The organism is Streptomyces sp. NPDC046308, assembly GCF_055588065.1.
Window position 1 is genome coordinate 115,344 of record NZ_JBVJFB010000009.1, and the last position, 55,042, is coordinate 170,385.

At 70.5% G+C, this 55,042-nt stretch carries 57 protein-coding genes and 3 pseudogenes (1 of these 60 running past the window's edge); 40 read left to right on the forward strand and 20 right to left on the reverse strand.

Translation table 11 applies throughout. From position 1 onward, the window contains the following. Positions 1 to 823: 823 nt before the first annotated feature. Entirely contained in the window at positions 824 to 1,273 is a 450-nt protein-coding gene (locus ACZ6JT_RS30280) for an SRPBCC family protein (protein ID WP_469214611.1), read from the reverse strand. Positions 1,274 to 1,706: 433 nt separating this feature from the next. Beyond that, complete coding sequence (locus ACZ6JT_RS30285) at positions 1,707 to 2,159, reverse strand: hypothetical protein (RefSeq protein WP_469214613.1); 453 nt, start codon at positions 2,157 to 2,159, stop codon at positions 1,707 to 1,709. 130 nt (positions 2,160 to 2,289) lie between these two features. Between ACZ6JT_RS30285 and ACZ6JT_RS30290 the strand changes: the two genes are divergently transcribed. Beyond that, on the forward strand, positions 2,290 to 2,709 hold the full coding sequence (locus tag ACZ6JT_RS30290; protein ID WP_469214615.1) for a DUF4259 domain-containing protein: 420 nt from the start codon (positions 2,290 to 2,292) through the stop codon (positions 2,707 to 2,709). Between the two features lie 458 nt (positions 2,710 to 3,167). Here ACZ6JT_RS30290 and ACZ6JT_RS30295 read toward each other — a convergent pair whose 3' ends face one another. From ACZ6JT_RS30295 to ACZ6JT_RS30305, 3 genes are all read right to left on the reverse strand, one after another. Continuing rightward, a complete protein-coding gene (locus ACZ6JT_RS30295) occupies positions 3,168 to 3,335 on the reverse strand; it encodes a hypothetical protein (protein ID WP_469214617.1) in 168 nt (55 codons plus the stop codon). A 66-nt stretch (positions 3,336 to 3,401) separates the two neighbouring features. Continuing rightward, positions 3,402 to 5,366, reverse strand: a complete 1,965-nt coding sequence (locus ACZ6JT_RS30300) for an APC family permease (RefSeq protein ID WP_469214619.1) — start codon at positions 5,364 to 5,366, stop codon at positions 3,402 to 3,404. 429 nt (positions 5,367 to 5,795) lie between these two features. Then, positions 5,796 to 7,214, reverse strand: a complete 1,419-nt coding sequence (locus ACZ6JT_RS30305) for a pre-peptidase C-terminal domain-containing protein (RefSeq protein ID WP_469214621.1) — start codon at positions 7,212 to 7,214, stop codon at positions 5,796 to 5,798. A 367-nt stretch (positions 7,215 to 7,581) separates the two neighbouring features. Between ACZ6JT_RS30305 and ACZ6JT_RS30310 the strand changes: the two genes are divergently transcribed. The 6 genes from ACZ6JT_RS30310 to ACZ6JT_RS30335 all read left to right on the forward strand — a co-directional run bounded on the left by ACZ6JT_RS30310 (position 7,582) and on the right by ACZ6JT_RS30335 (position 13,921). Beyond that, the gene (locus ACZ6JT_RS30310) at positions 7,582 to 8,535 is read left to right on the forward strand and encodes an ABC transporter substrate-binding protein (protein ID WP_469214623.1); all 954 of its coding nucleotides are present in this window, start codon (positions 7,582 to 7,584) and stop codon (positions 8,533 to 8,535) included. 2 nt (positions 8,536 to 8,537) lie between these two features. Continuing rightward, the gene (locus ACZ6JT_RS30315; protein ID WP_469214625.1) at positions 8,538 to 9,500 is read left to right on the forward strand and encodes an amino acid ABC transporter permease; all 963 of its coding nucleotides are present in this window, start codon (positions 8,538 to 8,540) and stop codon (positions 9,498 to 9,500) included. Positions 9,501 to 9,526: 26 nt separating this feature from the next. Next, positions 9,527 to 10,279, forward strand: a complete 753-nt coding sequence (locus ACZ6JT_RS30320; RefSeq protein WP_469215007.1) for an amino acid ABC transporter ATP-binding protein — start codon at positions 9,527 to 9,529, stop codon at positions 10,277 to 10,279. Beyond that, entirely contained in the window at positions 10,276 to 11,502 is a 1,227-nt protein-coding gene (locus tag ACZ6JT_RS30325; RefSeq protein ID WP_469214627.1) for a M20 family metallopeptidase, read from the forward strand. Before ACZ6JT_RS30320 ends, ACZ6JT_RS30325 begins: the two co-directional genes overlap by 4 nt. Positions 11,503 to 11,554: 52 nt before the next feature. Beyond that, positions 11,555 to 12,889 (forward strand): cyanophycinase, encoded by a 1,335-nt coding sequence (locus tag ACZ6JT_RS30330; RefSeq protein ID WP_469214629.1) that lies wholly within the window; start codon positions 11,555 to 11,557, stop codon positions 12,887 to 12,889. Between the two features lie 90 nt (positions 12,890 to 12,979). Continuing rightward, positions 12,980 to 13,921 carry a MurR/RpiR family transcriptional regulator gene (locus ACZ6JT_RS30335; protein WP_469214631.1) on the forward strand — a complete coding sequence of 314 codons (942 nt, stop codon included), beginning with the start codon at positions 12,980 to 12,982 and terminating at the stop codon, positions 13,919 to 13,921. 215 nt (positions 13,922 to 14,136) lie between these two features. Here ACZ6JT_RS30335 and ACZ6JT_RS30340 read toward each other — a convergent pair whose 3' ends face one another. After that, on the reverse strand, positions 14,137 to 14,790 hold the full coding sequence (locus ACZ6JT_RS30340; RefSeq protein ID WP_469214633.1) for a fasciclin domain-containing protein: 654 nt from the start codon (positions 14,788 to 14,790) through the stop codon (positions 14,137 to 14,139). A gap of 86 nt (positions 14,791 to 14,876) precedes the next feature. Further along, on the reverse strand, positions 14,877 to 16,469 hold the full coding sequence (locus tag ACZ6JT_RS30345; protein ID WP_469214635.1) for a molybdopterin-dependent oxidoreductase: 1,593 nt from the start codon (positions 16,467 to 16,469) through the stop codon (positions 14,877 to 14,879). Positions 16,470 to 16,897: 428 nt separating this feature from the next. Here ACZ6JT_RS30345 and sigK point away from each other — a divergent pair. The 8 genes and pseudogenes from sigK to ACZ6JT_RS30385 all read left to right on the forward strand — a co-directional run bounded on the left by sigK (position 16,898) and on the right by ACZ6JT_RS30385 (position 24,667). Next, positions 16,898 to 17,508 (forward strand): annotated as a pseudogene (sigK, locus tag ACZ6JT_RS30350) (ECF RNA polymerase sigma factor SigK). Beyond that, the gene (locus ACZ6JT_RS30355) at positions 17,505 to 18,257 is read left to right on the forward strand and encodes an anti-sigma factor (protein WP_469214637.1); all 753 of its coding nucleotides are present in this window, start codon (positions 17,505 to 17,507) and stop codon (positions 18,255 to 18,257) included. Before sigK ends, ACZ6JT_RS30355 begins: the two are co-directional and overlap by 4 nt. Positions 18,258 to 18,423: 166 nt before the next feature. Beyond that, entirely contained in the window at positions 18,424 to 19,683 is a 1,260-nt protein-coding gene (locus ACZ6JT_RS30360) for an NAD(P)/FAD-dependent oxidoreductase (RefSeq protein ID WP_469214639.1), read from the forward strand. Positions 19,684 to 19,769: 86 nt separating this feature from the next. Then, the gene (locus ACZ6JT_RS30365) at positions 19,770 to 20,474 is read left to right on the forward strand and encodes a DUF1365 domain-containing protein (RefSeq protein ID WP_469215009.1); all 705 of its coding nucleotides are present in this window, start codon (positions 19,770 to 19,772) and stop codon (positions 20,472 to 20,474) included. A gap of 56 nt (positions 20,475 to 20,530) precedes the next feature. Continuing rightward, entirely contained in the window at positions 20,531 to 21,811 is a 1,281-nt protein-coding gene (locus ACZ6JT_RS30370; protein ID WP_469215011.1) for a class I SAM-dependent methyltransferase, read from the forward strand. Then, positions 21,808 to 23,094 carry a class I SAM-dependent methyltransferase gene (locus tag ACZ6JT_RS30375; protein WP_469214641.1) on the forward strand — a complete coding sequence of 429 codons (1,287 nt, stop codon included), beginning with the start codon at positions 21,808 to 21,810 and terminating at the stop codon, positions 23,092 to 23,094. The genes ACZ6JT_RS30370 and ACZ6JT_RS30375 overlap by 4 nt, the downstream gene beginning before the upstream one ends. After that, positions 23,091 to 23,921 (forward strand): DUF1295 domain-containing protein, encoded by an 831-nt coding sequence (locus ACZ6JT_RS30380; RefSeq protein WP_469214643.1) that lies wholly within the window; start codon positions 23,091 to 23,093, stop codon positions 23,919 to 23,921. Before ACZ6JT_RS30375 ends, ACZ6JT_RS30380 begins: the two co-directional genes overlap by 4 nt. Further along, a complete protein-coding gene (locus ACZ6JT_RS30385; RefSeq protein ID WP_469214645.1) occupies positions 23,918 to 24,667 on the forward strand; it encodes an alpha/beta fold hydrolase in 750 nt (249 codons plus the stop codon). The genes ACZ6JT_RS30380 and ACZ6JT_RS30385 overlap by 4 nt, the downstream gene beginning before the upstream one ends. A 75-nt stretch (positions 24,668 to 24,742) precedes the next feature. On the opposite strand, the gene ACZ6JT_RS30390 is transcribed toward ACZ6JT_RS30385, so the two are convergent. After that, entirely contained in the window at positions 24,743 to 25,942 is a 1,200-nt protein-coding gene (locus ACZ6JT_RS30390; RefSeq protein WP_469214646.1) for an FAD-dependent monooxygenase, read from the reverse strand. A gap of 98 nt (positions 25,943 to 26,040) precedes the next feature. Between ACZ6JT_RS30390 and ACZ6JT_RS30395 the strand changes: the two genes are divergently transcribed. The 12 genes from ACZ6JT_RS30395 (at position 26,041) to ACZ6JT_RS30450 (ending at position 33,333) form a co-directional block, all read left to right on the forward strand. Then, positions 26,041 to 26,757, forward strand: a complete 717-nt coding sequence (locus ACZ6JT_RS30395; RefSeq protein ID WP_469214648.1) for a TetR/AcrR family transcriptional regulator — start codon at positions 26,041 to 26,043, stop codon at positions 26,755 to 26,757. A 388-nt stretch (positions 26,758 to 27,145) separates the two neighbouring features. Continuing rightward, positions 27,146 to 27,442 (forward strand): gas vesicle protein GvpO, encoded by a 297-nt coding sequence (locus tag ACZ6JT_RS30400; protein ID WP_469214650.1) that lies wholly within the window; start codon positions 27,146 to 27,148, stop codon positions 27,440 to 27,442. 81 nt (positions 27,443 to 27,523) lie between these two features. Then, positions 27,524 to 27,961, forward strand: a complete 438-nt coding sequence (locus ACZ6JT_RS30405; RefSeq protein WP_054220558.1) for a gas vesicle structural protein GvpA — start codon at positions 27,524 to 27,526, stop codon at positions 27,959 to 27,961. Positions 27,962 to 27,964: 3 nt separating this feature from the next. Further along, positions 27,965 to 28,678, forward strand: a complete 714-nt coding sequence (locus tag ACZ6JT_RS30410) for a GvpL/GvpF family gas vesicle protein (RefSeq protein WP_469214653.1) — start codon at positions 27,965 to 27,967, stop codon at positions 28,676 to 28,678. Between the two features lie 53 nt (positions 28,679 to 28,731). Further along, positions 28,732 to 28,989: a gas vesicle protein GvpG gene (locus ACZ6JT_RS30415; protein ID WP_469214655.1), complete on the forward strand. Its 258-nt coding sequence runs from the start codon at positions 28,732 to 28,734 to the stop codon at positions 28,987 to 28,989. A 40-nt stretch (positions 28,990 to 29,029) separates the two neighbouring features. Then, positions 29,030 to 29,644 (forward strand): hypothetical protein, encoded by a 615-nt coding sequence (locus ACZ6JT_RS30420; RefSeq protein WP_469214657.1) that lies wholly within the window; start codon positions 29,030 to 29,032, stop codon positions 29,642 to 29,644. Further along, positions 29,637 to 30,815, forward strand: coding sequence for an SRPBCC family protein (locus tag ACZ6JT_RS30425; protein ID WP_469214659.1), 1,179 nt, complete (start codon positions 29,637 to 29,639; stop codon positions 30,813 to 30,815). The genes ACZ6JT_RS30420 and ACZ6JT_RS30425 overlap by 8 nt, the downstream gene beginning before the upstream one ends. 88 nt (positions 30,816 to 30,903) lie before the next feature. Then, the gene (locus ACZ6JT_RS30430) at positions 30,904 to 31,287 is read left to right on the forward strand and encodes a gas vesicle protein (protein ID WP_469214662.1); all 384 of its coding nucleotides are present in this window, start codon (positions 30,904 to 30,906) and stop codon (positions 31,285 to 31,287) included. Further along, on the forward strand, positions 31,284 to 32,228 hold the full coding sequence (locus tag ACZ6JT_RS30435; RefSeq protein WP_469214666.1) for a GvpL/GvpF family gas vesicle protein: 945 nt from the start codon (positions 31,284 to 31,286) through the stop codon (positions 32,226 to 32,228). The genes ACZ6JT_RS30430 and ACZ6JT_RS30435 overlap by 4 nt, the downstream gene beginning before the upstream one ends. Beyond that, on the forward strand, positions 32,225 to 32,497 hold the full coding sequence (locus ACZ6JT_RS30440) for a gas vesicle protein (protein WP_469214668.1): 273 nt from the start codon (positions 32,225 to 32,227) through the stop codon (positions 32,495 to 32,497). Before ACZ6JT_RS30435 ends, ACZ6JT_RS30440 begins: the two co-directional genes overlap by 4 nt. Next, positions 32,494 to 32,826 (forward strand): gas vesicle protein K, encoded by a 333-nt coding sequence (locus ACZ6JT_RS30445; RefSeq protein ID WP_469214670.1) that lies wholly within the window; start codon positions 32,494 to 32,496, stop codon positions 32,824 to 32,826. Before ACZ6JT_RS30440 ends, ACZ6JT_RS30445 begins: the two co-directional genes overlap by 4 nt. A gap of 72 nt (positions 32,827 to 32,898) precedes the next feature. Next, entirely contained in the window at positions 32,899 to 33,333 is a 435-nt protein-coding gene (locus ACZ6JT_RS30450; protein WP_469214671.1) for a hypothetical protein, read from the forward strand. Between the two features lie 131 nt (positions 33,334 to 33,464). On the opposite strand, the gene ACZ6JT_RS30455 is transcribed toward ACZ6JT_RS30450, so the two are convergent. Then, entirely contained in the window at positions 33,465 to 33,815 is a 351-nt protein-coding gene (locus ACZ6JT_RS30455) for a PRC-barrel domain containing protein (RefSeq protein ID WP_469214672.1), read from the reverse strand. A gap of 179 nt (positions 33,816 to 33,994) precedes the next feature. Then, a complete protein-coding gene (locus tag ACZ6JT_RS30460) occupies positions 33,995 to 34,996 on the reverse strand; it encodes a PHP domain-containing protein (protein WP_469214673.1) in 1,002 nt (333 codons plus the stop codon). A gap of 465 nt (positions 34,997 to 35,461) precedes the next feature. On the opposite strand from ACZ6JT_RS30460, the gene ACZ6JT_RS30465 reads away from it, so the two are divergent. From ACZ6JT_RS30465 to ACZ6JT_RS30475, 3 genes are all read left to right on the forward strand, one after another. Further along, positions 35,462 to 35,875 carry a CBS domain-containing protein gene (locus ACZ6JT_RS30465; RefSeq protein WP_469214674.1) on the forward strand — a complete coding sequence of 138 codons (414 nt, stop codon included), beginning with the start codon at positions 35,462 to 35,464 and terminating at the stop codon, positions 35,873 to 35,875. A 50-nt stretch (positions 35,876 to 35,925) separates the two neighbouring features. After that, positions 35,926 to 36,135 carry a hypothetical protein gene (locus tag ACZ6JT_RS30470; RefSeq protein WP_469214675.1) on the forward strand — a complete coding sequence of 70 codons (210 nt, stop codon included), beginning with the start codon at positions 35,926 to 35,928 and terminating at the stop codon, positions 36,133 to 36,135. 391 nt (positions 36,136 to 36,526) lie between these two features. Next, a complete protein-coding gene (locus ACZ6JT_RS30475) occupies positions 36,527 to 36,991 on the forward strand; it encodes a DUF6098 family protein (protein ID WP_469214676.1) in 465 nt (154 codons plus the stop codon). Positions 36,992 to 37,210: 219 nt separating this feature from the next. Here the strand turns inward: ACZ6JT_RS30475 and ACZ6JT_RS30480 are convergent, their stop codons facing one another. Both ACZ6JT_RS30480 and ACZ6JT_RS30485 read right to left on the reverse strand, forming a co-directional pair. Continuing rightward, a complete protein-coding gene (locus tag ACZ6JT_RS30480) occupies positions 37,211 to 37,552 on the reverse strand; it encodes a DUF5713 family protein (RefSeq protein ID WP_469214677.1) in 342 nt (113 codons plus the stop codon). 9 nt (positions 37,553 to 37,561) lie between these two features. Further along, positions 37,562 to 38,254 carry an HAD family hydrolase gene (locus tag ACZ6JT_RS30485; RefSeq protein WP_469214678.1) on the reverse strand — a complete coding sequence of 231 codons (693 nt, stop codon included), beginning with the start codon at positions 38,252 to 38,254 and terminating at the stop codon, positions 37,562 to 37,564. Positions 38,255 to 38,601: 347 nt separating this feature from the next. On the opposite strand from ACZ6JT_RS30485, the gene ACZ6JT_RS30490 reads away from it, so the two are divergent. The 7 genes from ACZ6JT_RS30490 (at position 38,602) to ACZ6JT_RS30520 (ending at position 45,113) form a co-directional block, all read left to right on the forward strand. Then, positions 38,602 to 39,288, forward strand: coding sequence for a hypothetical protein (locus tag ACZ6JT_RS30490; protein WP_469214679.1), 687 nt, complete (start codon positions 38,602 to 38,604; stop codon positions 39,286 to 39,288). Position 39,289: 1 nt separating this feature from the next. Further along, entirely contained in the window at positions 39,290 to 39,745 is a 456-nt protein-coding gene (locus ACZ6JT_RS30495; protein ID WP_469214680.1) for a phage holin family protein, read from the forward strand. Beyond that, positions 39,721 to 40,398 carry a DUF3618 domain-containing protein gene (locus ACZ6JT_RS30500; protein WP_469214682.1) on the forward strand — a complete coding sequence of 226 codons (678 nt, stop codon included), beginning with the start codon at positions 39,721 to 39,723 and terminating at the stop codon, positions 40,396 to 40,398. Before ACZ6JT_RS30495 ends, ACZ6JT_RS30500 begins: the two co-directional genes overlap by 25 nt. Positions 40,399 to 40,915: 517 nt before the next feature. Then, the gene (gene ctaD, locus ACZ6JT_RS30505) at positions 40,916 to 42,655 is read left to right on the forward strand and encodes an aa3-type cytochrome oxidase subunit I (RefSeq protein WP_469214684.1); all 1,740 of its coding nucleotides are present in this window, start codon (positions 40,916 to 40,918) and stop codon (positions 42,653 to 42,655) included. A gap of 9 nt (positions 42,656 to 42,664) precedes the next feature. Further along, positions 42,665 to 43,003, forward strand: a complete 339-nt coding sequence (locus tag ACZ6JT_RS30510) for a hypothetical protein (protein WP_469214685.1) — start codon at positions 42,665 to 42,667, stop codon at positions 43,001 to 43,003. Between the two features lie 246 nt (positions 43,004 to 43,249). Then, positions 43,250 to 44,446, forward strand: a complete 1,197-nt coding sequence (locus tag ACZ6JT_RS30515) for a hypothetical protein (protein WP_469214687.1) — start codon at positions 43,250 to 43,252, stop codon at positions 44,444 to 44,446. Positions 44,447 to 44,507: 61 nt separating this feature from the next. Continuing rightward, positions 44,508 to 45,113 (forward strand): hemerythrin domain-containing protein, encoded by a 606-nt coding sequence (locus tag ACZ6JT_RS30520; RefSeq protein ID WP_469214689.1) that lies wholly within the window; start codon positions 44,508 to 44,510, stop codon positions 45,111 to 45,113. 213 nt (positions 45,114 to 45,326) lie between these two features. Here the strand turns inward: ACZ6JT_RS30520 and ACZ6JT_RS30525 are convergent, their stop codons facing one another. From ACZ6JT_RS30525 to ACZ6JT_RS30535, 3 genes and pseudogenes are all read right to left on the reverse strand, one after another. Beyond that, the gene (locus tag ACZ6JT_RS30525) at positions 45,327 to 46,301 is read right to left on the reverse strand and encodes a cytochrome c oxidase assembly protein (protein WP_469214691.1); all 975 of its coding nucleotides are present in this window, start codon (positions 46,299 to 46,301) and stop codon (positions 45,327 to 45,329) included. Beyond that, the gene (locus ACZ6JT_RS30530; RefSeq protein WP_469214692.1) at positions 46,298 to 46,873 is read right to left on the reverse strand and encodes a DUF2243 domain-containing protein; all 576 of its coding nucleotides are present in this window, start codon (positions 46,871 to 46,873) and stop codon (positions 46,298 to 46,300) included. Before ACZ6JT_RS30530 ends, ACZ6JT_RS30525 begins: the two co-directional genes overlap by 4 nt. A gap of 157 nt (positions 46,874 to 47,030) precedes the next feature. Further along, a pseudogene (locus ACZ6JT_RS30535) lies at positions 47,031 to 47,588 on the reverse strand (SDR family NAD(P)-dependent oxidoreductase); the annotation flags it as partial. Positions 47,589 to 47,741: 153 nt separating this feature from the next. On the opposite strand from ACZ6JT_RS30535, the gene ACZ6JT_RS30540 reads away from it, so the two are divergent. Beyond that, entirely contained in the window at positions 47,742 to 48,215 is a 474-nt protein-coding gene (locus ACZ6JT_RS30540) for a DUF1360 domain-containing protein (protein WP_469214693.1), read from the forward strand. Between the two features lie 238 nt (positions 48,216 to 48,453). On the opposite strand, the pseudogene ACZ6JT_RS30545 reads toward ACZ6JT_RS30540, so the two are convergent. The 4 genes and pseudogenes from ACZ6JT_RS30545 to ACZ6JT_RS30560 form a co-directional block, all read right to left on the reverse strand. Beyond that, a pseudogene (locus ACZ6JT_RS30545) lies at positions 48,454 to 49,110 on the reverse strand (asparagine synthase-related protein); the annotation flags it as partial. 220 nt (positions 49,111 to 49,330) lie between these two features. Then, positions 49,331 to 49,771 carry an SPW repeat domain-containing protein gene (locus tag ACZ6JT_RS30550; RefSeq protein ID WP_469214695.1) on the reverse strand — a complete coding sequence of 147 codons (441 nt, stop codon included), beginning with the start codon at positions 49,769 to 49,771 and terminating at the stop codon, positions 49,331 to 49,333. 712 nt (positions 49,772 to 50,483) lie between these two features. After that, positions 50,484 to 50,804, reverse strand: a complete 321-nt coding sequence (locus ACZ6JT_RS30555; protein ID WP_469214696.1) for a hypothetical protein — start codon at positions 50,802 to 50,804, stop codon at positions 50,484 to 50,486. A 750-nt stretch (positions 50,805 to 51,554) separates the two neighbouring features. Continuing rightward, positions 51,555 to 51,743, reverse strand: coding sequence for a DUF4236 domain-containing protein (locus ACZ6JT_RS30560; RefSeq protein ID WP_388829120.1), 189 nt, complete (start codon positions 51,741 to 51,743; stop codon positions 51,555 to 51,557). A 673-nt stretch (positions 51,744 to 52,416) separates the two neighbouring features. Between ACZ6JT_RS30560 and ACZ6JT_RS30565 the strand changes: the two genes are divergently transcribed. Next, positions 52,417 to 52,575: a hypothetical protein gene (locus ACZ6JT_RS30565; RefSeq protein WP_469214697.1), complete on the forward strand. Its 159-nt coding sequence runs from the start codon at positions 52,417 to 52,419 to the stop codon at positions 52,573 to 52,575. Between the two features lie 144 nt (positions 52,576 to 52,719). Here the strand turns inward: ACZ6JT_RS30565 and ACZ6JT_RS30570 are convergent, their stop codons facing one another. Continuing rightward, positions 52,720 to 53,145: a subtilase-type protease inhibitor gene (locus ACZ6JT_RS30570; RefSeq protein WP_469214698.1), complete on the reverse strand. Its 426-nt coding sequence runs from the start codon at positions 53,143 to 53,145 to the stop codon at positions 52,720 to 52,722. A 1,215-nt stretch (positions 53,146 to 54,360) separates the two neighbouring features. Between ACZ6JT_RS30570 and ACZ6JT_RS30575 the strand changes: the two genes are divergently transcribed. Beyond that, a protein-coding gene (locus ACZ6JT_RS30575) for an SGNH/GDSL hydrolase family protein (protein ID WP_469214700.1) crosses the window boundary here: on the forward strand, positions 54,361 to 55,042 show its 5' portion. It continues 122 nt past the right edge of the window; only the first 682 of its 804 coding nucleotides appear in the window; its start codon is at positions 54,361 to 54,363; the stop codon falls past the right edge of the window.

The window sequence follows — 55,042 nt, forward strand, 5'->3', positions numbered from 1 at the left end:
GGTCTCGACAGGGCGGTGGCGGCGGTCTGATTGCGCCGCCGGTTACGTACGACAGGCTGCCAGCGGGAGCGGACCGAGGCGTCGATGCGGTCGTTGATGGGATTCGGCGGGTCTTCTGCTCGCCCGTGCGCTAGCGCTCCGCCGAGCGCCGACTCACGCCCGGCTCCTGCGCGATGGCTTTGGTCGCCTTCAGCTTGCCCGTCAGGAAGTTGATGCGGCCCTTCAGCGTAGAGAGGGATGGGCCGCTCCGGACGGGTCTCCTGGCTGCCCTCGGGCAGGGTGGGGTCGGGCCGAATGTCCCGGCGGGCCCGGCGATGGGTGTCCGGGCAGGGACCCATCGCCGGGAGAGCGCCACACGAGGTGCGGGGCAGGCGACAGGTGCGGCAGACGGGTAGCGCCGCGTCGCGACGGCGGTCACGAACAGGGTTGTTCGATGTTGACGAGGCGCCGCCCCTCGGCCCGGGGGACCGAGGGCGGGCGCTCTTGGAGCAGTTGGGCTGCACCCGGAAGGCGGGGATGGCGGGATCGGCGGGTGAAGGATCCCTTTGGATGCGACCCGGCCCTCCCGGCCTCTTCCGGGACAGCGGACCGTGCGGCGGCGCGCCGCGCTGTTGTTTCTCGCGCCGTCGACGCAAGAGATCTGGCGTTCCTGCTGGACATGCTTGGCCTGCGGCCCGGCACCGGCCCCCGAGCGATCACGCCCACCGGGGTGGAGGGCTGACCCCCTCGGTGATGCCCGGGGGCCCGGCGCCCGGGCACGTTTCCCCAGCTCGGCCGGGAGAGCCGGCAGAGCGGGCGCGGGCCCCAGTGCCCAGAGCGCGCGTCAGACTTCGCCGCGCCAGGATCCCGTCTCGCTGCCGCGGTCCTCGATGTACTGCTTGAACCGCTTCAGGTCGCCGGTGATCTGCCGCTTGACGAAGCCGAGCTTGTCGCCGACGTTCTCCGCGAAGCCGTCCGGGTCGTAGTCGAGCTGCAGCATCACCTTGGTCTTGTTGTCGCCGAGGTGATGGAAGGTGACGACGCCAGCCTGCTTCACGTCGCCGCCCAGGGTGGTCCAGGCGACGCGTTCGTCGGGAATCTGCTCGGTGATCTCCGCCTCGAACTCCTTGGTCACCCCGCCGACCTTCGTCACCCAGTGCGTCATGGTGTCGGTGCGCTGATCGATGCGCTCCACACCCTCCATGAAGTGCGGGAACGACTCGAACTGCGTCCACTGGTTGTATGCGGTGCGTACGGGGACATCGACCTCGACGGACTCTTCGACCTGCGACATCAGAGCGACCTTTCCTGTTCTCGGGCCGGGCGGTTGACCCGGCCGTACGCGGGGAGCCCTTCCCCTGGACACGCTCCTGCCCGCGCTGAGCCCCTTCATCACCCCCGAACAGGCGCACTAATTCTCGAATCCGCCTAGCCCCCTGTTCTGACGAGAGCGCAGACCTCACGTGAAGTCGCGTGGATGCGCGTACACCGGCGGCTACGCACGCCGGCGTTTGCCGGTGACGGGCTGGGGACCCGCCCGCCGGCGGGCCAGGCGGGATGCAGAGCGGAAGTCGGGAGCAAACAGCGCAGCCATCGGGGGTAGCGGCCCGATCCTGGGAAGGGGAACCCATGCGCCGCATCACGCCACCTGCACCGGCAGGACACAATGGGCCCGATCGCACCGACCCGGTCAAGAGGACCCGCCGACGTCCCTGGGGGAGGGGCGGTCAGAAGCTCCAGCTGTAGAGGCCGCCACCCGTATTCACCGCAGACGCTGCGAGGCGGGCAACGCCTTGCAGGACTGCCAGCAGGTCATCGTCGGTCATCTCGTCTCCGTCCTCGGATCGGAGGCGCGTGGTCCAGCGGCCTGCAAGCTCTTCCAGCTCGGCGGAGCTCGCGTTGGCCAGCGCCCGGGTCAAACGCTGCGGCAGAGCGAACACCTCAACGCCGTCGTTCAACGGGGCAGTGACCCACTCCGGCCACGCCCATCCAAGGTGCCGCTCGACAGGTAGGGCCTCGGCCGAAGGCTCCTGGAAGTACGTGTCCCATTCGGCGATGGCACTATCCGGCTCAATGAAACGGCAGGTCACTGACTCAAAGGCCTCACCAGGTCCCCGCAGGCGCGTCGCAGCAGCTGTCTCGTCGTCGGCGGCGAGGAAGAACACTATGTCGTGGGCCATCTGAGCATGATGGCCGGGTGGCATCTGTCTCGACCAGTCACATGCGACTGAAGCCCCGCTCTGGACTGCGCGGCTTCTGTCAGTGGCCTCTGTCAGGATGCCCCGGTCAACATCGTGATCAGGAGAGAGCATGGGCACTTGGGACGTCGGCCCTTTCGACAACGACACCGCAGCGGACTTTGGCGGTGACCTTGATGAGGCAGCTGCAGGCGAACGTGAGGGCATCGTCCGTAGTGCTCTCACACGTGTGATCGACACCGCGGCTTACCTCGAAGCACCCGAATCCGAGGTAGCCGTCGCCGCGGCCGCGCTCGTCGCGGCGCAGTGCCCCGGGGGCGAGCCGGCCGATCCAATCTACGGGCCTGAGGAGTCCCTGCCGGATCTCACTGGCCTGCGCGATCTCGCCCTTCAGGCCCTCGACCGCATCATGACCGAACCGTCCGAACTGATGGATCTATGGGCCGAGTCGGATGGCGAACCCTGGCGTGCGAACATCCGCCGCCTGCGGAACGTGCTCCTGCCACGGCCATCGGAGAACAGCTCAGCCTGATCTGACCCACCCCGACGCGCACCCGTCCTACCCGGAAGGTCACTACGAGCGCAGCGTACGACGGCCGACGCCCTCGGCAGCGGGTCCTCCCGCGCGCCGCCCGCCTGCGGGAGCTGCGGGAATGCGGCGTCGAGGGCGTCAGGGGTCCGGCATGCCTCCGCTGCGGACGGATCCGCCGGTTGTGCGGCCTGGTGCCCGGCGGCCGGGTGGGCCGCGGCTCTGAGGAAGTCCTCGCAGCCCACGCCAACTCCTGCTAGTACTCCGCTGGTCGGTGCTGCCCCGTGCCCGCACCCGCGCCGCCCGACGAGGTCCAGGAGGACTACGTCGGGTGTGCATGCGGCCGCTCCGAGTTCCAACGTGCCGGTGTCCGTGCCGGCTTCGTGGGCCTGGAACTTGCGGGCGTGGAGAACCCGCTTCAGGGGTCGGGTGCGGGGCCGTGGGGCCGTGGGGTCAGTTGCCTACGGTCGGTAGATCAGCTCCGTCACGAACGCCACGATCATGGTCCACACGCCGATGCCGAGCAGCCACCACCACTCGGTGGCTGCGCCCGCCACGATCATGGCGATCGCGCCCAGTGTGAGGATGGTGATCCTGAGCCGCATTCGGCGGTCCGGCGTGGGGGCCATGGTCTGGCATGCCTTTCGGTCTCCGGCCTCGGTACTTTCGCGAGTGGCGGCGTACGGCTGGGGTCGTCAGCCTCCGACGTGGATGCCGGGGCGGCGCGCGGGGTCGGGTTCGTGGCTGCGGATGATCTCGCGGGTGACCGGGGCGGTGTCGCCGCGTCCGAGGAGGAAGTAGCGGACCATGTGTACGAGCGGGCTGCCCTCCGCCCAGGCGAAGTGGCAGTGCGGCTGCACTCCGGTGGCATCTCGCAGGGCCAGCAGGATGGCGGCGATGGCGTTCGGTGCGGCCGGGGCGGCCGCGCGCAGGATCCGGTAGCCGCCTACCTCGGCCCCGTGGACGGTGAGGGTCTCGCTGAAGTCGGAGGGGTCGACCACGTCGATCTCGAGGAAGATGACGTCGGCGCGGCCGGGGACGGGGTTGACCCCGCGCTGTTCGCGTTCCTTGTCGCGGTACTCGGCGACGTCGCCGGCCTGCCGGCGGTTGGCGATGAGGTTGATCGCGTTGTCGTGGGCGAGGGTGTCGTCGATGAACCGGCGGGCGTCGGCGTCGAAGACGATGCGGTCGGCGCGCAGCTCGGTGGTGCGGGAGACGCGGGAGATCAGCGAGACGACGATGATGCCGGCGATGAAGAACGCGGAGATGACGATGCCGTCGGGCTTGTCGATGATGTTGGCGATCAGGGCGTAGAGCAGGACGGCGGTGAGCAGGGCGAAGCCGACGGTCGCGGCCCGGCGCCGCCGGCGCGCGACGGAGACGGTGACGGCGAAGGCGCCGGAGACCATCATGGCGAGGATGCCGGTGGCGTACGCGCCGGCCTGCTCGTCGACGTCGGCGTCGAAGGCGATCGTGATGAGGATGCACAGGAGCGTGTAGACGATCACGACCGGCCGGACGGCGCGTCCCCACTCGGGCGCCATGCCGTAGTCCGGCAGGTAGCGCGGGACGATGTTGACCAGTCCCGCCATGGCGGAGGCTCCGGCGAACCACAGGATCAGGATGGTGCTGATGTCGTAGACCGTGCCGAACGCCTCGCCGACCTGCTCGTGGGCCAGCCACGCCAGGGCACGGCCGTTCGCGGCGCCCCCTGGTTCGAACAGTTCGTGGGGGATGAGGAGGGTGGTGACGAAACTCGCGGCCAGCAGGTAGACGCTCATGATGAGCGCGGCGGTGGTCAGCAGCCTGCGGGTGTTGCGGATCCGCGAGCGCAGTCGCTGTTCGGCGTCGGCGCCTTCGGCGGCGACGAGCGGCATCATGCTCACGCCGGTCTCGAAGCCCGACAGACCGAGCACCAGCAGCGGGAAGGCGAGCAGCGCCGGGCCCATGAGGTCACCGAAGCCGCCTCCGCCCGACGCGAGGGCGTCGGTCCACGCGGACCAGGCCCCGGGGGTGGTGAACACGTGGACCAGCCCGACGCCGATGACGACCGCGTTCAGTGCGAGGAAGACCGCGACCAGGGGGATGGCCACGCTGACCGCCTCGCTGAACCCCAGCAGGAACACCCCGCCGAGCACGAGCAGCAGCACCACCGTCAGGGCGACCTCGTGGCCGTGCAGGGCCGCGGGGAAGAAGGGGTTCTCCACGACGTGCACGGACGCGTCCGCGGTGGACAGCGTGATGGTGATGATCCACGAGGTGGCCACGAAGCCGAGCAGGACCAGGACGAACAGCTTGCCCCACCAGAACGGCAGCAGGTCCTCCAGCATCGCCACCGACCCGGCGCCGTGCGGGCTCTCCTTCGCCACCCGCCGGTACATCGGCAGCATGCCCAGCAGCGTCAACGCCACGATCAGCAGCGTCGCCAGCGGTGAGACCGCCCCTGCGGCGAGCGCGGCGATCGCGGGTACGTAGGCCAGGCTGGAGAAGTAGTCGACACCGGTCAGGCACATCACCTTCCACCACGGGTGCGGCTTGGCATGCCCCTCGTCGGCCGCCGGTCCCACCGGCTGCACCTGGTGCCGCAGCATCCACCGCCCCAGCCCGCCCGACGGCTGGGGCCGAAGGGCTGGGCTCTCCACCACCTCGGGCATACCCATGCGATCCGCGTCCCTCATATCCCCCATCAACCCTTTCCGGTCACTCACATCACGTCACCGGCCACCAGCGCGGAGGCCTCACGGCGATCATCGAGTATGGGCCCGCCGCCGACGCGGCCCCGCACCGGACGGACCAGTGCCCTCACCCGCCCTGCCCTTGTGCCCAGCGGACCATCCACCATCCCGACCGCCCGCCCCGGCCTGAACAAGCCGCGTCGTCAGGGGGAAAAGCCCCGCTCAGCGCGATGCCGTGACCCCCGTGCTGTGCCCGCCCGGAGGCGACCACAGGCCCTCGTGCGGCGTCCTGCGTCGCGAAATCCATACGAATCCCTAACGCCGCTCGAGGGCGCGCAGAAGCGCCGGGCGGCGGGCCGCGCGGCCGGTGGCCGGTGGCCGGAGGCGCTGGTTCGGTGGCGGCGCAGCGGGGTCTCAGCCGGAGGTGAGCGTGCAGGTGTAGGGCGCCGAGCCCGACCCGCGATATGCCTCGAGCTCCACGTAGTAGGTGCCGGAACCGGCGGCTGTCCTGGTGAAGGAGAGGGACTCCGCGATGCCGGCGCCGTTGTTCACGGACCGTTCCAGGGTGCTGCCGGCGGAGTCGAGGAGGTAGAGGTCGGCGTCGTAGGCGGCGGGCACCTGGCACTGCACGCCGAGGCGCTGCCCCGAGGCGAGTGCGACGCGGAAGTAGTCGCGGTCGGTGGTCGTCTGCATGCTGCCGCCGAGGGAGAGGACGGAGGAAAGGCCGCCGGCGTCGTCGGCGTCGGCCCGGGTGTCGTTCGGCTCGGACTCCTGGAGCGCGGAGCCGCTGCAGGAGGTCTGGGGGGTGCCGCTGTAGGGGGCTGCGTCGATGACTCCAGCAGTGACGCCGCGCAGGTAGTAGCCGCAGGTGGGCCGGTTTCGGAAGTCGTAGGTCTGGCCGGGGCCCAGGCGCCAGATCTTGTAGCCGGAGAAGGTCAGGGGCTTGCCGGAGACGGCCTTCTCCGGCTGGTGGTCGCCGAGGACCACGTACGCCTCCTTGCCGTAGAGGGTGGCCAGGCCGTTCCTGTCGAGGTACAGCGAGCTGCCCTCCTCCACGCCGACGCCCCAGGCCTTGCCGCCGGAGGTCCGGCCGTCCTTGATCGCGCGGGCCACGAAGGCCATGGTGCGGCCCATTCGGTCGCGGGTGGTGAAGTGCGAGTCGTTGATCACGTCCGCGTAGTCGGGCCACCCGAACATGCCGGTGGTGAAGGTGATGTAACCGTCGTAGGGGTTCGCCAGTGCCTCGGCGCTGGTGACGCTGCCCTTGCACGCGTCGTACACCACGGGGCTGTTGATGTGGTGCCCCGCGCTGCCGCCGCCCGAGCCGCCGCCCTTGGCGACGACGGACTCCACCGAGGCCTCCAGCGCGGTGCCCTTCCAGGCGGCGTAGCGGCACTGGTCCCCGCCCGCGAAGTACACGAACTCCGCGTTGCGGATGTCGGTGTTGACCTGGCTGTCGTTGCCGTCGGAGGCGGTAGTGAGGGTCCAGCTGGTACAGGAGTTGACGCCCGGCAGCGCCATGACCGCGTCGCACTCGGGGGTGGGGCTGCCCGAGGCGGGGGCGGAGCCGGCCAGCACCACGACGTCCAGGCTGCCGGTGCCGCCGCGGATGGCGTCGACGGCTGCGGACATCGAGCCGGGGACGATCTTGCCGTCGCCGTTCATGGTGAAGGCGGGGCCCTGCCAGGAGGCGCGGCCGGCATCGGAGGAACTGCCCAGGCGGATACGGGAGGCCGCCGCCTGGGCGTTCCCGGTGGAGACGAGCGCGCCGGACAGCGTGAGCAGTGCGACGGCGGCCGAGGTCAGCGCGGCGCGGCGGGAACGTGAGCCCATGGATGCTCCGAGGGGTGGGGGAGGGGATCCGCCCGGGCGCACGGCATGGCGATGCCGTGCACGCAGTGCGGTGGACACCGCGGCGAGCGCCAGGGCGGGCTTGGTGGTAGCGGAACTTACAAGTCGGTGCGGAATCGCGATAGATGTACGGCGGAATCTCGTCCGCCGACGCGCCGGACGGCGCTCCTGACGGGCCAGAGAGCAGGTGTGGCGGCCCGCCCGCAGAGCTTTCGGCCCGTTACGCGAATGTAACGGGCGATACATCTAGCTAATCGAAACGCGGTTCTGTAACTTCCGGGGTGCAGTCGACTGGCGAACCGAACACCGAACGCCCCCCTACGGCCCCACACGAGAGGCCCATCCATCCATGTACTCCCTTGTGTCCCGCAACCTGCTCACGGCGGCCGCGGCCGCCGCCGCGCTCGCCACCCTCACCTCCTGCTCCGGCTCCGGCCCCGATTCCGCAGGCGCCGCCTCTGCCGAGCAGACCACCGTCGCCGGGGTGACGATCTCCCGGGACAAGGCGCTGTACGACGCGCTGCCCGAGGCGGTCCGGAAGTCCGGCACCGTACGGGTGGCCACCGATGTGCCGTACGCGCCGTTCGAGATGTTCGTCGCGGAGGGCAAGCCGGAACTGACCGGGCTCGACTACGACCTGGGCCAGGCGCTGGGCGCGAAGCTCGGCGTGAAGTTCGCCTTCACCCCGCAGAAGTTCGACGGGATCGTGCCCGCCATTCAGGCCGGGAAGTTCGACGCGGCGATGTCCGCCATGACCGACAACAAGGAGCGCCGGCAGGTCGTCGACTTCGTCGACTACTCCGTCTCGGGCTCGGGGATCATGGTCGCCAAGGGCAACCCGGAGAAGATAGCCACCCTGGACGATCTGTGCGGGAAGAAGGCCGCCGTCCAGGCCGCCACCAACCAGCTCGACCTCCTCAAGGAACACCAGGCCGCCTGCAAGGCAGCCGGCCGGGCCGAGATCGACATCCAGACCTTCCCCAAGGACTCCGACGCGCAGCTCGCCCTTCGCTCCGGCAAGGCCGTCGCCCAGGTGCAGACGAAGCCGGCGGCGGGCTGGACCGCCAAGACCGCCGACGGCGGCACCACCTTCGAGGTCGTGGACGACCCCCAGGCCGCGGGCGGCTACGGCGCCTCACCGAACGGCATCGCGGTGTCCAAGAAGCTCCCGCAGCTCAGCGACGCCATCCACAAGGCGCTCCAGGCCCTCATCGACGACGGCACCGTCACCAAGATCTTCGACAAGTACGGCGTCGCCTCCATCGCCGTCAAGGAAGCCACCAAGAACGGCGGGGACAACTAGCCGTGGCCGCCGCGACCACCTCCGCACCCCCCGACCGCAACCCGGCCCCCGCCCCTTCCGACCTGCACGTCGTACCCGTACGCCACTGGAGCCGCTGGGTCGCCGCCGTGGCCGCCGTCACCGCCCTGGCCGGGCTGGCCGATTCCCTCGCCAAGAACGACAACCTGCACTGGGACGTCGTCGGCCGCTACCTCTTCGCCGATCTCGTCTTCGACGGCCTGGCCACCACCCTGTGGCTGACGGCCGCCGCCATGGCGCTGGGACTCGGTCTGGGCACACTCGTCGCCGTCATGCGGCTCTCCGAGAGCCCCGTCCTGTCCTGGCTGGCCGGCCTGTTCGTCTGGGTCTTCCGCGGCACACCGCTGCTGGTGCAGATCATCTTCTGGGGCTACGCCGGCGCCCTCTACAAGTACCTGAAGATCGGTGTCCCCTTCACCGACATCACCTTCTTCAGCATCGAGACCAACTCCCTGCTCACCCCCACCGTCGCGGCCCTGCTCGCCCTCGGACTGAACGAGGCCGCATACGCCTCGGAGATCGTCCGCGCCGGCATCCAGTCCGTCGACCCCGGCCAGAGCGAGGCCGCCCACTCCCTCGGCATGCGCCCGGCCCTGACCATGCGCCGGATCGTGCTGCCCCAGGCCATGCGCGTCATCATCCCGCCCATGGGCAACGAGACCATCAACATGCTCAAGATGACCGCGCTGGTCTCCGTCATCTCCGCGCACGACCTGATGTCCAACATCCAGGACGTCTACGCCCAGAACTACCAGGTCATCCCGATGCTCGTGGTCGCCAGCCTCTGGTACCTGGCCCTGGTGTCCCTGCTCGGCATCCCCCAGTCCTGGCTGGAGCGCCGCTACGGCCGCGGCACCGCGCGGGCCGTGCACCTCTCCCCGCTGCGCCGCATGCTCGGCGGCGCAGCCGGTCTCATCCGAACGATCCCCAAGGAGGCCGGCCGGTGACCGCGACCGCGTCCGACACCGCGCCCATGCTGCACGCCGACGGGGTGCGCAAGCACTTCGGCAGGCTGGAGGTGCTCAAGGGCATCGACCTGACGGTCGAGCGCGGCCAGGTGTGCTGCCTGCTGGGCCCCTCCGGCTCCGGCAAGTCCACCTTCCTGCGCTGCATCAACCACCTGGAGAAGATCGACGGCGGCCTGCTCTCCGTCGAGGGCGACCTCGTCGGCTACCGCCGCCAGGGCGAGAGGCTGCTCGAACTGCGCGAGCGGGAGGTCGCCGACCGCCGCCGGGAGATCGGCATGGTCTTCCAGCGGTTCAACCTCTTCCCCCACATGACGGCCCTGGAGAACGTCATGGAGGCACCCCTCAAGGTGACCGGCGTGCCGCGGTCGCAGGCCCGCCAGGAAGCCGAGCAACTCCTCTCGGATGTCGGCCTCGCCGACCGGGCCGGACACTACCCGGCGCAGCTCTCCGGCGGCCAGCAGCAACGGGTGGCCATCGCGCGGGCGCTGGCGATGAAGCCCAAGCTGATGCTCTTCGACGAGCCCACCTCCGCGCTCGACCCCGAACTGGTCGGCGACGTCCTCGACGTGATGCGCCGGCTCGCCGACGACGGCATGACGATGATCGTCGTCACCCACGAGATCGGCTTCGCTCGCGAGGTCGCCGACACGGCCGTCTTCATGGACGACGGGATCGTGGTCGAAGCGGGCGACCCCCGCCTGGTCCTCGTCGACCCGGAGCAGGAACGCACCCGCGCCTTCCTCTCCAAGGTCCTGTGACCGCCCCCGCCGGCCGGCGGCCCCCGCCGGCCCCCGCCCTCCTCACCCACGCCAGGCACCACCTGCCCGCCTACCTGCGCCGCCTGTCCCACCTGGTCTCCATCGACTCCGGCTCCCACAGCCCCGACGGCGTCAACCAGGTCGCGGACTGGCTTCAGGGGCGTCTCGAACGGCTCGGCTTCACCACCGAGCGGTTCACCCCCGCCCCGAGTCCGGGTCCGGCGCTGGGGGACACCCTCGTCGCCCGCCGGACCGGCCGGCTGACCACCGCGGAAGGCGGGCGGCGGATCCTGCTCGCCGCCCACATGGACACCGTCTTCGAGGACGGCACCGCCGCCGAGCGCCCCTTCACCCTCCGCGGATCGATCGCCCACGGACCAGGCGTCAGCGACGACAAGGGCGGACTCCTCGCCGGCCTGACAGCGCTGGAAATCCTCCACGAGACGGGCCACGACGACTACGCCGAGATCGTCTTCCTCGCCACCCCGGACGAGGAGATCGGCGCGCCGGCCAGCCGCCCCTTCACCGAAGCAGCCGCCCGGGGCATGGACTACGCCCTCGCCCTGGAATGCGCCCGCGAGAACGGCGACCTGGTCATCGCCCGCAAGGGAGTGGCCGACTACCGCCTCACCGTCACCGGCCGCGCCGCCCACTCCGGCATCGAACCCGAACGCGGAGCCAACGCCGCCCTGGCAGCAGCCCACCTCGTGGTCGCCCTCCAGAACCTCAACGGCCGGTGGGACGACGTCACCGTCAACGTCGGCAGCATCCACGGCGGCAACCGCCCCAACATCGTCTGCCCGAGCGCCGAACTCCTCGTCGAAGTACGCTCCGCCACACTCGACGGCATCCGCCTCGTCAAACAGGCCATCAACCACGCCGCCGCCAACCCGACGGTTCCCGGCACCCGCGTCCACGTCGACCTCCTCGACCTGTGTGCCCCGATGGAGGACACCGCCGCCTCGCGCACCATGCTCCGCCACGCACAGCGGGCCGCCACCTCCCTGGGCCTCGACATCGACGCCGTCGCCACCGGGGGAGTCGGCGACGCCAACCTGATCGCCGGAGTCGGCGTACCCGTCCTCGACGGCCTCGGACCTGTCGGCGGCGCCGACCACAGCCCCGGCGAATGGCTCGACACCACCACCGTCGCGCCCCGCATCGCCCTCCTCGCCACCCTGATCACCCAACTGGGCGCCGCCCCCGACCCCCAGGCCGCCTGACCGTCCCGTCCATCGCTCCTGCCACGCAGCCCAGCCAACCGGAGGCACCCGCATGAACCGCACCAGCACCGCAACCGGCGTCCGGAATCGGGCCTCGGTCACCCGCCGGGCGGCCCTCGCCGGGGCCACGGCCCTCGCGCTGGCCTTGACGGCGGCCCCCGCCACCGCGGCCACCGCCCACCCGGCCCGGCAGCCCGGACACACGGGCTCCCTCGTCCTGGTCGGCGGCGGCCTCAAGGACGACAACTCCCAGGTCTACGGGGAGATCATCAAGCGCGCCGGTGGAACCGCGGCCCGCATCGGCATCCTCACCGCCGCGTCCGTCCCCGCCAGCCAGGACCCCGACGCCACCGACCCGGACAAGTGCTCCAACTCGGCCTGCAACGGCGCCTACTACGCCGAGCTCTTCAAGCGGCACGGCGCCGGCGACGCCGAATGGATCCCCGTCGACCTCGACCACATCGACAACGCCGACTCCGCCCAGGTCGTCGCCCGCATCAACGCCATGACCGGATTCTTCTTCGGCGGCGGCGACCAGTACCGCTACGTCACCACCCTCCTCCACGGCGACGCCCACACCGATTCCCGCGTCCTGGCCGCCATCCGCGCCAAACTGGCCGCCGGCGCCGTGGTCGCCGGCTCCTCCGCCGGCGCGCAGATCGCCTCCGGCGCGGACATGGTCACCGGCGGCGACTCCTACGAGGCCCTCCGCGACGGCAGCAGCCCCGGCTACTTCGAGGACCCCGCCCGCCTCGGCTACCTGCCCGCCGGCGGCTTCGGCTTCCTGCGCTCCGGACTCATCGACACCCACACCGGAACCAGCGGCCGCGAGGGCCGCTCCCTGCGGCTGGCCGCCGACACCGGACACGACCGCGTCTACGCCCTGGACGAGAACACCGCCCTCGTCGTCGACGCCCCCGGCACCCCGCGCGAGACCCTGTCCGTGCGCGGCCCGCAGGGCGTCACCGTCCTCGACCTGCGCGAGGCCCGCACCCGCCGAACCGACCGCGGCTGGTCCCTCGCCGGCGCACGCTACAGCTACCTCACCGACGGCGACCGCTATGACCCCCGCACGTGGCGCGCCGCACCCGCCCCGGGCAAGCGCCCCGCCTTCCCCACCAGTACGCAGCCGGTCCCCGCCAACACCGACGCCTTCCACTCCTTCGCCAACCCGGACGGCACCGGCTATTCACTGCGCACCACCGCCCGCGCCCTCGCCGAGTCCCGCACCCAGCGCACCGCCACCGCGACCACCTTCGAAGGCGGCCCGCACTTCACCGTCACCCTCACCAAACCGTTCGGCGCCGCGCTGCCCACGGCCTGGACCACCGAGCCGGGCCGCGCCCAGACCCTCCTCTCCCTCGGCCTGTCCGTCACCCCCAGCTGACCACGCCCCAGCCACGGGGGCCGCATCCTCCGAGCCGGGCCAGGCGATACGCTCGGCGGATGCGGCCCGCACGCACGCGAAAGGACCCCCATGGCAGCCGGCACCCTCGCCGACGACATCCGCAACAAACTCGGCGACCTCAGCCCCGCCGAACGCAAGGTCGCCCGCGTCGTGCTGGCCGGCTACCCGGCCTCCGGCTTCGAGACCGTCGCCACCATCGCCGAACGGGCCGCCGTCTCCGCCCCCACCGTCCTGCGCTTCGCGAACCGCCTCGGCTACCGGGGCTTCCCCGACTTCCAGGCCGCCCTGCGCGCCGAGCTGGACGAGCGCAACGCCTCCCCCCTCTCCCTCTACGAGTCGGGCAGCTACAACCGGCAGCCCGGCCAAGATCCAGCCTCCGGCCCCGGCGGCACTGCGGGTCCCGGCGGCACCACGGATCCCGGCAGCACCGCGGGTCCCGTCGGCACCGACGGCCTCCTCGCCCACGCCGGTTCCGTCTTCACCTCCGCCGTCGGGCAGACCCTCGCCGAGCTTCCCCCGCACGACCTGGACCAGGCCGTTCGGATCCTCAGCGACCGCAAACGCCGCATCACGCTGGCCGGCGGCCGCTTCACCCACCTGCTGGCCCAGTACCTGGCGATGCACCTGATGCAACTGCGCGACGACGTAAGGATCCTGCCGGACCGCGCGGTCGAACGCACCGCCCACCTCTCCCACCTGACGCGCCGGGACGCCGTCATCCTCTTCGACTACCGGCGCTACGAGGAGGACAAGACCGCCATCGCCCAGATGACCCGGGAACAGGGAGGGAAGAGCATCGTCTTCACCGACGCCTGGCTGTCACCGGCAGCCGCCCACGCCGACGTCGTCCTCCCGAGCCAGGTCGCCACCCTGTCCCCGTACGACAGCCTGGTGCCGACCCTCGCCGTTATCGAAACCGTCATCGCGGGCGTGCTGCAATCCCTCGGCGAGCACGCCCACACCCACCTCCGCACCTCGGAAGCGACGGCCCGCCGGATAGGAGTCGTCTGACCACAGCCGGCACGCTCGGCGACCCGGGGGACTGTGGGCGAACTCGGCGTCGGAGTCGTTGCGGCAGCCCTCGGCTCTCGAGGCGATGGCCGACCGGATCTCTCCGCAGTCCCCGGCCGACGCCGGCACTCCCACCGCATGCCGGTGGCCCCGCGTCCTTGGGAGGAAGGACGCGGGGCCGCCAGCCGGTCACCGGAATTTCTGCCGGATGGGGCCTACTTGGGCATCAGTACGGTGTCGACGATGTAGACGTTGGCGTTGGAGGTCTTGACGTTGCCGCAGACCACGTTGGAGGTGCCGTTGACCTTGTAGGACTCGCCGGAGCCGTTTGTGGTGACCTTGCCCTTCTCGAGGGTTTCGAAGCTGCCGTTCTCCAGCTGCTCGGGGGTGAGCTTCTGGCCCACCACGTGGTAGGTGAGGATCTTCGTCAGCGTGGCCTTGTCGGCGAGGACCTTGTCGAGGTCGGCCTTCGGGATCTTGGCGAAGGCGTCGTTGGTCGGGGCGAAGACGGTGATGTCCTTGGCGTTGTTGAGCGTGTCGACGAGGCCGGCCTGCTTGACCGCGGCGACCAGGGTGGACAGGGCCGGGTTGTTGGAGGCGGCGGTGGCGACGGGGTCCTTGGCCATGCCGTCGAAGGAGCCGGCGCCTTCCTTGGGCACGCCGGCGCAGGCCGGTCCGAAGGGGGCCCCGCCGGTCATCGAGTCGCCTGCGGGAGTGCTCTCGCCGGTCTTGGCCTGGTCACCGGCGGCTGCGGTGGGGGCGGCGGCCTTGGTGTCGCTGCCGGAGTCGGAGCACGCGGCCAGGGAGAACGGCAGCAGGGCGGCTGCGGCGACGGCGATCGCGGTACGGCGGATCTTCAGGCTGTTCATGATCTGTTGCTCCTCGGGGGTTTTCCATGGGGTGTTGAGATGGCTGGTCGTGCTGCCGGAGTCGGCCCGCGGGCCGGTCCGGTGGTCTAGGGGACGGTGACGAAGACGCTGTGCCAGCCGCTCGCTCCGTCGGGGATGGTCCGCGTGCGCTGTTCGGCCTGTACCTGACCGGTGCCGTCGGTGGCGCGGACGGTGAGGGCGTGCCCGCCGGGCGTGGCCTTCCAGGGGTAGGACCACAGGCGCCATGTGTCGGTGCCGGCCTGGTGTGCGAGGTCGGCGTCCTGCCAGGGGCCGTCGTCCACGCGGACTTCTACGCGGGTGATGCCGCGGTGCTGGGCCCAGGCGACCCCGGCAACGACGAGGGTGCCGGCGGCAGGGCGTGCGAAGGGCCTGGGGGTGTCGATGCGGGCCTGCGTCTTGATCCGGGCCTTGCGGGCCCACTTCCGCGTGACCCAGTAGGGGTCGTAGGCGTCGAAGGTGGTGAGCTCGATGTCGGTGATCCACTTGCAGGCCGACACGTAGCCGTACAGGCCGGGTACGAGCATGCGGACGGGGAAGCCGTGGTCGAAGGGCAGCGGCTCGCCGTTCATGCCGACCGCGAGCATCGCGTCCCGGCCGTCCATCACGTCCTCGACCGGGGATCCGAGCGTCATCCCGTCCACCGAGCGGGCCACCAACTGGTCCGCTTTGCCTCCCCGGGACGGTGGCCGCACACCCGCCTCCTCGAGGAGGTCGCCGAGGCGGACGCCGAGCCAGCGGGCGGTGCCGACGTAGGGGCCGCCGACCTCGTTGGAGACACAGGTCAAAGTGATGTCACGTTCGATGAGGGGACGTGCCAAGAGCTGGTCGAGGGTGTAGGTGGCCGGACGGGTCAGCCCGCTGCCGTGGATCCGCAGCCGCCAGGTGCCGGCGTCGACCTTGGGAACGCTCAGGGCGGTGTCGACTCGGTAGAAGTCGGCGTTGGGGGTGGTGAAGGGGCTGATGCCGGCGACCTTCGGCTGGACGCCGGCCGGGACCGCGGGCGCCGGGGAGGAAGGAGCCGGCAGGACAAGGCTGTCGCGGGAGGCGACGGCACCTTGGCCCTGGCGGCCCGTGAAGAAGCGGCCCAGGGCACCGGCCGAGGCGGCCGCCACAGCGGTACCACCGGCCGCGGCGAGGAAACCGCGCCGGCTCCACCCCCGTGCGGCGTCCTGTCCGCCCCCACCGGCCGTCACGGGGACGGGTACGGCTTTCGCCGCCAGGACGTACAGGACGACCGCCCCTGCCAGGGCTCCGGCGATCGAGGGCAGCGCATCGCCGATGCCGGTGGAATCCGGGCGGCCGAGGGCCGCGGCGGAGCCGACGACCCCGAACAGCAGCACCCCGGCCGCGCCGGCCCACCGACGGGACAGGGCCAGGACGCCCAGCCCGACGGCGAGGACGGCGAGCAGCGCGAGGATCCCCACCTGCAGGACGGCCTTGTCGCTCTCCCCGAACGTGCGGATCGCGAAGTCCTTCACCGCGGCGGGCGTCCGGTCGATCACCGCGCCCCCGACGACCGTCACCGGCCCGGCCGCCGGACGCACCAGTCCGGCCACCAGCTCGGCCACGGCCAGGGCGGTGAACGCGGCCAGGACTCCGGCCAGTGCGCCCCGTGCGGCGCGGTTGAGGATGGTGCGGAAGCTGCTCACACCCGGCATTCGGCGGCACCCGCCCGGCGGATTGGCCCCACCCCCAAAGAGTGAACGGGTCACGGATGTTGTCTTCACGGCACAGGAGTGAAGACGCCGGATCGTCCCGGGTCGCGCCCGTGAGGGCGGGCCGACCCGGGGGCGGGAGAGACCTGCACGGAGCGGCTGGTCTACCCGGTGCGCGGGCTCAGTCGACTGGGTTCAAGGGAGGCCAGTGCGATGTCCGCATCCGTGAACACGCGCAGGCTGGTAGCCGCAGTGGCCTCCCATCCGCGGGCCCGTCGGCTACGAAGAACAGACGACACACGCCCAGGTTCGCAAGGCCGGAGCGTCCCCGGGGACGGTCCGGCGCGGTACCCAGACGAGACCAGGACCGGCATGCGATGGACGCCCCGCCCTCCGACGGCCACCCCGGGCCGCCTCTTCGCCTTCTCTCCATGGCCGGAGCCCCGCAGGTGAACCAACCGCTCCCCTTCAACGCCGGCCGTCCCTCCGACCCGGCCAGCCGCGACCTCACCGACGTCATGCAGAAGGTCGCCCACGGCGACAAGGAGGCCTTCTCCGTCCTCTATGACGCCCTCGCGCCGACGGTTTTCGGGATCGTCGTCAAAGTCGTGCGTGACGGGCCCAGTCCGAGGAGGTCGCCCAGGAGGTCATGATCGACCTGTGGCGCCAGGCCGCCCGCTACCGCCCCGACGCCGGCTCCGTCACCACCTGGGCCGCGACGATCGCCCACCGGCGGGCCGTGGACCGGGTCCGCTCCGCCCAGGCCGCGACGGACCGCGAACACGCCCAGGCCGCCCGCGAACACACCACCGCCTTCGATGAAGTCGCCGAGCAGGTCGAGACCCGGCTGGAATCCGAGCAGGTACGCCGTTGCCTGCGCGGTCTGACAGAGCTCCAGCGCCAAGCGGTGACGCTGGCCTACTACCAGGGGCTGACCTACCGTGAAGTCGCCGAAGCCCTGCGCACCCCGCTTCCCACCATCAAGACGCGCATGCGTGACGGGCTCATCCGGCTCCGCGACTGCATGGGGGTGACCACATGAAAGACCACGCCCCCGACGACGTCCACACCCTCGCCGCCGCCCACGCCCTCGGTTCACTCGAGGACGGCGAACGCCAAGCCTTCGAGGCCCACCTGCAAACCTGCGAGGTCTGCCGACAGGAAGCCGCGGAATTCGAAGCGACCACCGCCCGCCTGGCGGCCGCCGTCTGCGAGCCGCCGCCCACCTCGGCCAAGGCGCAGGTCATGGCCGCTGTCGACGGGGTGCGCCAACTGCCGCCGCGCGTGCCCGCCCCCACCGCCGTGCCGGCGCTCGGCGGCATCCTGCGCCGCCGAGCCGTGCCCCTGGCGCTGGCCGCCGGCGTGGCCGCCGCCGCATTCGGCGCAATCGCCGTATGGCAGACGCAGAACGGACGGCAACTGGAGCAGCAGGCCCGCCAGGCCCAGCAGCAACTCGACCAGGTGGGCGCCGTCCTGGCAGCACCCGACGCGCGCACGGTCCACGGGCGGACCGCAAACGGTGCGCTGGCCACCGTGGTCGCCTCCGGCCGGCAGAACAAGGCCGTCTTCACCGCCGCCAACCTGCCGGCCCCCGGAGCCGGGATGACCTACCAGCTGTGGCTCGACCACGACGGCACCATGCGCCCCGCCGGACTCATCGACCACGACGGCACCGTCATCCTCACCGGCAACCCCGCCGACGCCGGCGCCGTCGGGCTCACCCTCGAACCCGCCGGAGGCTCCCCTCAGCCCACCACCGACCCGTTGCTCCTGATGAGCCTTCCCGCCTGATCCGCTGACGCTCCTGACGCTCGGATCGCCGCACACACTTCTCCCACCCGCTCACGACGAGCCGTGGCACCACCGTGAATCTCCTCCAATCCGCTCGCCGGGCCGCTGCGAAGTACGGGTGAAACACAGCAGTCGGACAGCGTGTCGAGTGGCGGGAGCACCTGGAGTGGAACAGCGCAAAGCGGCCGTCGTGGGAAGCGGGGTAGCGGGCCTGACCGCCGCCTACATGCTCACGTCCTCGTACGAGGTCACCCTGTACGAGGCGGACGGGCGGCTCGGCGGTCACGCCCACACCCGCGAACTGCCCGGCCCGGGAGGGCGGACGGTAGCGGTGGACTCGGGGTTCATCGTGCACAACGAGCGTACCTACCCCACCCTGCTGCGGCTGTTCCGGGAACTCGGGATCGGCACGCAGGACGCCGAGATGAGCATGTCCGTGCGGTGCGACGGCTGCGGTCTGGAGTACGCGGGCGCCCGCGGCCCGGCCGCCCTGTTCGCGTCGCGGGCAGCGCTGCGGGGCCGCCACCTGCGGCTGCTGGCCGAGGTACCGGTCTTCCACCGTGGCGCCCGCCGTCTCCTGGCCCGCGGGGCCCACGCGGGCATCACGTTCGGGGACTTCCTGCGCGAGGGCGGATTCTCCCCTTACTTCATCAGCCACTTCGCCCTGCCGCTGGTCGCCGCGGTGTGGTCCTGCCCCGCACGGACGGCCCTCTCCTATCCGGCCGCCTACCTGTTCGCCTTCCTGCACCACCACGGTCTGCTGTCCGTCACGGGCTCCCCGCAGTGGAAGACCGTCACCGGCGGCTCGGTCGCCTACGTCAGCGCCGCCGCCAAGCACATCCAGCGCGTCCGCACCTCCAGCCCGGTGGAGGCCGTCCGGCGCACCGGCCGGGGCGCACGGGTCACCACCGGCGACGGTCACACCGAAGCCTTCGACGCCGTCGTCATCGCCACGCACCCCGACCAGGCGCTGCGCATGCTCGCGGACCCCACCGAGGACGAGAAGCGGCTTCTGGGCGCCTTCACGTACGCGCGCAACCCCACCGTGCTGCACACCGACACCGCCGTCCTGCCGCGCTCCGCACGCGCCCGAGCCTGCTGGAACTACCGGATGGCCGACTGCGACCCCGCCACGGCACCGGTGCGCGTCAGCTACGACATGCGGCGACTGCAGCACCTGCCGGAGGGGGCCGACTACGTCGTGACCCTGGGCGGGGAGGACGGCATCGACGCCGACCGGGTGGTGGAGCGGATGGTGTACGAGCACCCGGTCTACACCCCCGCCTCCGTCACGGCGCAAAAGGAGCTGCCCCGCCTGAACGACGGGGTCACCGCGTACGCGGGGGCCTGGCACGGCTGGGGCTTCCACGAGGACGGCTGCCGCTCCGGCGCCGCTGCCGCCCGCTCCCTGGGAGCGGTCCGGTGACCCGGCCCGGGGAACCCGCCGCACGCACGACCACGGCCGAGGCCACGGCGACCACCGGGGCCACCGACGCGGCGCTCTACGACTGCGTGATCACCCACACGCGCAGCACGCCGCTGCGCCGTTCCTTCCGGCACCGCACCTACCTGTGGTGCGTGGACCTGGACCGCCTGCCGGTGTTGCCGCGACCGGTGCGCCCGCTCGCCCGGTTCGACGCCCGAGACCACTTCACCGGCGACCGCGCCACCATCCGTGCCGGACTCGACGCCCACCTCGCGCTCCACGGCATCGACCTGGACGGCGGGCACGTGACGATGCTGGCGCACGCACGGGTGTTCGGCTTCGTCTTCAACCCGCTGAGCGTGTACTGGTGCCACGACCGCTCCGGCGCCCTCGTCTGCGTCGTGGCCGAGGTCCACAACACCTACGGGCAGCGCCACTGCTACCTGCTGCGCCCGGACGGCTCCGATGAGGCGGAGACCGACAAGGAGCTGTACGTCTCGCCCTTTTTCGCGGTCGAGGGCCGCTACCGGATGCGGCTGCCGCTGCCCGGCGAACAGCTGCGGCTGACCGTGCACCTCGACCACGCGCAGGGCCGGGCGTTCACCGCCGTCGTCCGGGGCCGCCGGCGCCCCGCCACCGTCCCCGCCCTGTTGTCCGCCGCCGTCCGAAGGCCGTGGTCGACCGCCGCCGTCTGGGCCGGCATCCGCCGCCACGGCATCGCCCTGCTGCTGCGCGGCCTGCCCGTACACCCCCGTCCCCGGTCCACCCCGCAGGAAGGCACGCCGTCGTGACCCAGCCCGCCACCACCTCCGCCGACCGCACCCGGCTGCCCGGCCACGCCGTCAAGATCCCCCCGCGGACCGAGCCCCGCCGCCGAACGGCCCGCACCACCGTTGCCGGCGTGCCCGCTGTCAGCCGTACCGAGGTCGACGCGGAGCGCTGGCCGGACGTGGCCCGCCCGCCGTCGGCCGGAGCCGCCCGGACCGCCGTGGCCCGGTACTTCGTGGGCCGCGCCCTGGAGCGGCTGGGTTTGACCGACCCCTCTGGCGATGCCACCGGGCCGTCGCTGACCCTCCATGACCCGGACGCCTTCCACCAGCGCATCGGCCGCGACGGCCTGATCGGCTTCGGCGAGTCCTACATGGCCGGGGAATGGGACAGCGACGACCTGGCCGGCGTACTGACCGTCCTCGCGCGTCATGTCGACGAGCTGGTCCCCGCCCCGCTACGGCCCCTGCGCGGCCTGTGGGTCTCCCGCCGTCCGGCCGCCGACCGCAACACCCGGGCCGGGGCCCGAGACAACATCCAGCGCCACTACGACCTGTCCAACGACCTCTTCTCCGCTTTCCTCGACCCCACCCTCTCCTACTCCTCCGCCCTCTTCACCGGCTTCCCCGCCCGCCCTGCCGCCCTCCCCGAAGCCCAGCACCGCAAGATCGACCGCCTCCTGGACCTCGCCCGGGTGGGCGACGGCACCCGGCTGCTGGAAATCGGTACCGGCTGGGGCGAACTCGCCCTGAGAGCCGCCGCCCGTGGCGCCCGTGTCACCACCCTGACCCTCTCCGCCGAACAGGCCGACCTGGCCCGCGCCCGCATCGCCGCCGCCGGGCTCTCCGACCGGGTGGAGGTGCAACTGCGCGACTACCGCGACGCCGAGGGCCGCCACGACGCCGTGATCAGCGTCGAGATGATCGAGGCGGTCGGCGCCGAGTACTGGCCCTCCTACTTCACCGCGCTTCGCCGCGCCCTCGCCCCCGGCGGCCGGATCGCCCTGCAGTCCATCACCATGGGCCACCGGCAGATGCTGCACACCGCCGCCACCCACACCTTCATCAGCAAATACGTCTTCCCCGGCGGCCTGATCCCCTCCCGCCGGGCCATCGCCCAGCACTCGGCCGCCGCCGGGCTGACCACCGCCACCGACCACGGCTACGGCGAGCACTACGCGGAAACCCTGCGCCTTTGGCGCGAACAGTTCACCGCCGCCCGGCACACCGTCACCGCCCTCGGCTTCGACACCGTCTTCCGGCGCATGTGGGAGTTCTACCTCGCCTACTCGGAAGCCGGATTCCGCTCCGGCTACCTCGACGTACGCCAGCTCCTCTTCACCGAAGGAACCCGCGCATGAGGCCCGCCGCCGACAAACTCGCCCAACTCCTCGGCCACTTCCTCCCCGGCCCCCTCCCCGTACGCGTCCGCGCCTGGGACGGCAGCCAGACGGGCCCGGCCGACGCACCACTGGTCACGCTCCGCTCACCCCAAGCGCTGCGCCGTCTGCTGTGGCAGCCGGGCGAACTCGGCCTCGCCGAGGCGTACGTCACCGGCGACCTCGACGTCGAAGGCGACCTCGCCGACGCCCTGTCCCGGGCCGGCCGCACCGTCCGCGACCGCCCCGCCACCCGCCCCCGCCCGGCGGGCATGGCCGCGGCCGCCGCCCTCGCCGTACGCCTCGGTGCCGCCGGTCCGCCCCCGGCCCGCCCGCACGGGCGGGCCCGGCTGACCGGCCCCTTGCACAGCGCATCCCGGGACCGGGCCGCGATCAGTCACCACTACGACCTGTCCACCGACTTCTACGCTCTCCTGCTCGACGAGTCGATGGCGTACTCCTGCGCCTACTGGACCCGGCCCGACGACCCCGACTACACCCTCGCCGACGCCCAGCGCGACAAGCTCGAACTGATCTGCCGCAAACTCGGCCTGCGCGCCGGGGACCGGCTGCTCGACGTCGGCTGCGGCTGGGGCTCCCTCACCGTGCACGCCGCCCGCGAGCACAAGGCGCGCGTCACCGCCGTCACCCTCTCCCGAGCGCAGCGCGACTTCGTCGCCGAGCGAGCCGCACGCGAAGGAGTGGCCGACCTGGTCGACGTCACCCTCACGCACTGGCGGCACATCGACGGCGGCGGTTACGACGCGGCCGCCGCCGTCGAGATGGGCGAACACGTCGGCGACCCCGAATACCCCGCCTTCACCACGAAGCTCCACGACGCCCTGCGTCCCGCGGGCCGGCTGCTGATCCAGCAGATGTCCCGCAGCGCCCACGCACCCGGCGGCGGAGCCTTCATCGAGACGTACATCGCCCCGGACATGCACATGCGCCCCGTCGGCCGGACCGTCGACCTGCTGGAGAACGCCGGGCTCGAGGTCCGCTCCACCGAATCCCTCCGCGAGCACTACACCACCACCATCGACGCCTGGCGGACCACCCTCGAAGACCGCTGGGACGAGGCCCGAGCCCTCGTCGGGGAGACCACCGGCCGGGTCTGGCGCCTCTACCTGGCCGGCGCGTCCCTCGCCTTCGCCGAGCGCCGCATGGGTGTCGATCAGATCCTCGCCGTACGCCCCACCCGCGAGGGAACATCCGCCATGCCGGCCACGCCCACCGACTGGTACGCCACCGGGAGCACGGCGTGACCGGCACCGACTGGGGGCCCCTGGGCCTCAACCTCGCCGTCACCGCGGCCGCGGCGGGGACGGTACTCCTCGCCACCTTCGCCGTGGCCGTGCGCCGCGGGCTGCACCGGATCGTCGACATCGCCTGGGGACTCGCCTTCGCCGCTGTCGCCCTGGCCACCTGGCTGCTCTCCGCCGGACACGGCGACGACGGACGGCGCCTGATCGTGGCCGCCGCCACCGCCGTCTGGGGGCTGCGGCTGGCCGCGCACATCGCCTGGCGTTCCCGCGGCCACGGCGAGGACCCGCGCTACACCGCCCTCCTGGACAAGGCCCCCGGCAACCGGACCCTGTACGCCCTGCGTACCGTCTACCTCGCCCAGGCCGCCCTGGTCTGGCTGATCTCCCTGCCCGTCCAGGCCGCCGCCTACAGCTCCGTACCCCTGGACCTGCCGGCCGGCTGCGGGATCGCGGTGTGGGTGCTCGGGCTCGGCTTCGAGGGCGTCGGCGACCACCAGCTGGCACGTTTCAAGCAGCATCCCGCCAACCGGGGCCGGATCATGGACCGGGGCCTGTGGGCCTGGACCCGGCACCCCAACTACTTCGGGGACAGCCTCGTCTGGTGGGGGCTGTACCTGCTGGCCTGCACTGCCTGGCAGCCCGCTCTTGCCGTGCTGATCTCCCCGGTGCTCATGACGCTGCTGCTGACCGTCGGCAGCGGCAAACGCCTCCTGGAGAAGCAGATGGCCCACCGCCCGGGCTACGCCGCGTACATGGCCCGCACCAGCGGCTTCCTGCCGCTGCCCCCGAAGAAGCCCGCGCAGGGTGCGGCAGGGGGCCCGAGGTGAGCGGTCACGGCATCGACGGCGCACGGGGGCATCGTGCTCTCGAACTGCCGCAGCCGTCGCTGCTGCCGGCGACCGCGGCGGTGCTCGTCCTGCACGGCGGTCGCGCCGACTCCGACGCGCCACTGCCGCTGCTCAACCTGCCCGGCCTGCGGATGTGGCCGGTCGCCCGCGCGCTGGACCAGGACCCGCTGCTCGCGGACGTCCTGATCGCCTCCGTCCGCTACCGGCTGCGCGGTTGGAACGGCCTCAGGGCCGACCCCCTCCAGGACACCAGACGTGCTTTGACGGAACTACGGGATGTCGCGGGACCGCTTCCCGTGGTGCTGGTCGGGCACTCCATGGGCGCGAGGGCGGCCCTGCGCGCCGCGGACGATCCACAGGTCCGGGGTGTCGTCGCGCTCGCCCCCTGGTGCCCGCCCGGCGAGCCGGTCGCCCACCTCGCGGGCCGCACGGTCATGGCCCTCCACGACGAGGCCGACCGGATCACCTCCGCCACGGACACCTGGAACTACCTCGGACGCGCTCACGCGGCCGGTGCGCATGTCCGGGGCATCCGTATGCCCCGCGGCCGCCACGCCATGATCCGCGACGCCCGCCGGTGGCACCGTCTCACCACATCCTGCGCCGCGGCCGCCCTCGGCCTGGCGTCGTCTCCCGGAGCTGGACCGCGCGATGCGACCGCCTGGAGCACCGACCCGGTCGATGCCGCCGACATCACCCTGCCCGTCAGACGAGCGCCGGCTTGACGACGTTGCCTGAGCAGTGGCCGATCAACCTAGTCGGCCAGCTCCGCGACCTCCGCCGTCGCATCCCCGTACCGATCACCAACTGACGCGGCTGGAGTCGGCGGGATAGTCGGGCAGAGCCATAGTGCTGCTGACTTTCTCGCCCAGCTTGAGCATTCCCTTCAGGAACAGGGGGCGGGACAGCAGGGCGTTGCGGACGCGTATGCCGGTGGCGGTGCCGGGGGCCAGGAACTTCCCCGTACGGTCGCCGCCTGCCTGGCAGCCCTCGGCGTACTTCCGGAGTCTGTGCTCGTATCGGGTGAAAGCCGTCCGGTGGTCGCCCATGGCTCCCGCGAGTTCACCGGCTAGCACGTAAGCGGCGACCATTGCGGTTCCCGTGCCCATACCACCGATGGTGGCCCCGCAGGCGGCGTCGCCGACGAGGCACACTCGCCCCCTGGACCAGGTGTCCACGTCCACCCGGCTGATCGAATCGAAGTACAGCTCGGGTGTGTGCTGAAGAGAGGCGAGCAGGCGGGGCACCCCCCAGCCGAGACCGGAGAAGGCGTTGGCGATCAAGTTCTTCTGCTGTTCTGGGTCATGTCGGTCATACGGCAGCTCAGGCGCGGAGAAGACGAAGAATGCCCCTGCCCGTGCCGAGTCCCAGTGGTCGGCGCGGACGGAGGCGAGCCGTCCCGGCACGTTGTAGCCGACCGAGCCCTTTTCGAGCCCGGGGTAGTCGGCGTGGGGTAACTGCCAAGTGGCGGCGTAGTAGCCGAGATGGCTGACGTAGTTCTCCTCCGGCCCGAAGGCGAGGCGGCGGACGTTGGAGTGCAGACCGTCCGCTCCTATCACAAGATCGAAGTCGCGTGAGACACCGCTTTGAAAGCCGACCCGCATGCCGGACGAGGTCTCGTTCAGGCTGATGATCGAGTCGCCGAAGATGTACTCGGTGGAGGGGACGCTGTGCTCGTAGAGGATCCGGGCCAGGTCTCCTCGGAGGACCTCTATCTCGCCGCCGGCGAACTCGGCGGGCAGTTGCAGCAGCGTTCGGCCGTCTTCGTCGACGAAGCGCATCGGACTGCCGCCGGTCTGGATGCGGCGCAGTTCGGGAAGCAGGCCCATGCGTTCCAGGACGGTCAGGTGGGTCTCGCCGCGAAAGTCGACGGCCTGACCGCCCTCGCGCAGGGTCGGGGAGAGTTCGACGACGGTGGGGGTGAAGCCGTGGCGTCCCAGCCAGTAGGCCAGCGCCGGACCGGCGATACTCGCGCCGGAGATGAGGACGTTCCTGGTCATGGCTCCTCTTTTCAAAACTGTGTCCACTGGACACTGATGACTACTGTGTACCATAGACACAGTGGGATGGGCTCGACAAGGCAGGGCGGGAGGGAAGCGTGGGCGACGACCGCGCCGAGACGATGCGGTTGCTGTGGGGGCCGCACCCCAAGCCCGCGCGGGGCCCCAGGCCGACCCTCGACCTGGACCGCATCGCGCGGGCCGGCATCGAGATCGCCGACTCGGACGGGTTGTCCGATGTCTCCATGCAGCGGGTCGCCGCGCAACTTGGCGTCACCAAGATGGCGCTGTACCGGTACGTGCCCGGCAAGGCTGAGCTGGTCGCGCTGATGGTCGACGCGGCGATCGGCCCCCACCCGACGGCAGAGGGGACGCGTGGCGGCTGGCGGGAGCAACTGGAGCACTGGGCCCGCCACTTGATCGCCGTCTTTCTGCAACACTCCTGGGTGCTCGAGGCCACCATCGGGCCGCGGGTCATGGGCCCCGGGGAGTTGTCCTGGCTGGAGCGTGCCGTCTCCGCACTGGACGGTACGGGGCTGAGCGGTGCTGAGCGGATGGACGCGGCCGTCCTGCTGGTCGGCCACGTACGCGGGATCACTCAGCAGGCCCGTGCAGCCGGCCCAGCGGGCAACCCCGAGGCCCAGCTGGGTGCCGTCCTCGGTGAACTGATGGAGGCGCACGGCGAGCGGTTCCCCGCGCTTGCCTCGGCCCTGACCTCGGCAGCCCAATCCGACGGGCAGGATCAGGCATGGGAGTTCGGCCTCCAGCGCATCTTGGACGGCTTGGCCGCACTCATCGACCGGCGCAATCCATGACAGCGGTTCGAAGAGGGCTGCTCGCGCAGTAGTGAGAGGTTGACGTCCGGCTTCGGGTCGTACGCGCCGGCGCGCGGGCCCGGGCGGGTGGGATCCGCAGGTCAGACCGCTTCGGCCCGCTCGGCTTGAGCTTTGGTGCGCGCCCGTGATGAAGGAGCGCCGGCCGCCGCGGCGCCAGTGATGTGCCGTTCGCCGCGCTTCGTGGCCGGGCTCTCGCACGCGGGCGGCGTGGCTCGCCGGGGCTGCGCGAGAGTGTCCGGTGCGGTTCCCGACACGCGTCTGTCGATCCGTCATGCATGCGGGCAGCAGGAGCGGGCAGGCGAACGTGAGTCCACACGGCGCTGGAGTTCGACTGCAGAGCCGTCGTCCATGCCTCACAGGCGGGAACATGAGCGCGACAGACGACGAGACACAAAAGACGTCCAAAAGACTCGACATCCCTACGGCGATGCGCCTCGCCACCGAGCAGCTCGCGGAGCTCCTGCGGTGCGAACCCGCTTCCGTTTCCGCGGTGAAGGCCACCGAGGACGGGTGGACGGCAGAGGTGGAGATCGTCGAACTGGAGAAGGTCCCGGACACCATGAGCGTGATGGCTTCCTATCACGTGGCCCTCGACGCCGAGGGCCGGATCGTGGCGTATGAGCGCACACGGCGCTACGCCCGGGGCCAGATCGACCGCCGCTGAGGCGGTGGCGGCGCCCGCGCTCCCCGAGAGGAGCCGTGCGCCCGTACGCGTCGACAGACGCCGAACCGAAAGGAGTTCACCGTGACACTCGTCCAACAGAGCAGCGCAACGAGCGGCGGAAGCGGCTCGGGCAATCTCTACGACGTACTGGAACTCATCCTCGACAGGGGCCTCGTGATCGACGCGTTCGTGCGCGTCTCCCTGGTCGGGATCGAGATCCTCAAGATCGATGTCCGCGTGGTCGTCGCCAGCGTGGACACCTACCTCCGCTTCGCCGAGGCGTGCAACCGCCTCGACCTGGAATCCGGGCGCAAGGCGCCCACGCAGCTCACCGACATCGTGGGCGAGATGACCGAGAACGGCGCCAAGGGAAAGTCCAAGGGCGCCCTGACCGGCGCCGTCGAGGCGATAACCGATTCCCTGCAGAGCAAGCGTGAGGAATCCGAGGAAGAGCCCCGTAAGCGGCCGGCGCGCAAGTCGACGTCCAGCCGCTCGTCCGCCGCCCGCCGGGAGGAGTAGCAGGTGCCCACCTACATCTACGCCATCACCACCAACGACCACCCCTTGCGCCTGGACGAACTCCAGGGCGTGGGCGAGGAGGCCACGCCCCTGCGGGCGGTGCGTGCCGGCGAGGTCGCCGCGGTCGTCAGCGATGCCCCCGAAGGCCTGCGCGCCAAGCGCCGCGACGTGCTGGCGCACGAGGCCGTCCTGGAGTCCCTGATGGCGGACGGGGCGACGCTGCCCATGCGCTTCGGGCTGCTCGGCCCGGACGACGACCAGGTGGCACGAGTGCTGGAGCAGGACGGCGCCGCGTACCGCAGCCGCCTGGCCGAGCTCGCCGGGCACGTCGAGTTCAACCTCAAGGCAGCCCGCGACGAGCAGGACCTGCTGCTCGAAATCGTGTCGGAATCCGACCAGATCCGGGAGCTCAACGAACGCACCCGGTCGGGATCGGCGGGGCAGGACGACCGCATCGCCCTCGGCGAGCTCGTCGCGGGCCAAGTGGCCGAACGCAACAACGAGCAGGCCCAGAAGACCCTGGAGAAGCTCGAGCCGGCGGCGGCCCGTGTCTCGCGCGCCGAGCCCGGCGCCAGTCACTTCCTCAACGCCTCGTTCCTGGTGCCGGCGGCGACCGCCGACGACTTCGTGAAGGTGGTGCGTGAGGAGGCGGACCGCCGAGGCGAGAGCTACACCCTCACCCTGACCGGACCGCTGCCCCCGTACAGCTTCGTCTGACCGGTACGCCGGCACCCGCGGGCGCCCGGCGGACCCTGAAAGGAGGCCGGCCCATGGGGCTCCTCACCACGATCCTGACCCTGCCGATGGCACCGCTGCGCGGCACGGCCTGGGTGGTCGACCAAGTGCTGCTCGCCGCGGAGCGGGAGTACTACGACCCCGCTCCCGTCCGGGAGCAGCTGGCGGCGCTCGTGGAGGACCTGGCCGAAGGCCGCGTGGACGCGGCCGAGTTCGACCGGCTCGAGGACGCTCTCCTGGACCGACTCGAAGAGATCGAGGCCTACCGAAGCCAGACGGGAAGCGGGTCATGACGAATCAGAGTGATCAAGCGAGGCGGAACGAGGTACACCGGTGATACCGAAGAACACCACGACGGCAGCCGCCCTCGTCGGGGGTTATCTCTTGGGGCGGACGAAGAAGGCCAAGATGGCCATCGGGGTGGGGATGTTCCTCGCCGGCCGCAGGCTGGACCTCGACCCACGCCGTCTCGGAAAGCTGCTGGCCGCCTCACCGGTGACGGGCGCCCTGAGCGAACAGATCCGCCGAGAGCTGTTCGAGGCCACGAAGTCGGCCGCGGCGCAGGCCCTCACCCAGCGTGCCGCAGGCCTCGCCGATTCACTGCAGCAGCGCACGCGGGCGCTGGGCCGCGACGACGCTTCCGAGGCCGACGAAGATGACGGACCCGAAACACGGAAGCGGGACGCCGAAGCCGACGACGGCTCGGGTGTAGCCGCGGACGACGGCGGGGAGCCGGACGACGCGGGCGACGACAGCCGGCGCAAGCGGTCGCGCTCGACGGCTGCGGCCAAGACCGCGGGAAAGAAGACCAGCAGCCGTGCCTCCTCGTCCAGCGGCACCTCCGGCCGCGGCACCGGTAAGTCGACGGCAGCCCGCAAGCGTACGAGCGCCCCCAAGAAGTCCACGGCCTCCCGTACGCGCAAGAGCAGGGGGGACAGCGATGAGTGACTCCGCACTCAGCAAGATCAAGAACGACGTGGTGGGAAACCCCGCCACCGACCGGCTGAAGGAGGAGCTCCGGCACTACCTCACGGCCCGTGCCGAGGACGCCGTCACCCGGCTCGGGGAGCGCATCGGCGACCGTGTGGCCCGGCTGGCCGAGCCCGGTGCCGCGAAGGGGAGCTTGCAGAAGGGCATCGCCGAAGGAGGCAAGGCCCTCGGTGAAGGGAAGTCCCCCGCGCGGGCCGCGCTCGCAGCGGGGACGTCCGCCTTCAAGGACACCCTGAAGGAAAAGGCCAAAAGCCTGGTCGGCGGTGGCCGCACGTCCGGAGGTGGCGCACCGAAGAGCGTGACGATCGTCGAGGACATCGACGTCGGCGTCCCCGTCCGCGAGGCGTACGACCAGTGGACGCAGTTCCAGGAGTTCAGCACGTTCGCCAAGGGAGTCGTCAGCGTCGAGACGGCGGACGACACCACCACCAACTGGAAGGTGAAGGTCGCCAAGTCGACCCGCAGCTGGCAGGCGAACGTAACCGAGCAGATCCCCGACGAGCGCATCGCCTGGACCACCCAGGGCGCGAAGGGGACGGTCCGCGGGGTGGTGACCTTCCACCGTCTCACCGATGACCTCACCCGCGTTCTGCTCGTCCTGGAGTACTTCCCGAAGGGCCTGTTCGAGAAGACGGGGAACATCTGGCGGGCGCAGGGCAGGCGGGCCCGGCTGGATCTCAAGCTCTACCGCAAATTCATCATGCTGCGCGGAGAGGCCACCGACGGCTGGCGGGGCGAGATCCGCGACGGCGAGGTCGTCGTCGGCCACGACGAAGCGGTCAGGGAGGAGGACCACGCCGACGGCGAGGCGGAGGGCTTCCAGGACGAGGACGCAGACGCCGAAGGCGCATTCGAGGACGACGAAGACGACGAGACCGCCGGCGAAGAACCGGACGAGGAAGACGAGTTCGACGACGAGGCCGAGGAGGATTCGGAGTACGAGGCTGAGACCTCCGACGAGGCCGCCTCGGACGAACCGGACGCCGAGGTCGACGACGCCGAGGTCGACGACGCCGCGTACGACGACGCCGAGTCCGACGAGGCCGAGGACGAGCCGGAGGCAGAGGAGGATCCCCGGCCGCGCGGATCCGGACGCCGCACCCGGCGTCGTACTCCCGTCGGCCGCTGACCGGTAAGAGCAGAGCACACGACAGAACAGGGGCGCCAACGTGTCCGAGTCCTTCGCAGGACGCCTTCCGGCCGCACCACACGCCGCAATGCCCAGTCACCACCAGGGCTCGTCCGCGAACCTCGCGGACATCCTGGAACGCGTGCTCGACAAGGGCATCGTGATCGCCGGAGACATCCAGATCAACCTGCTCGACATCGAGCTGCTGACCATCAAGCTCCGCCTGCTGGTCGCCTCGGTCGACAAGGCGAAGGAGATGGGCATCGACTGGTGGGAGCACGACCCCTCCCTCTCCTCCCGCGCCCGCCCCTCCCGTCCCGTGGACAGCGGTGGCGGGGGCGGCAGCCGGGAGGAGCTGCTGGCCGGCGAGAACGAACGCCTGCGCGCCGAGCTCGAGGGCCTGCGCTCCCGCGCCTCCCACGACCAGCAGCCACAGACGGAGATCCGCGAGCGGACGGAGGAGACGCGGTGAGAACACCGGACCAGACCTGGAAGGCCGCCGACGCCCCTCCCCGCGAGACCGGGACCGAGACAGAGGCCGAGGCCGTCGCCCGGCCGGTGGGGGAGTGGGCCGGCGCCCACGCCCCCATGGCCTACGTGTACGGCGTCGGCCGGGACGGGGAGAAGCTTCACGCTCTCGCCCGCTCGGCGACCGGCGTTGACGGCCACGCCGTCGCAATCGTCTCCGCGGGCGGCCTCGTCGCCCTGGTGTCGGCCGTGCCGGCCGACGCCTTCGACGAGAGCGCCCTGTCGCACCGCCTGGGGGACCTCGGCAGGCTGGAGGAGCTGGCCCGAGCCCACCACGCCGTGGTGGACGCAGCTTTCGCCGAGGCGGTGTTCCTCCCGCTCCGGCTGGCCACCGTCTACCTCGACGAGCGCCGGGTTGCCGACATGCTCCTCGAACACCGTGACCGGTTCGCCCAACTGCTGGCGTGGCTCGACGGCCACGTCGAGCTCGGAGTGAAGGTCCACGTCGATCCGGCCGCCGCCGCGGCGCAGGCCACCCCCGCAGAGACCGCAGAGGCTGCAAAGACCGCAGAGACCGCAGAGCCGCCGGCGCCGAGCCCGGGCCGCGCCTACCTGCAGCAGCGCAGGCGGAAACGGCACAGCACCGAGGACCTGTACCGTGCCGCCGGCGCGGTCGCGGAGGAGGTCGCGCACGCCGCGCGGACCCTCGCGACGGCGTCCGTCGTGCACCGCCCGCAGCAGGGCGAGCTGTCCGGCCGACGCGAGACCAACATCGCCAACTGCGCCTATCTCGTGCCCGCCGACGCCGAAGAGCGCTTCCGCCAGGCAGTGCACGCGGCAGCGCGGCCTGCCGCCGGGGTGCAGGTGGAGGTAACCGGACCCTGGGCTCCGTACTCGTTCGCGACTCCCGCCCCGGACCCACGGGCGGAGGGGGCGTCGCGATGAGCACACCGTTCCCGAGCCACGGCTCCCCCGAGTCGCCAGAACGACTGTCCGGCCCGCCGGTGGCCCTCATCGACCTCCTGGACCGCCTACTGACCGGCGGCGCCGTCCTGACCGGGGACCTCGTCCTCTCCATCGCCGATGTGGACCTGGTCCACATCAACCTACGCGCGGTCATCAGGTCGATCACCGCAGACGAGCCCGCCCCCTGGGCGCTCACCCCCGGCGCCGACGCCTCCTTCGTCGCCCGCACGCCAGTGCCCAGGAGGTGAGCACAGTGGAAGACCCGCAAACGACCCACGGCGGCAACGCCGTGGCGCAACGGCTTTCGGTCGACCCCGACACGGTCGAACGCGACCTGATCAAGCTCGTACTCACCATCGTCGAGCTGCTGCGCCAGCTGATGGAACGCACGGCCGTACACCGCGTCGATCAGGGTGATCTCGCCGAGGACGAGGAAGAGCGCATCGGCATGACGCTGATGATCCTGCATGAACGGATGGAAGAACTGTGCGACCGGTACGGCCTGACCATGGACGATCTCAACCTGGATCTGGGCCCCTTGGGCTCACTTCTCCCGCGTGCTTTCCCCAGCCAGTGAAAAGCGGTCCGCGGACGCTTTCAACGGAACACCCCCCGTTTCATCGGCCCACCACAGGAAAGAAGGAATGTCATGACTGAATCGAACGGAAGCGCCAAGACTTCCAGCAATAACACCACCCGGAAATCGCCCGCCAAGCGTGCCGCATCGACCGCGAAACGCGCCGAGTCGCAGGCCACCAAGACGGCGACCGACACCGCGGCCTCTGCCCGAGATGCCCAGGAGGCGGCGACCACAGGCCTCCAGTCCGCGGGCGAGGCGACGAAAAACGCCGGCCGAGCGGTCGCCGGCGGTCTGCAGACCGGCCAGAAGGCCGTAGCGGCGCACGCCGCCAAGGCAGCCACGGCGGCCACGGCCGCATGGACAGTCGTCAAGAACAGGAAGGTGATCGCCGCGAGCGCGGCCGCGGGTCTCGTCGGCGTGGCCGGCACTGCGTTCGCCCTCGGGCGCTCGACGGCCAAGCCCCCGGTCGGGCCGCTGACCAAGCTCATGGGCGGCCGGATCTGACCAGGCCACAGACCGGCGCACGGGCCAACGCCTACCGATCCGCTCCGTCCCTCGGAGCGGATCGGCGTCGTCTGCCCAGCTGCTTCCCAGCAGCCTCCGCCGGCCCGGGCCCTCAGGGGGCGTGGTGCCGCTCAGCAGGGTCCGGCCTTCCAGTAGTACTGCACGATGTCCTCCCGGTACTCCGGGTCCCCGCGGTGGTGGTCGGGCAGGAACTGAGGCGCGTCCTCCACCTGCCCCCTGCTCAGGCTCAGATGGAGCGTGCGCCTCTCACGGTCGATCCGCGTCACCGCGCCCGCCGGAATCAACAGTCTGCCGAGAATCCATCCGCCCGCGTCCACCACCAGGAACGCGTTTCCCGTCTCATCGGAATGCTCGTCCACTTCGCCGATGTGCCCATCAGCCGCATCGACCCCCCATCCGGTCAGGTCGATGCCGGCCAGCTCACCGCACGACGAGTCAAAACTCCACCGATCGTCCGTCATTGCCGAAACTCCTCTATGTCTCGAAAAGCCGCTGCCGTTCTCCGAATGGGCACGCAGGACAGGGCCTCCGGAATCGGCGGTACGGCGCGCCCCTCGTCTGCCCTTTCCCACCCTGCTCACGCCGGAGCCACGGCTCAAATCGTCGAGTGGCGCGCTGGCTCGGGCAGGAGGCGGAGGGATCACTGGCGGCGGCTCCGGCTGTTCAGCAACCGTTCGATCGGCCAGCTCGTGATGAGGCGGTCGGCGCCCAGGCCGATGCGTGCCGCGCGGGCGTAGCCCGTGCTCTGCCAGTGCAGTTGGTCGGGGGCGTGGGCGTCGGTGTCCACGGCGAAGCGGCAGCCTGCGGCGGCGGCCTGCTCGAGGAGGTCGTCCGGGGGGTCGCGGCGTTCGGGCCGGCAGTTGATCTCCACCGCCGTATCGGCTTCCGCGCACGCGGCGAACACGGCCTGGGCGTCGAAGCGGGACTGCGGGCGTCCCCGGCCGGTGATGATGCGTCCTGTGCAGTGGCCCAGGACGTCGACGTGCGGGTTGCGGACCGCGGCCACCATGCGGGCGGTCATGGCTTCGGGTTCCGAGCGGAGCTTGGAGTGCACGGACGCCACGACGATGTCGAGCCGGCCGAGGAGGCCGTCGTCCTGGTCGAGTGAGCCGTCGTCGAGGATGTCGCACTCGATACCGGTGAGCAGGCGAAAATCCGGGCCCAGTCTGGAATTCACGGCGGCCACGGCCTCCAGTTGACTTTCAAGCCGCTCGCGGCTCAGTCCGTGGGCGATGGTCAGCCGTGGCGAGTGATCGGTCAGAACGGCCCACTGGTGCCCCAGGGAGCGCGCGGCATCGGCCATGTCCTCGAGCGGGCTGCCGCCGTCCGACCAGTCGGAGTGCAGGTGACAGTCCCCGGTACTTCCCGCCGCGAGGTCCCACCCGGCGCGGGCGCCCGGATCGGCTTCGGCCTCCAGGCGGGCCAGGTAGCGCGGCACTGATCCGGTCGAGGCCTGGGCGATCACCTCGGCGGTCACCGGCCCCACCCCGGGTAGCCGTCGGGCGCGGTCGGCGTCCACCGCGCCCGGTGGCAGCTCGCGGACGGCGTCGGCCGCCGTGTGGAAGGCCCGCACCCGGTACGGGGACGCACCGCGCCATTCGAGGAGGAAGGCGATCCGGCGCAGCGCTTCGTCGGGATCCATGCCTCCAGTCTCGTCCCGTACGGGGGAAGCGCACCCACGCGGCCCGACGGGACGCGCGTGCCCGCGCCGACCGGAGCCGTATGCGCCGGGGACGTACTCGGCCCCCCCTCCGGCCTCGTCGGCACCGACTACAGCGCCGTACGGTGGAAGCAGGCGGCAGAGGACGGCCCCGCCGCCTGACAGCCCCCGTCCTCCCCCTGCGGGGCCCGCATGCTGCTCCTCCCGCTCGGGGCTGCAGCCCCCAAGCCCACGCGGACGAGGACCGCCTTGCCGCACCGCCCCTGTACTGGGCACGGGCGGCCCACCTGCCACCCGTCCCGCTCCGAGGCACGCAGGGCCGACGGCCCCGGCCCCACCGAACCGTCCGGAAACGGCCCACCCCGACCAGCCGAAGAACGCGTGGGGGGTGGGAGATGGGGCAGGCGCTCCGTGAAGGAACCTTCTCCGAGATGAAAGGTGGCTGTGATGACCACCGCGCGCGACATCATGACTCCGGAACCCGAATGCATCGACGCCGAGTCAACCGTCCTGGAGGCGGCGCAGAAGCTGGCACGCCTCGACGTCGGCGCACTGCCCATCTGCGGCACCGACCACAAGCTGAAGGGCATGCTCACCGACCGGGACATCGTCATCAAGGTCCTCGCCGCAGGGAAGGACCCCGCCACCTGCACAGCGGGCGAACTCGCGCAGGGTGAGGCCGTCACGATCGGCGCCGACGACGACGCCTCCGAGATCCTCCACACCATGACCGAGCACCATGTGCGCCGACTGCCCGTCATCGACGGCCACAACCTCGTCGGCATCGTCGCCCAAGCCGACGTGGCCCGAGCCCTTCCCGACCCCCAGGTCGGCGACCTCCTGGAAGCCATCTCCAGCTGACCACCGCGGCAAGAGCACCGTGTGATGTAGACGCAGAGGATCGGAGCGAGATGAGCAGGCAGAGCAAGCAGCACGGCCGGACCACGACCCCTCCCTCGCAGGCGCCCGGCGAGAGCGGCGACGAGGAAGCCCGCAAGGAAGCGGACGAGGCGGCGCTCGCCGAGACGAACGAGGGCGAGGCCGGAGACGCACTCACCCCGAACAGCGGTGCGCAGCGCCGTGCTGCCGAGAAGACCGGAGATGCCGGGATGCCCGAATAGCGGAGCCGGGTACGACGGGACGCGGAGCCAGGTGTCCCGCTCGGCGCGCCTGCGCCAGCCCCCGCTGCCGCCCTGCTGGGAACTGCAAGCGGGGGAGGCGCAGGTGGCCTCTAACCTCCTGGCCCACCTACAGAAGCACCTCCGTCTCCGGGAAGGTGCGGGCTGCTCTCAGAGCCGGCGACACCCCGTAACGGTGTGGCCGATCGATAAGGGGCCGGTCCTCACGACCATGATCGCGATGCCCTACTGAGCGGTCCGACTGAGCGACGACGCCCGCTCGCCGTCTGGGGTCGGCAAGCCCATCCGAACGGCTCCCGGCAGGGAACCGCGCGCTCGAAGCGGCGGATCGGCGCAGGGTATGACGCCAACGGGCTCGGGGTAGGCGCCCGGCATGTACGACGAAAGCCCTTCGAAGCTCATGCCACAGGTCGGCTCGCTCGATGAGCTGACCGGCCTGCTCGCGGGACGGTCCGGCGCATACGTGCGGTGGTCGATGGGCCCCGCGGCGGACCTGCCCTCGGTCAGCAGCCGCGACGACCTCACCGGCATCGCGATGCCGGGGCTGTCGGCGAGCGCCCTGGACGTCGAGCCCTGGTGGGGAGAGCGTCCGCTACGCCTGTGGATCGCACGCCGCCTGTACGACTACGCCCATCTGCCCGAGGTCAAGGACAGGCGGGTCCGCCCATGGCTGCTGCTCGGCACCGAGACCGGCCGCGGCCCCGACAACGAGCCTCTGGTGACCGACGTCGTGCCGCTGGGATGGGTGGACCAGGCGGTGATCGAGGAAGCCACCCGCGAGGTCGAGGCGCAGCCCGGCGGCTGGGGGCCTCTGGACCGCACCGGGCACCGGGTTTGAGGCAGCCCGCAGCCAGGGCGACCTACAGAAGGAACCGCCGGGTGGCATCCGCAACGAGCCCCTGATCATGGGCTCGGAAGATCACGCGGCGGGTTCACCAGAAGCTCGCAGACACCGCGCTGTCGCCACACGATACGACAAGCTCGCCGTCCGCTACGAGGCGACCGTGCTGTCGCGGCTCTCAACGCGGGGCTTTGACCAGCGGGGGCTTCCCCTCGTTCACCAGTCCCGGCCTGCGGTCAACTTCTCCGCATCCGCGTCCGTGAACCCATAAGCCGACGCGACGAAGCAAAACTCGTCACAGATCCACTCCCGCGCAACCGTCTCGATCCCGCTCCGGGCTGCTACGAACTCCCCGTCCAGCAGGTTGAACTTCTCCGTCGCAGACTCGGTGAGCACATACAAGGTATCCAGGTCCGACGGCTGCTCATCCTCGATGCGCTCGCACAGCCGCAGCAGGATCGCCTTCCCCCGATCGACCACGTGATCAGGGAAGTACGAATCGTCGTACATCTGCCGCAGGAAGTCGTGTCCCGCTACCTGTTGGTTTGTGATCGGCATGGTGCTTTGTCAGATCTTGGGGGTGGGCAGTGCTTGGTGGAGGAGAGTGGGCTGCCGTTCCGCGATGAGGCTCGGCAGCTGGCGCATGTCGGAGAAGATGACGGTGTTGTGGCCTTCGAGGCGTTCGGCCAAGGTGAGTCCGCCGGCGTAGCCGAAGGCTCGCATGCCGGCGGCGCGGGCAGCGTGGATGCCGGGCTGGCTGTCCTCGACCACCACGCAGGTTTCAGGATCGACGCCCATCTGCTGGGCGGCGTACAGGAACAGGTCGGGGGCGGGCTTGCCGCGGGAGACTTCAGTGGAACTGTAGATGCGGCCTGCGAAGCGTTCGTAGAGCCCGGTGCGGCCCAGGGTGTGCCGCATCTTGTCGTGGGAGCCGCTGGAGGCGACGCACGTCGGCAGCGTGAGCGCGTCGAGTGCTTCCGGCAGGCCGTCGACCGGGGCAAGCCCGGCGTCCACGGCCTCCCGGTGGAGTTGCTCGAACCTCTCCGACCAGATCGCGGCCGTGTCCGGGCCGAGCTTGGCGGCCACCTGCTCACGAATGGCGGCGTGTGAGCGCCCGATGAACCGGTCCACGACCTCGTCCTCGGTCAGCGGCCACCCGAGCTCGGCTCCGAGGGCGACCTGGACACGGGCGGCGATGCGCTCGCTGTCGACCAACACGCCGTCGCAGTCGAATATGACGAGTTCAATCGGCTTGATCATTCCCGCAGCATAGGCCCTGCCGCTCACGCTGCGACGGCATCCTGGCGCTCGCCCAGGACGCCGTCATTGAACCGGCGCCGGAGCCGCCCAGGGCGACGAGGGAGCACCCCTCAGGTCGGGAAGGCCGGCCCGGCGGCCGGGCGCTGGTGCGGCCCGCCGCGGGCGCTGGTTCGGGATCGGTGGCGGGACCTGGTGACGGCCGCGGCCGCACGGCACAGGCCGCCGGGGTTCGGCCGGGGCCCTCGATATCGCATATGAGTCATTTCGGATTAATTCGGGCGGATGGGGTGCCCGAAGCAGGGCAGGCGCTCCGTGAAACGTCGGAACGCGATGCACCAGGAGGAGCCTTGAGTGACTTCCAGAACGCGAGCCGCCCGGACGGGAGCGGGACGGCGGCCGCAGCAGCACAGACCGTTCAGGACAAGGCCGGTGAGGGAGCCTCGCTGGTCGGTGAAAAGGCCGCCGAGGTAGGCGGTACGGCCAGGGAACAGGCGGCCCATGTCGTGGGCGAGGCCACCACGCAGGCCCGTGACCTCGTAGGGGAGCTGCGTACACAGCTCACCGGCCAGGCCGAGACGCAGACGCAACGGCTGGCGGAGAACGTGCGCCGGCTTTCGGACGAACTTCGGGAGCTGGGTGAGAACGGCAAGCCGGAGTCGACCATGGCGGGCGTCGCCCGGCAAATTGCCGACGGTGGACGCCAGATGGCCGATCACGTGGAGAAGCGGGGCCCCGACGGGCTGGTCACCGACCTGCAGAACTTCGCCCGCCGACGCCCCGGGGTCTTCCTCGCCGGCGCGGCCGTGGCCGGGTTCGTCGTCGCGCGGGCCGGCAAGGGGGTGAGCGCGGCAGCCTCGACGCAGAGCCCCGGCGGCTCGGACAACGGCCGCGGTGCGGATACCGCCGCCATGGTCACCAGGCCCTCCACGGGGCAGGGTGAACCCCCGGGGGCCATGCCGACGCCGCCGTCCTACCCGCCGAACGGAGCCCCCGTCCGAGGCACCGGCTCGACGGGGCCTGAGGAAGGGTTCTGACATGGCCCTCTCCTCCCACGAACGGCCCGTGGCGCCCGCCCGGCCCCCCGCTCCGCCCCCCTTCCCGCCCGCGACGCCGACCGAGCCGTCGCTCGGAGACCTCGTCGGTGAGATCGGCCAGGACCTGTCCCAGCTGGTCCGGGATGAGATCGAGCTGGCCAAGGCCGAGATGAAGCAGGAGTCCGCCAAGGCGGGCAAGGCGGTCGGCATGCTGGGCGGAGCGGGTTACGCCGGGCACGCGGTGCTGCTGTTCGGCAGCCTGACCGTGGTCTTCGCCCTGGCCAACGTCATGGATCCAGCTTGGGCCGCGCTGATCGTCACCGCCGTGTGGGCGGTCGTCGGCGCCGTGCTGTACACGAAGGGGCGCGAGCGACTGCGCACGGTCAACCTCAAACCCGAGCAGACGGTGGACACCTTGAAGGAGGACGCCCGATGGGCACGACACCTGAAGAGCTGAGGCTCGACATGGAGTACCGGCGAGCACACCTCTCGCGCAATGTGGACCGCCTGGCGGACCGGATGACGCCGAGCAGGGTGGCCCGCCGCAAGGTCGGCTCCATGCGCGACCACGTGAGCGGAGTGAAGGAGCGCGTGATGGGTACTGCACAGGACGCCGCGCACGGCACCTCCGCGAGCCTGCACCAGGCCGCGGACAGCGCGACGGAAACGGCCAAGGAGATCGGCAGCGACGTACAGCAGGCCGTCCAGCAAGCCCCGGCCCAGGTGAAGCGCCAGACGCAGGGCAGTCCGCTCGCGGCCGGCCTGATGGCCTTCGGTGCCGGGATGCTCGCGGCTGCCCTCCTTCCGACCACCGAGATCGAAGAACAGGCCGGCCGGCATCTGCGCGAGCACCCGGACGCACTGCTGGAACCGGTCAAGCAGACCGCCCTTGATGCCGCCCAGGAAGTCCGGGAGGAGATGAAGGAGCCGGTCCAGGAAGCCATGGAATCCGTCAAGGACACGGCACAGGAGGCAGTGGCCACGACCACCGAGCACGCACAGAGCGCCAGCCGGGAAACGGCCGACGAACTGCGCGAGGTCGGTCGGGAGACCGCCGCCGAGATGCGCACGGACCCTGGCGCCCCGGGCGCCCAGCGCCCGCCCGCTTAGCAAGGTGCCCAGCGACGGCGCCGTCATCGCCGAGAGCAGGACCGTGCCGACCGCCGGGAGGGGGAGGCCCGCGCACTCGCCTCGGACTTCCCTCGCACCCGGTTCGGTCCTGTGCCGCCCGCCCGATACATGGCGTCGGCACGGGGCGGGCGGTCGTTGTAGGCGTCGTCGACCTGCCGACCAGCGCGCGTACCACTTAGCGGGGGTGCTCGGAGGGGGTCTTACGCAGGAGGCCGGGGAGGCGACATCGAGGGAGTCCACAGGGCGGCGGCCTCGGCCGCCGCCTCACCGATCGCCGAGCGGACCCCACCAAGGACGCGTGATCCGGCAGCGCGGCCGAGGCCGACCGACGCCCGTGCGGGCGCACATCGGTTGCATTGCGTGAGCCAACCGGGTCACTGACCAGCCTCCTCGTAGTCAGTCGTCACTTTCCGTAGTACATGTGGAAGTCGCGCGTAAGAGGCTGCGCGAGTAGCGACGCGTGATCCGACCATGCCCGCGAACAAGGGAACCGTCCGTGGCGACATCGACCGAGCCCGTCACTCCGATCCCCGTACGGGGCCGCTCGTGGGGGAGCGTGGTCGTCACCTGGGTGACGACCACCGACCACAAGAAGATCGGCCACCTGTACCTGATCGCCTCGTTCGGCTTCTTCGTCATCGGCGGTGTGCTGGCGCTGTTGCTGCGCGCGGAGCTCGCCCGGCCGGGCATGCAGATCGTTTCCAACGAGCAGTACAACCAGGTGTTCACGCTGCACGGCACGATCATGCTGCTGTTCTTCGCGACGCCGACCTTCGCCGGGTTCGCCAACGCGATCATGCCGTTGCAGATCGGGGCTCCCGACGTGGCGTTCCCGCGGCTGAACATGCTGTCGTTCTGGCTGTTCCTGTTCGGCGGGACCATCGTCGTGGCCAGCCTGTTCACCACGCAGGGGGCGGCAGACTTCGGCTGGACCGCGTACACGCCGCTCAGCGGGGGCGAGCGCACCCCTTACGTGGGTGGCGATATGTGGATCATGGGCTTGGCGCTGTCCGGCTTCGGCACGATCCTCGGCTCGGTCAACTTCGCCACGACCATCATCTGCATGCGCATGCCCGGCATGACGATGTTCCGGATGCCGATCTTCACCTGGAACATCCTGCTCACCTCGGTGCTGGTGCTCTTCGCCTTCCCCGTCCTCGCCGCGGCCCTGCTCGTCCTGGAGGCCGACCGCCGTTTCGGCGCGCAGGTGTTCGATCCGGACAACGGCGGCGCGCTGCTGTGGCAGCACCTCTTCTGGTTCTTCGGGCACCCCGAGGTCTACATCATCGCCCTGCCGTTCTTCGGCATCGTCACCGAGATCTTCCCCGTCTTCTCCCGCAAGCCGCTCTTCGGCTACCTCGGTCTGATCGGGGCGACGATCGCGATCTCCGGGCTCTCGCTGACCGTGTGGGCGCACCACATGTTCGCGACCGGCGCCGTACTGCTGCCGTTCTTCTCCTTCATGACGTTCCTGATCGCGGTGCCCACCGGGGTGAAGTTCTTCAACTGGATCGGCACGATGTGGAAGGGATCCATCTCGTTCGAGACACCGATGCTCTGGTCCATCGGCTTCCTGGTGACGTTCCTCTTCGGCGGCCTGACCGGCATCATCCTGGCCTCCCCGCCCATGGACTTCCACGTCACCGACTCCTACTTCGTGGTGGCGCACTTCCACTACGTGGTCTTCGGGACGGTCGTCTTCGCCATGTTCGCCGGGTTCTACTTCTGGTGGCCCAAGATGACCGGCACCATGCTCGACGAGCGCCTCGGGAAGATCCACTTCTGGACCCTCTTCATCGGCTTCCACATGACCTTCCTGGTCCAGCACTGGCTCGGCGCCGAAGGCATGCCCCGCCGTTACGCCGACTACCTCGCCGCCGACGGCTTCACCCTGCTCAACAGCCTCTCCTCGATCGGCGCCTTCGTCCTGGGCCTGTCCACCCTGCCCTTCTTCTACAACGTGTGGAAGACGGCCAAGTTCGCGCCCCGCGTGGACGTGGACGACCCGTGGGGCTACGGCCGCTCCCTGGAATGGGCCACCTCCTGCCCCCCGCCCCGGCACAACTTCGTCACCCTGCCGCGCGTGCGGTCGGAGTCCCCGGCCTTCGACCTCCACCACCCGGAAATCGCCGCCTTCGACTACTCCGGCGACCACAAACGCGACGTCGTGGACCAGGACAAGGCCTCCGCCCCTCGCGGGTCCGTGCGCGGCAAGGGCCCGGAGCAGCCCCAGTAGGAGGCGGCCATGAACGAACGCCAGGAAGAAGCGGCGGCCGGGCTCGCCCGGATCGAGGGGTACCTGATGAGCCAGGCCGCCCTACGGGAGGCACGCGAGGAGGGGCTCGCGTTCGCCGGCGGCCTCACCTGGCTCGGCCCCCGCGAACAGGAGGAGATCAGCGACCGCTTCGCTCAGCATCATCTGCGCCTACGCCGGGAAATGCTGACCGCCACAGTGGCGAGAGCGGCAGAACTCCGAGACGAGTACGCCCACCACTACGCCCACCTGCGCCGCCGCGTCATCGGCCTGACGCTGGCGGCCTTCGGACTCTGTTCGTTCGCCCTGGTCCTCCTCACCCGGCCCTGACCTCCGCACGGAGGACCTGGGCAGCTGCCGGGCGTGATTCCCGCTGGCCCAACGGGGTGAGTCGGCGCGGCGCAGGGCGGATCTGACCGGGCGGGTCGTGCTTCGCCTGAGACCGTGAGATGCCTGGCCCGTTGTGTCTGGATTCCTCGGTTTCGGCCATGCATCCGGGGCATGCGCGGTCCCAGGTCTGCAGCCGTGCTCCATCCGGAGCCCGGGCCCACCCTCCTGGGAAGCCGGTGACCCCTCATGACCTTCAACCCGCTGGAACAGCGCGGTATCCCACTGGACCGCCAACTGCGCAGCTGGCGTGAGCTGAACGTCGCTCCGATCGACCCCGACGCAGGTGACCCGTACACCCGCTGCCGCATCATCACGATGAACGGCATCGAGGTCGAGGCCATCCTCTTCGGCCACAATCTGGCCCGCAACTGTGTGGATCCCGAGGTCAAACGGCAGCTGGCCCGCACCCGGTACATCGAGGCACAGCAGCAGAAGGTCGTCAACTGGCTCCTGCCGGGCGTGTCCTCGGTGCTGGAGACGACGATCGCCTACGAGCAGGTCGCGGTGGACCTGACGTCGTGGGTGGCGCGCATGGAGCCGGATCCGTACCTGCAGCAGGCGTACCAGTTCGGTGTGCTGGAGGACTTCGACCACCTGTACCGCTACGCGAACCTGTACGAGATGATCGAGCATCGCAAGGCCGAGGCGATCGTGGACGGCCTGACCGAGGTGATGCCCGGCCGCCCCACCCGGATGCACCACCGCAACCCGGTCGACAACGTGCGCGACGCCTACGACAAGACGCAGACGGACCCGCTGTCGAAGCTCCACGCCCTGACGATCCTGTCGGCGGAGCAGCAGACGATGAACTTCTACATGAACACCGGGCCCACCTACATGGAGCCCATCGCCCGACAGCTGTACCAGGAGATCGGCCTCATCGAGGAGGAGCACGTCACCCACTACGAGTCCCTCGTCGACCCCGGCGAGACGTGGTGGGAGCAACTCGTCACCCACGAGTACAACGAGTGCTACCTCTACCACTCCTTCATGGAGCAGGAGAGCCACCCCAAGGTCAAGGCCGTGTGGGAGCTGCACCTGAACATGGAGCTGGAGCACCTGCGGATCGCCTGCGACCTCATGCGGCGCCACGACGGGCGCGAACCGGAGGAGATCCTCGCGCCGGAACTGCCGAACGTGCTCACCTTCGAGCCGAACAAGGCCTACCTGCGAGAGCTGCTGGCCACCCAGATCGACTTGACCACCCTCGGGGCCGGCTACGTACGCGAGGCGCACGAGCGGTTCGAAGAGATGCAAGCGGCGATCCACGGCGGGGAGGCCCCACCGAGCGACCGGGTCGTGGAGCAGCACCGGGAAATGTTCGGAAGGGACTACCGCGTCGAGACCGAGGGGCCCCACCCCGACGCCACGCAGCGCGCATGAACTCGCCCCGCAGGCACCACCGGCCCCTGCCGGCCCCCCACCCCATTGCCCGGAGGATCCCGTGAAGGACGTAAAGGACGACGAGAAGCAGGTCGGGGACCCGGCGGCCGGCGAGGACGTGGTCGCCCTCCTCATGCGCCAGCACGGACAGATCCATGGCCTCTTCGACGAAGTGCGGCTGAGCGAGGGGGAAGCCCGCAGAGACGCCTTCCAGCGGCTGGTGCGGCTCCTGGCCGTCCACGAGACGGCGGAGGAAGAGGTCGTGCACCCCCACGCCCGCAGGGCCTTCGAGGGCGGTGACGACGTCGTTCAGGAGCGTCTCGCCGAGGAAAACGCCGCCAAAGAACAGCTCGCGACCCTTGAGGACCTTGACACCGGCGACCCGAAGTTCATGCCGACACTGCTCTCCCTACGAGACGCCGTCCTCGCACACGCCCGCGCCGAGGAACGCTACGAATTCGCCCAGCTACGGCGCAACAGCTCCCAGACTCGGCTGATGGCCATGGCCAAAGCCGTCAAGGCGGCGGAGGCCCTGGCACCGACCCGCCCCCACCCCGGGATGGAGAGCGCCACCGCCAACATGGCGGTGGGGCCCGTGGCCGCGCTCATCGACCGAACCCGCGACGCGATCCGGGAAGCCGCACAGAAGGACGCGGACGACGACTGAGCGCAGCCCGTGGTGCATCCAAGACGCCGACCGTACCTGTGTGCGGTCGGCGTCTCCGCTGTGCCCGCTCGAAGAGGCTGCGGCTGCACGTGACGGCCGAGGAGGTGGTGGCGTCGGCACGATCGCCCTCGGCGCGCTGTCGAGCCGACGCCCGCCTCCCGCTGCCGGAACGGCAGCTCACCTTCGGCACGCCGTCGCCGAAGAAACCGTCGATCAACGACCCGGCCGTCGCATCCAGGCCACGACCCCGGCGAGGCGCGGTACGACCGGCTCGTGACCACCGCTTTCGCCCTCATCCGACAGGGGTTCGGGTGCGCCGGGACCGGTGATGCCGATTACGGGCGCGCGGAGATCCGGGTAGTACTTACCTTCCCGGGTACGGGGTGGCCCGAGCGGGCGTGCCCCGCCGGGGGTGGGGCGCCAGGTGGCGACCAGCGCCAGGGCGAGAAGCAGTTCGGCGATGTCGCCGCCGTAGTACATCGCCTCCGCTCCCGCCTGGACCTGGGTCACGGGCGCGTGGATGTTGATGAGGTAGCCGGCGTACATGGCCTGGGAGATCAGCGCGTGTGCCGCGATTGCCACACCGAGCACCACCAGCCGTGTCGGGACGCCCGGTCGCGCGGGCGCCGGGTCGGGTCCGGCGATCACGAAGACGAACAGGCAGCCGGAGAGCAGGAAGTGCAGGTGGACCAGTCCGTGCAGCAGGTCATTGCTGTGGGAGGCGTTGTACAGGCCCGTGGAGTACAGCACTGGCAGGCCGCCTACGCTCAGGACCAGCGCGGTGGCGGGGTTCGCGATCAGGTGGGCGGGCCTGCTGCGTAGCACCGCGGTGAGCCGGCGCGCCCGGCGCACCGGCAAGGTCCGCAGCAGCAGCGTGATCGGCGCTCCCAGCATCAAGCCGAGCGGCGCGTACATGCCGATCAGCAGGTGCTGCAGCATGTGCCCGAGGAAGTCGCCGTGCGCTGCCGTCGCCAGGGGCGGCAAAAGCGCCAAGGCGAGCAGCGCAGTGCCCGCCAGGAAGAAGCCGGTGCGCCACCGGCTCCAGCCGACTTGCGGATTCGACCGCCTGGCTCGCGCCGCCAGCAGCACATACCCGAGCGCGACGACACAGAGCACAAGGGCTGCGAGCAGCACCTCCCAGGGCAGCCCGACCGCCTGCTGCTCGTGGTCGGGGACGTGCCCCGTCATGGCATCCCGGCGGATCGCGCCCCGGGCGGCGCCGGGCCCGTCTCCGCGTCGAAGGGCCGGGCACGATTCTGAATCCTCCAGCCGACCGCCACCAACAGCGCGCCCAACAGCAGGAAAACCAGGTCCCACCAGATTTGCTGATCACCGGCGTAGACGTGGTGGATGCCCAGGATGTGATGGTCCAAGAAGCCCTCGATGAGGTTGAACAGGCCCCAGCCGACCAGGATCCAACCCCACAGCTTTCCCGATGTCCACACGCGCCGCCGCCCCTGCGTCACCCGCGCGTAGAGCACAGCCAGGCCGAGCAGGACCGCCAGCCAGCACACCGCGTGGAAAATGCCGTCCCACAGCGTGTTCATCTGCAGACCGGGCACCGTGTTCGCCGGGTAGTACTTCACCCCGATGCGATCGGTGTCCGTGCTGGTCAGCATGTGATGCCAACGCAGCAGCTGGTGCAGCAGGATCCCGTCGACGAAGCCGCCCAGCCCCACCCCCAGGACGATACCCGGCAGCTGAAGACCGCCGGCGCTGGCCTGTGGGCCGCTGCGGGCCGTTCCCCGGGTCGTTGCCATCAACTACTCCGTTTCCTAGCCCCTCCGCATGTGCCCACCCAGGCGCCGCATACAACAAGAGTCGGTGCTTCATCCCGGCGGGCACTCCTATGCCAGTCGTCCCTCTGCCGGTCGTCCATAACGTTTCGTCCGCCAGGGCCGGACTTCCCACATCGACTCCCCGGTGGGCGACATCGGAGCGTAGGGCGGGCGCGACGGCCTCGACTCCGGCTTTGGACGCGCAATAGGCGGTGAGGAGCGGGATGGGTGCCAGAGTCGTGAGGGAGGCGACTTGGAGGCAGTAGCCGGGGCTGGAGAGCAGGTCGGGCAGGAAGCAGCGAGCGATGAGCGCGCTCTTGACGAGATCGATCTCGACCACCCGGCGCCAGTCCTCAGGGTCGCGGTCCCGGAAGGTGCCGCCAATGGCGACGCCGGCGTGCGCGACGACGACGGAGGGTGTGCCGCAGGCGGAACGGACAGCTTCGGCGGTGCCCATGAGGGCTTTCGCATCGGTTACGTCGTCGACCGGCCATGCGGTAGCCAGACCCGGACGTCTTGCCGCCTGTCGGCGCAGCCGCTCCTCTTCCCGGCCGAGCCGAGCCACCCGGGCGCCGCGTCGGGGCGTAGGCGGTGCGCGCGCCGATACACCGCGGGCGGCGGGGGTGACTACGGCGACGCGGCCCTGAAGGGGGCTGGCGTACGTCGTGCCGCACAACCGCGGTGGGCGGGGCCTCATGGCAGGCGCCTGCCCGACATCCCGGGGCCCACACGGTAAAAGCCGCTTCAGCCGAGGCGTTCGCCGGCCGAGGCCGGGTAGACGTCCCCTCGACGGTGATCCTGCCGATGGCGACGTGGCCCGCAGCTTGCACGGGTTCAGCGAGGAACGGTTATGGACATACTCCGAGGTCTCCAGCCCCACGGCGGGCACCTGGGCGCGATGGCCGGCTTCGCCGGGTACGCGGCCGGCTGGACGGTGTTGCAGCGGCGGACCGGAAAGTCCCGCCCCGCCTCGCCCGGTCCCTGGGAACTCGCTCTCATCGCCACCGCCACCTTCAAGCTCAGTCGCCTGATCACCAAGGCCACGGTGACGCGACCGCTGCGCGCCCCGTTCACCCACGTGGACGGAGCCGGCGCGCCGGCAGAACTGAACGAAACCCCCCGCGACGAGCTCGGCCGCAAAACGGTCGGTGAACTGATCAGCTGCCCGTTCTGCCTGAGCGTGTGGGTCGTGACCACCTTCACCGGGGCCCGCGCCATCTGGCCGGAAGGCACTCGCACGGTTGCGGCCGCCCTGACCGCTCTCACTCTCTCGGACGCCCTGCAGCTCGGGCACTCCGCTCTCGCGAAACGAGCGGATCACTAGCGGGCGGTGGACGCCACCTCGGTCGATCACGGTGTCGGCGCTGAACTTGGCGACGGGTTCCGCTCGAACCAGGGTCACGATTGGCCACGTTGCGTAGGGTCAGCGGCGGTGAGGTTTTCCACGACCAGCCGGGCGGTTTCGGGGCGAAGGGGTGCGGTGCGGCCGGGGGCCACCATGGGCTTTGGCAATGACCTCCTTCACCGCTCCGACCTGACGTCCATGATCGCCGACGTGCACTTCACCGGATGCTGTGCGCTTGGAGCCAGATCTCCAGCGTCGCCACCTGCCAGGGGTGGGCCCCGCGCTCGGCGCGGTGACGGTTGGGTGCCGCGCCGGCGCGCTGCGGGAGCCATGAGGGTGTCCCGGAACCCGGCCGGCACGGGGCCGGGCCATGTTGCGCACCTCCGGGACGGAGAAGTATCCCTGCGGTGGGTCGACTACCTCGCCGGGGCAGTACCGTACGGCCGACGTCCTTGAGGATGGCCTTGCCGCCCTGCGCGAGCTTCAGCCCAGGCGGGCAGGCCGCGGCCCCCAAGCCCCCAGGGCATCGTCGTGTTGTCGACCCGTTTGGCGGCATCGTCCGGCATGAGGGCGTGGCCATCCATGCGCAGGGCGGCGTCGAGAGCGGTATCGGCTCCGGGGGTGGCCATGTGACGTCGGACGAAGTCCGTCGAAGCGTCGTGGCCGACGGCGAGGTCCGGGTGGATCATCGCAGTGAGTCGGGCGTGCGTCCGGTCGAAGTACGCGCGGGGTAGGCGATCTGCGGATACCAGTGGTACCGGGCGAAAACCTCGTCCGCGCCCTGGCCGCACCGGACGACCTTCACGTCTTTCGAGACCTGTTCGGAGAGCAAGTGGAACGCCACGGCGTCGTGGCTGACCATGGGCTCACAGAGGCCCCGACCGCCCTCTCCAGGGCATCCCGCTTCGACCCGGAGGTTGAGTCCTCGCCGTCGGCGGCGAGCCGCCGCAGGGCAGGCCCCAGGGCGGCTTTGTCCGGGAAGGCGTGCCTAAACCCAGACCGGGCCACTCGTGTTCCGTCAGGTGACGGCTTGAGCAGGGCAGCTGCCACCCAACGCCTGGTCTGGACAGAGCGGACGCGGAGTGGCAACAAAATCAGCTGGGATGTTCGACATTGGCGTCCGCCGCTCTGCGGTCGGCGCGCAGGATCAGCAGGGAGATCAGCGCGGTCGCCACGAGGACGGCTCCGACGGCGATGTCGAGGACTTGGCTGCCGTTGTCGACGGCGGCGTTCTGCAGCCCCAGTACGAACGGGGAGACGAGCATCCACAGGCCAGCCAGGCCGACGATGACGTCGGAGCGCCAGCTGCTGCCCCGGTAGATCCTGTGTCCGACGACGATCATCAGGAGCGTCCCGATCACGGCCTCGTTGACCTGGGCGTCCTTCGCTCCGTCGTGGGTCGCCATCGGATAGATCCACAGGGCGGCAGAGGCGGCGAACATGATGAGCCCGATCACCTGGTCGTGCAGGCCCTGACGGTAGTCATGAGCCCGGGCCGCCGGAACCGGGGCGTGGTGTGAGTGGTAGATGGCCATGGCATCCTCCTGCACATCGCCTACCCCGATCACCGACAGCAACCCCCTCCAAGGGAATACGGAAAATACCCTGCGCCTCCGGCTCCCCCCACGGGGGCGGCCTGTGCTCGGCTGCTGTGCGGCGCGAAGCGAAGGGTTCGGAGAGGCCGCATCAGTCAATCCGCTGCGTGAGTCGAGCGGGTCGCCGTCCGGCCTCTTTGTAGCGAGCCGTCACTTTCCGCAGCACACGACTTAGCCGCGCGTAGAAAGGCTGTGTAGACAGCGACGCGTGATTCGACCATGTGCCCGCCGCGGAGGGATCCGGTCGGCGGGCTGACCGGCATCGGCGGCGCGCTGCTGCGGAGGAGTACGCGCACCGCTACGCCCACCTGCGCCGGCGCGTCATCGGCCTGGCGCTGGCCGCCTCCGGACTCTGTTCGTTCGCCCTCATCCTCCTCACCCGCCCCCTGACCTCCACCCGGAGGCCAGCCCCGGGCATCTCCCGTCGCTCACCGCGGGCCCCTGTCGTCGGCCGGGTCAAACTCCCGGCTCGTCTCCGAACCACCTGCCGGCGCCGGGAGGTCGTCGTGTGGGCGGAGCCAGTTCATTCAGTGGCCCGACCCACCCCGGCAATCCGCCCCCACCTCAGCCGGCAGCACCCGGTCCTCGCCCCGGACCACCGGGGTGAGGCCGGGTGCCTCGCACCTCCAAGAGGTTGTAGCCCCCGCATCGTTCAGTCGGAGCCGTGGGAGCCGGGGGAGCCGTGGGTCTGCGTCTGGTGCCAGGCGGGGGACATGACGGGGCGGCGGGCCCGCTGCCGCCTTTTGGCTTCGTCGGCAGCTGCGGCGATGACAGCCCATGACATCAGAGCGCCGAGTGATGCCAAGGTGACAGAAGGCAGCGCCAACCACCACAAGGACACACCCAGGGCGAGCACGGTAATGACGATCCGCGCAGGCACGGGCAGTTGACGGGTCAGCTCGGTGGCGGCCCAGACGGCGGCGACGGGCGCTCCGACGGTAAGAGCCAACGCGATCGGTAGCCACAAGATCATTTGTCATGCCTCTCACGCCCGCTCTGGGGCCGGGTCGGCTCCAGAGGGACAGTCAGGTCTTGCCGACGGCTGTGGTGTCGGCGGCGAGGCCGGCGCTATGTCGCGCAGCCTTCGCCGGTCATGCTCACACATGACTTGAACATGTTCAAGTGATGCGCCGGGTGATGCGGCCCGCAATATTGAACAGGTTCAAGCGGTGGGGTCGGACCGATCGATCAGGACGGCGATGACACGGCAAGAGATGTCAACCGCTCGAACGCTCGGAGGAGCGCTGCCCGCACCGCTCAGGACCTGCCGCACGGCTGCCAGTACCTCGGCCGCGTGCGTACTGGCGGCGAGCAGAGCAAGAGCGAGGGCAAGAGCGGCGGCGGTCACCAGACCGATGACCGCCGCCGTTTCCCGCCCGGGCCGTGCCGGCCGGCCCGCTCGAAGGGGAGGTTCACGCGACCTCGGCCTCCACTGGTCGCAGTAGAAGACCGGGACGGCTGGGCGGGCTGGCATTCCGCAACCCGTAAGCAGCCAGCGGCTTGGCCTTCGATGCAAGCCCGTTGAGCCCCTGGGCAGTCAGTTCGCTGAACAGCCGGACCACGTCCGGGCTGCGCGGGCCCGGGCGGTGAATGACCTCCAACGTGAGATGTGACGGAGCAAGCGTGACGGTGTTGTCGCTGCCGTGGGTCACCAGCGGTCGGTGATCGCCGCCGCGTCCGGGAGGGTTGGCGTACCCGCTGCGTCAGCTGAGGAGCCTGTGCATCAGCTGCGGCGGGTCTTGCGCCAGCCGAAGGGACCGGGCAGGTCCATCGAGGTGGTGCGGCGTCCGGTGCTGCTGTGGGTGCGGCGGGGGCCGTGCTTGCCGCCGGTGGTGATCGACCACGACTTGCGGTTGATGTTGAGCCGGACGCCAGGCAGGATCCTGAAGCTCTTGCGGAATGTCAGCGGCATGACGTCTCTCCTCGGTGCGCGTAGGGGTCGCCTGGCCGGACGAACTGTTCTTGTGTGCAGGCCAGTTGACATACGTGTGTCCGGCGCAGCCCGTTCCATGCGCCCGCGGAGCGCCGCGCGGCAGGCCCGCATCGGCCGCCAGGCCACATCGCAACCGCTCACAGGCGGGGGCAGAGTGGTCTGCCCGGTCGGCGCGACCGCTCCGGGTGTCCGCCAGTTCCTTCTGCTGACTTCGCTCGCCTATGAGGCAGCCGCCTGCGGAAAGTTCGGGTCCGGCACCCTCTTGCTACTGCCGCGACTGAACGCGCGGAGCGGTGCCGGATCGACGGCGGCTTCGGCTCGGCTTCGGCTTCGGCGCCGGGTTCGGCACCGCTCGGAGCCGGCGTGCGTCGGTGAGTTGCTTCAGGCATGCCGTGCTCGCGAGGTGGGGGGGCCCAACCATGCGGGCCTCCGGGCTCCGGCCCTCAGCGGTCGGGGGCCGCTCCTTTCCCCCTGACCGGTCCGGGGCGCCGGTGCCGGTGCCGGCTGGCGAGACTGGCCACGTCGACCCGCGACGGCGCGCCGGCGGGCATCACGTCGATCTCGGCCGAGGGCGGCTTTCACTAAACCCGCTCCCCGGCTCCCGTGCCTCGCCGCGGCTGTGAGCCGCACGCGCCGCCGCAGGAGGGGGCGCGTGCGGGCATCCGTCGGTGCGCACCTGGCCGAAGTCGTCGGCAGGCGACATGCCGCGGGAACAGCACGGGTCTATCTGGCGACGATCACCGGCTCGCAGCGACGGTTCCTCCACTTCCTCACGGAAGACCCCACCCGCTCCATCGCCTGCATGGAGTGAGCAACCTCATTGTCAGCCGCTCCACGTGTCAACCCGACGGAAGGAGAGGATGTCGTCCATACGGCGTGCGCGGGTCGGCCCCGGTGCCCGCACGTTGGGGGGCGGTACCGCCGGGCCGATACATCCGACGCCGGCCGTACGAAGTCAGAACGCGTACACCGGGTTCCCGTTCAGGGTCGCGGACATCATGCACGCGTTGGAGAAGGTGTGTTTCCAGGCGACGCGCCTGCCGTTCAGTACGCCGTCTGCGGTGATCGTAACGGGGTCGTAGTACTTGGGGCAGGTCCGCGATGTGTTCGGTGTTGCCAGCAGGCGGTTGAGTTCGCCGTCCGTGGCGTTGAGGGCGTCGCACGCGGCCCTCGGGGCGGGGTGTGTCCCCTCGGCGGTGTAGGCGCAGCTGAGGGTGGCCGCACGCATGACGGTGTCCAGGGGTGCGCCGCGGCCCTGGGTAACGGTGAAGACCATCGCGGACGGGCTGTGCACACCGGTGGGTTGAGCCTCCGCGAGACCCGTGGTGCCTGCAAGGCAGAGGAGGCTGAAGGCGGATACTGCGATGATGTGGTGACGCATGACAATTTTCACCTTCGAGTCAAGGGTGATTACGGTTCAGTGCCTGCGATCTGTCGCTCCGTGAAGACGAGCCTGGCAGGTCCGAAGGAGGGCCGCCAACGGGCGGTCGATTTACGGACAGATGCTGTGACCGGATCATCGGCCGGTGTTCGCCCAGTTGGCGCGGCACGTCCCAGGCTTCCGAGTGGCTCGTGGGCGTGGGGCTGCCCCGCCGCTCCGTGTGCCTCCCTGGTGACGGCGGTGCGCGGTTTGCCGAATCACTGTGCAGGGTGACGGGATGAATGCGGTCAACCCAGGTCTCCGGCGCGGAGCTCCCGAGTGAACGGTCCCGCGGAGCGCGGCGACACCAAACGCGCGTGCCGTGCTGCACGGGCAGCGGGCCGGAGACTTGTCCGGCGTGGCCAGGAGTGCGGACGCCTCCCGGGTCGGCTGCCAGGCCAGCGCCCACGCCGCAGGGGCGACGGGACAGGGGCGACGGGGCAGGGGGAGAAGCCCTCGCGGACCCGCCGCAGCGACAGGTTGTAGGCGCGCGTCGAGCCGTCGAGCCGTCGAACCGGCGAGCCCGCGAGCCACACCGGATGGGTACCGCCGTCCGCGCGTCGTCGGGGTACGCGGCGGCGTACCCGACGAGCACGCCGTCGTCGCCGAAGCCCTCGCGTATGCGCAGTCGGGCGTCCGGGAGCCGCCCAGGAAAGCCGTGTCGCCGTCGGCGAGCGCGGTCGTGGTCCGGACGGTGCGCGGCAGCGACTCGCGGGCGGTCTACGGCAGGCCGACGCGCGCGGCCTTATCCACCACGTCGGTGACCGGGTGACGGCGCGCGGGGCGGTCCAGCGGGGACATCGGGGAGAGGCCCCAGGCGGCTTCGAAGCGCCGGCCGCGGTGGGCACAGCGTGCGGATGCCGCCGCGCAGGCGGGTGCGCCGGCCGTCCTGGCGGGCGAGGGTCGCGAGGATGTGGAGCTGGTCGGAGGCACGCCGCACGGCGATGTACCGGCAGGCCTGATCGTCGCGTACTCGGCGATGCCCGTGGCCACGACCATGGCGGCGGCGACCCGCGCCCCGGCTTGCCCCGGGAGCATGCGGGGTGCCGTAGACCCTCGGCAGGGCGCCCGGTAACAAAGCGCTTCACACGCCTATCGCAAGGGCGTCCCTCACTGCTAGAAGAGTGACTCTTCAACAACTCCTGTTCCCCACAACACGCCAAGGAGTGAATTGTCATGCACGGGACAAAACTGAGACGGGTCCTGCCCGTCCTGTCGGCCCTGGTGGCCGCGAGCCTGGGACTGGCCCAGCAGGCCTCCGCTGCCCCGGCTGCGGGGGAGCGCTTCGTCGCTCTCGGCGACTCCTACTCCTCAGGAGTGGGCGCCGGAAGCTACCTGTCCGACAGCGGCAGCTGCCAGCGCAGCAGCAAGGCCTACCCGTACCTGTGGGCGGCTGCCAACGCCCCGGCCTCGTTCACCTTCACCGCCTGTTCGGGGGCGACGACCAGTACGGTCAAGAGCAGCCAGCTGACCCCGCTCAACAGTTCCACCACGCTCGTCAGCGTCACCGCCGGGGGCAACGACGTCGAGTTCGCGAACGTCATGCAGACCTGCGTCCTCCAGAGCGAGGCGACGTGCGTGAGCGCCGTGAACAACGCCATCGCACAGGTCAACAACACCCTGCCCGGAAGCCTGTCGTCCCTCTACGGCACCATCCGCAGCAAGGCGCCGCAGGCTCATGTCGTCGTGCTCGGCTACCCGCGCTTCTACCAGCTGGACGGCAATTGCGTCGCCGGCCTGAGCGAGACGGAGCGTGCGGCGATCAACCGGGGCAGTGACGCCCTCAACGGGATGCTCGCGAAGCAGGCCGCCAACGCGGGATTCTCCTACTCCAGCGTCGTGGACGAGTTCACCGGCC

Coding starts and splice junctions, on each gene's coding strand:
- ACZ6JT_RS30280 (WP_469214611.1), bottom strand. CDS start 1,273: ATGTCGCAGGTCGAAGAGTCCGTCGAGGTCGATGTCCCCGTACGCACC.
- ACZ6JT_RS30285 (WP_469214613.1), bottom strand. CDS start 2,159: ATGGCCCACGACATAGTGTTCTTCCTCGCCGCCGACGACGAGACAGCT.
- ACZ6JT_RS30290 (WP_469214615.1), top strand. CDS start 2,290: ATGGGCACTTGGGACGTCGGCCCTTTCGACAACGACACCGCAGCGGAC.
- ACZ6JT_RS30295 (WP_469214617.1), bottom strand. CDS start 3,335: ATGGCCCCCACGCCGGACCGCCGAATGCGGCTCAGGATCACCATCCTC.
- ACZ6JT_RS30300 (WP_469214619.1), bottom strand. CDS start 5,366: ATGGGTATGCCCGAGGTGGTGGAGAGCCCAGCCCTTCGGCCCCAGCCG.
- ACZ6JT_RS30305 (WP_469214621.1), bottom strand. CDS start 7,214: ATGGGCTCACGTTCCCGCCGCGCCGCGCTGACCTCGGCCGCCGTCGCA.
- ACZ6JT_RS30310 (WP_469214623.1), top strand. CDS start 7,582: ATGTACTCCCTTGTGTCCCGCAACCTGCTCACGGCGGCCGCGGCCGCC.
- ACZ6JT_RS30320 (WP_469215007.1), top strand. CDS start 9,527: ATGCTGCACGCCGACGGGGTGCGCAAGCACTTCGGCAGGCTGGAGGTG.
- ACZ6JT_RS30330 (WP_469214629.1), top strand. CDS start 11,555: ATGAACCGCACCAGCACCGCAACCGGCGTCCGGAATCGGGCCTCGGTC.
- ACZ6JT_RS30335 (WP_469214631.1), top strand. CDS start 12,980: ATGGCAGCCGGCACCCTCGCCGACGACATCCGCAACAAACTCGGCGAC.
- ACZ6JT_RS30340 (WP_469214633.1), bottom strand. CDS start 14,790: ATGAACAGCCTGAAGATCCGCCGTACCGCGATCGCCGTCGCCGCAGCC.
- ACZ6JT_RS30345 (WP_469214635.1), bottom strand. CDS start 16,469: ATGCCGGGTGTGAGCAGCTTCCGCACCATCCTCAACCGCGCCGCACGG.
- ACZ6JT_RS30355 (WP_469214637.1), top strand. CDS start 17,505: ATGAAAGACCACGCCCCCGACGACGTCCACACCCTCGCCGCCGCCCAC.
- ACZ6JT_RS30375 (WP_469214641.1), top strand. CDS start 21,808: ATGAGGCCCGCCGCCGACAAACTCGCCCAACTCCTCGGCCACTTCCTC.
- ACZ6JT_RS30390 (WP_469214646.1), bottom strand. CDS start 25,942: ATGACCAGGAACGTCCTCATCTCCGGCGCGAGTATCGCCGGTCCGGCG.
- ACZ6JT_RS30400 (WP_469214650.1), top strand. CDS start 27,146: ATGAGCGCGACAGACGACGAGACACAAAAGACGTCCAAAAGACTCGAC.
- ACZ6JT_RS30415 (WP_469214655.1), top strand. CDS start 28,732: ATGGGGCTCCTCACCACGATCCTGACCCTGCCGATGGCACCGCTGCGC.
- ACZ6JT_RS30425 (WP_469214659.1), top strand. CDS start 29,637: ATGAGTGACTCCGCACTCAGCAAGATCAAGAACGACGTGGTGGGAAAC.
- ACZ6JT_RS30430 (WP_469214662.1), top strand. CDS start 30,904: ATGCCCAGTCACCACCAGGGCTCGTCCGCGAACCTCGCGGACATCCTG.
- ACZ6JT_RS30440 (WP_469214668.1), top strand. CDS start 32,225: ATGAGCACACCGTTCCCGAGCCACGGCTCCCCCGAGTCGCCAGAACGA.
- ACZ6JT_RS30450 (WP_469214671.1), top strand. CDS start 32,899: ATGACTGAATCGAACGGAAGCGCCAAGACTTCCAGCAATAACACCACC.
- ACZ6JT_RS30455 (WP_469214672.1), bottom strand. CDS start 33,815: ATGACGGACGATCGGTGGAGTTTTGACTCGTCGTGCGGTGAGCTGGCC.
- ACZ6JT_RS30460 (WP_469214673.1), bottom strand. CDS start 34,996: ATGGATCCCGACGAAGCGCTGCGCCGGATCGCCTTCCTCCTCGAATGG.
- ACZ6JT_RS30465 (WP_469214674.1), top strand. CDS start 35,462: ATGACCACCGCGCGCGACATCATGACTCCGGAACCCGAATGCATCGAC.
- ACZ6JT_RS30470 (WP_469214675.1), top strand. CDS start 35,926: ATGAGCAGGCAGAGCAAGCAGCACGGCCGGACCACGACCCCTCCCTCG.
- ACZ6JT_RS30475 (WP_469214676.1), top strand. CDS start 36,527: ATGTACGACGAAAGCCCTTCGAAGCTCATGCCACAGGTCGGCTCGCTC.
- ACZ6JT_RS30480 (WP_469214677.1), bottom strand. CDS start 37,552: ATGCCGATCACAAACCAACAGGTAGCGGGACACGACTTCCTGCGGCAG.
- ACZ6JT_RS30485 (WP_469214678.1), bottom strand. CDS start 38,254: ATGATCAAGCCGATTGAACTCGTCATATTCGACTGCGACGGCGTGTTG.
- ACZ6JT_RS30495 (WP_469214680.1), top strand. CDS start 39,290: ATGGCCCTCTCCTCCCACGAACGGCCCGTGGCGCCCGCCCGGCCCCCC.
- ACZ6JT_RS30500 (WP_469214682.1), top strand. CDS start 39,721: ATGGGCACGACACCTGAAGAGCTGAGGCTCGACATGGAGTACCGGCGA.
- ACZ6JT_RS30510 (WP_469214685.1), top strand. CDS start 42,665: ATGAACGAACGCCAGGAAGAAGCGGCGGCCGGGCTCGCCCGGATCGAG.
- ACZ6JT_RS30515 (WP_469214687.1), top strand. CDS start 43,250: ATGACCTTCAACCCGCTGGAACAGCGCGGTATCCCACTGGACCGCCAA.
- ACZ6JT_RS30525 (WP_469214691.1), bottom strand. CDS start 46,301: ATGACGGGGCACGTCCCCGACCACGAGCAGCAGGCGGTCGGGCTGCCC.
- ACZ6JT_RS30530 (WP_469214692.1), bottom strand. CDS start 46,873: ATGGCAACGACCCGGGGAACGGCCCGCAGCGGCCCACAGGCCAGCGCC.
- ACZ6JT_RS30540 (WP_469214693.1), top strand. CDS start 47,742: ATGGACATACTCCGAGGTCTCCAGCCCCACGGCGGGCACCTGGGCGCG.
- ACZ6JT_RS30550 (WP_469214695.1), bottom strand. CDS start 49,771: ATGGCCATCTACCACTCACACCACGCCCCGGTTCCGGCGGCCCGGGCT.
- ACZ6JT_RS30555 (WP_469214696.1), bottom strand. CDS start 50,804: ATGATCTTGTGGCTACCGATCGCGTTGGCTCTTACCGTCGGAGCGCCC.
- ACZ6JT_RS30560 (WP_388829120.1), bottom strand. CDS start 51,743: ATGCCGCTGACATTCCGCAAGAGCTTCAGGATCCTGCCTGGCGTCCGG.
- ACZ6JT_RS30570 (WP_469214698.1), bottom strand. CDS start 53,145: ATGCGTCACCACATCATCGCAGTATCCGCCTTCAGCCTCCTCTGCCTT.